This window comes from Saccharothrix sp. CCNWYY140 (assembly GCF_037401995.1).
In the GTDB taxonomy this organism is placed as follows: Bacteria; Actinomycetota; Actinomycetes; order Mycobacteriales; family Pseudonocardiaceae; genus Actinosynnema.
On sequence record NZ_JBBEGC010000021.1, the window covers coordinates 1 to 56,842 of the forward strand.

At 71.4% G+C, this 56,842-nt stretch carries 58 protein-coding genes (1 of these 58 cut by a window edge); 41 read left to right on the plus strand and 17 right to left on the minus strand.

What is annotated here, in order from left to right; translation table 11 throughout:
- The first annotated feature begins 304 nt into the window (after window positions 1-304).
- The 13 genes from WBN91_RS13060 (at window position 305) to WBN91_RS13120 (ending at window position 12,724) form a co-directional block, all read left to right on the plus strand.
- A complete protein-coding gene (locus tag WBN91_RS13060; protein WP_337725707.1) occupies window positions 305-1,603 on the plus strand; it encodes an MATE family efflux transporter in 1,299 nt (432 codons plus the stop codon).
- An 89-nt stretch (window positions 1,604-1,692) separates the two neighbouring features.
- A complete protein-coding gene (locus WBN91_RS13065; RefSeq protein ID WP_337725708.1) occupies window positions 1,693-3,012 on the plus strand; it encodes an MFS transporter in 1,320 nt (439 codons plus the stop codon).
- A gap of 11 nt (window positions 3,013-3,023) precedes the next feature.
- Window positions 3,024-3,920 (plus strand): tRNA pseudouridine(55) synthase TruB, encoded by an 897-nt coding sequence (gene truB, locus WBN91_RS13070; protein ID WP_337725709.1) that lies wholly within the window; start codon window positions 3,024-3,026, stop codon window positions 3,918-3,920.
- 101 nt (window positions 3,921-4,021) lie between these two features.
- Entirely contained in the window at window positions 4,022-4,534 is a 513-nt protein-coding gene (locus WBN91_RS13075) for a hypothetical protein (protein ID WP_337725711.1), read from the plus strand.
- Between the two features lie 42 nt (window positions 4,535-4,576).
- Entirely contained in the window at window positions 4,577-5,503 is a 927-nt protein-coding gene (locus WBN91_RS13080; RefSeq protein WP_337725712.1) for a bifunctional riboflavin kinase/FAD synthetase, read from the plus strand.
- A 94-nt stretch (window positions 5,504-5,597) separates the two neighbouring features.
- Complete coding sequence (locus WBN91_RS13085) at window positions 5,598-6,083, plus strand: helix-turn-helix domain-containing protein (RefSeq protein ID WP_337725713.1); 486 nt, start codon at window positions 5,598-5,600, stop codon at window positions 6,081-6,083.
- Between the two features lies 1 nt (window position 6,084).
- Window positions 6,085-6,561, plus strand: coding sequence for a 2'-5' RNA ligase family protein (locus WBN91_RS13090; protein WP_337725714.1), 477 nt, complete (start codon window positions 6,085-6,087; stop codon window positions 6,559-6,561).
- 117 nt (window positions 6,562-6,678) lie between these two features.
- On the plus strand, window positions 6,679-6,948 hold the full coding sequence (rpsO, locus tag WBN91_RS13095) for a 30S ribosomal protein S15 (RefSeq protein WP_337725715.1): 270 nt from the start codon (window positions 6,679-6,681) through the stop codon (window positions 6,946-6,948).
- 260 nt (window positions 6,949-7,208) lie between these two features.
- The gene (locus WBN91_RS13100) at window positions 7,209-9,479 is read left to right on the plus strand and encodes a polyribonucleotide nucleotidyltransferase (RefSeq protein ID WP_337725716.1); all 2,271 of its coding nucleotides are present in this window, start codon (window positions 7,209-7,211) and stop codon (window positions 9,477-9,479) included.
- A 65-nt stretch (window positions 9,480-9,544) separates the two neighbouring features.
- Window positions 9,545-10,882: a M16 family metallopeptidase gene (locus tag WBN91_RS13105; RefSeq protein WP_337725763.1), complete on the plus strand. Its 1,338-nt coding sequence runs from the start codon at window positions 9,545-9,547 to the stop codon at window positions 10,880-10,882.
- A complete protein-coding gene (gene dapB / locus WBN91_RS13110) occupies window positions 10,879-11,634 on the plus strand; it encodes a 4-hydroxy-tetrahydrodipicolinate reductase (RefSeq protein WP_337725717.1) in 756 nt (251 codons plus the stop codon). Before WBN91_RS13105 ends, dapB begins: the two co-directional genes overlap by 4 nt.
- A complete protein-coding gene (locus WBN91_RS13115) occupies window positions 11,631-12,086 on the plus strand; it encodes a tetratricopeptide repeat protein (protein WP_337725718.1) in 456 nt (151 codons plus the stop codon). Before dapB ends, WBN91_RS13115 begins: the two co-directional genes overlap by 4 nt.
- Before the next feature lie 254 nt (window positions 12,087-12,340).
- Window positions 12,341-12,724, plus strand: a complete 384-nt coding sequence (locus WBN91_RS13120; RefSeq protein WP_337725719.1) for a PRC-barrel domain-containing protein — start codon at window positions 12,341-12,343, stop codon at window positions 12,722-12,724.
- On the opposite strand, the gene WBN91_RS13125 is transcribed toward WBN91_RS13120, so the two are convergent.
- Together WBN91_RS13125 and WBN91_RS13130 are read right to left on the minus strand one after the other, a co-directional pair.
- Window positions 12,672-13,169 carry a hypothetical protein gene (locus WBN91_RS13125; RefSeq protein WP_337725764.1) on the minus strand — a complete coding sequence of 166 codons (498 nt, stop codon included), beginning with the start codon at window positions 13,167-13,169 and terminating at the stop codon, window positions 12,672-12,674. The genes WBN91_RS13120 and WBN91_RS13125 overlap by 53 nt on opposite strands.
- A 30-nt stretch (window positions 13,170-13,199) precedes the next feature.
- Complete coding sequence (locus WBN91_RS13130) at window positions 13,200-13,745, minus strand: GNAT family N-acetyltransferase (protein WP_337725720.1); 546 nt, start codon at window positions 13,743-13,745, stop codon at window positions 13,200-13,202.
- A gap of 63 nt (window positions 13,746-13,808) precedes the next feature.
- Between WBN91_RS13130 and WBN91_RS13135 the strand changes: the two genes are divergently transcribed.
- Both WBN91_RS13135 and WBN91_RS13140 read left to right on the plus strand, forming a co-directional pair.
- Window positions 13,809-14,693, plus strand: a complete 885-nt coding sequence (locus tag WBN91_RS13135; protein WP_337725722.1) for an EamA family transporter — start codon at window positions 13,809-13,811, stop codon at window positions 14,691-14,693.
- Complete coding sequence (locus WBN91_RS13140) at window positions 14,690-15,895, plus strand: winged helix-turn-helix domain-containing protein (protein ID WP_337725765.1); 1,206 nt, start codon at window positions 14,690-14,692, stop codon at window positions 15,893-15,895. The genes WBN91_RS13135 and WBN91_RS13140 overlap by 4 nt, the downstream gene beginning before the upstream one ends.
- 79 nt (window positions 15,896-15,974) lie before the next feature.
- Here WBN91_RS13140 and WBN91_RS13145 read toward each other — a convergent pair whose 3' ends face one another.
- Complete coding sequence (locus tag WBN91_RS13145; RefSeq protein ID WP_337725723.1) at window positions 15,975-16,859, minus strand: DUF4097 family beta strand repeat-containing protein; 885 nt, start codon at window positions 16,857-16,859, stop codon at window positions 15,975-15,977.
- A gap of 10 nt (window positions 16,860-16,869) precedes the next feature.
- Window positions 16,870-17,388: a toxin-antitoxin system HicB family antitoxin gene (locus WBN91_RS13150; protein WP_337725724.1), complete on the minus strand. Its 519-nt coding sequence runs from the start codon at window positions 17,386-17,388 to the stop codon at window positions 16,870-16,872.
- Window positions 17,389-17,551: 163 nt separating this feature from the next.
- Between WBN91_RS13150 and thyX the strand changes: the two genes are divergently transcribed.
- From thyX to WBN91_RS13180, 6 genes are all read left to right on the plus strand, one after another.
- Window positions 17,552-18,304: an FAD-dependent thymidylate synthase gene (thyX, locus tag WBN91_RS13155; protein ID WP_337725725.1), complete on the plus strand. Its 753-nt coding sequence runs from the start codon at window positions 17,552-17,554 to the stop codon at window positions 18,302-18,304.
- A 1-nt stretch (window position 18,305) separates the two neighbouring features.
- Entirely contained in the window at window positions 18,306-18,698 is a 393-nt protein-coding gene (locus WBN91_RS13160; RefSeq protein ID WP_337725727.1) for an ACT domain-containing protein, read from the plus strand.
- 100 nt (window positions 18,699-18,798) lie between these two features.
- The gene (locus tag WBN91_RS13165; RefSeq protein WP_337725728.1) at window positions 18,799-20,244 is read left to right on the plus strand and encodes a serine/threonine-protein kinase; all 1,446 of its coding nucleotides are present in this window, start codon (window positions 18,799-18,801) and stop codon (window positions 20,242-20,244) included.
- A gap of 10 nt (window positions 20,245-20,254) precedes the next feature.
- Entirely contained in the window at window positions 20,255-20,875 is a 621-nt protein-coding gene (locus tag WBN91_RS13170) for a TIGR03085 family metal-binding protein (protein ID WP_337725729.1), read from the plus strand.
- Between the two features lie 49 nt (window positions 20,876-20,924).
- On the plus strand, window positions 20,925-21,830 hold the full coding sequence (gene dapA, locus WBN91_RS13175; RefSeq protein WP_337725730.1) for a 4-hydroxy-tetrahydrodipicolinate synthase: 906 nt from the start codon (window positions 20,925-20,927) through the stop codon (window positions 21,828-21,830).
- Window positions 21,827-23,506, plus strand: a complete 1,680-nt coding sequence (locus tag WBN91_RS13180; protein ID WP_337725731.1) for a ribonuclease J — start codon at window positions 21,827-21,829, stop codon at window positions 23,504-23,506. The genes dapA and WBN91_RS13180 overlap by 4 nt, the downstream gene beginning before the upstream one ends.
- A gap of 54 nt (window positions 23,507-23,560) precedes the next feature.
- On the opposite strand, the gene WBN91_RS13185 is transcribed toward WBN91_RS13180, so the two are convergent.
- Window positions 23,561-24,340, minus strand: a complete 780-nt coding sequence (locus WBN91_RS13185; protein WP_337725732.1) for a lysophospholipid acyltransferase family protein — start codon at window positions 24,338-24,340, stop codon at window positions 23,561-23,563.
- Window positions 24,341-24,473: 133 nt separating this feature from the next.
- Here WBN91_RS13185 and WBN91_RS13190 point away from each other — a divergent pair, with 133 nt between their 5' ends.
- Complete coding sequence (locus WBN91_RS13190) at window positions 24,474-26,900, plus strand: DNA translocase FtsK (RefSeq protein WP_337725733.1); 2,427 nt, start codon at window positions 24,474-24,476, stop codon at window positions 26,898-26,900.
- A 16-nt stretch (window positions 26,901-26,916) separates the two neighbouring features.
- Here the strand turns inward: WBN91_RS13190 and WBN91_RS13195 are convergent, their stop codons facing one another.
- From WBN91_RS13195 to WBN91_RS13205, 3 genes are all read right to left on the minus strand, one after another.
- On the minus strand, window positions 26,917-27,324 hold the full coding sequence (locus WBN91_RS13195) for a phospholipase (RefSeq protein ID WP_337725766.1): 408 nt from the start codon (window positions 27,322-27,324) through the stop codon (window positions 26,917-26,919).
- A gap of 197 nt (window positions 27,325-27,521) precedes the next feature.
- Entirely contained in the window at window positions 27,522-28,352 is an 831-nt protein-coding gene (locus WBN91_RS13200) for a MerR family transcriptional regulator (protein ID WP_337725734.1), read from the minus strand.
- 63 nt (window positions 28,353-28,415) lie between these two features.
- Window positions 28,416-28,916 (minus strand): amino-acid N-acetyltransferase, encoded by a 501-nt coding sequence (locus tag WBN91_RS13205; protein ID WP_337725735.1) that lies wholly within the window; start codon window positions 28,914-28,916, stop codon window positions 28,416-28,418.
- 141 nt (window positions 28,917-29,057) lie between these two features.
- Between WBN91_RS13205 and WBN91_RS13210 the strand changes: the two genes are divergently transcribed.
- From WBN91_RS13210 to pspM, 8 genes are all read left to right on the plus strand, one after another.
- A complete protein-coding gene (locus WBN91_RS13210) occupies window positions 29,058-30,341 on the plus strand; it encodes an AAA family ATPase (RefSeq protein WP_337725736.1) in 1,284 nt (427 codons plus the stop codon).
- On the plus strand, window positions 30,289-30,876 hold the full coding sequence (locus WBN91_RS13215; protein WP_337725737.1) for an RloB family protein: 588 nt from the start codon (window positions 30,289-30,291) through the stop codon (window positions 30,874-30,876). The genes WBN91_RS13210 and WBN91_RS13215 overlap by 53 nt, the downstream gene beginning before the upstream one ends.
- A 72-nt stretch (window positions 30,877-30,948) precedes the next feature.
- A complete protein-coding gene (rimO, locus tag WBN91_RS13220; protein ID WP_337725767.1) occupies window positions 30,949-32,322 on the plus strand; it encodes a 30S ribosomal protein S12 methylthiotransferase RimO in 1,374 nt (457 codons plus the stop codon).
- Complete coding sequence (pgsA, locus tag WBN91_RS13225) at window positions 32,319-32,903, plus strand: CDP-diacylglycerol--glycerol-3-phosphate 3-phosphatidyltransferase (RefSeq protein ID WP_337725738.1); 585 nt, start codon at window positions 32,319-32,321, stop codon at window positions 32,901-32,903. The genes rimO and pgsA overlap by 4 nt, the downstream gene beginning before the upstream one ends.
- Window positions 32,900-33,373: a CinA family protein gene (locus WBN91_RS13230; protein WP_337725739.1), complete on the plus strand. Its 474-nt coding sequence runs from the start codon at window positions 32,900-32,902 to the stop codon at window positions 33,371-33,373. Before pgsA ends, WBN91_RS13230 begins: the two co-directional genes overlap by 4 nt.
- A gap of 156 nt (window positions 33,374-33,529) precedes the next feature.
- Entirely contained in the window at window positions 33,530-33,952 is a 423-nt protein-coding gene (locus WBN91_RS13235; protein ID WP_337725740.1) for a helix-turn-helix domain-containing protein, read from the plus strand.
- Window positions 33,953-34,276: 324 nt separating this feature from the next.
- Window positions 34,277-35,140: a PspA/IM30 family protein gene (locus WBN91_RS13240; protein ID WP_337725741.1), complete on the plus strand. Its 864-nt coding sequence runs from the start codon at window positions 34,277-34,279 to the stop codon at window positions 35,138-35,140.
- Window positions 35,141-35,155: 15 nt separating this feature from the next.
- Window positions 35,156-35,944, plus strand: a complete 789-nt coding sequence (pspM, locus tag WBN91_RS13245; RefSeq protein ID WP_337725742.1) for a phage shock envelope stress response protein PspM — start codon at window positions 35,156-35,158, stop codon at window positions 35,942-35,944.
- 171 nt (window positions 35,945-36,115) lie between these two features.
- On the opposite strand, the gene WBN91_RS13250 is transcribed toward pspM, so the two are convergent.
- Window positions 36,116-36,964 carry a MerR family transcriptional regulator gene (locus tag WBN91_RS13250; protein ID WP_337725743.1) on the minus strand — a complete coding sequence of 283 codons (849 nt, stop codon included), beginning with the start codon at window positions 36,962-36,964 and terminating at the stop codon, window positions 36,116-36,118.
- 248 nt (window positions 36,965-37,212) lie between these two features.
- Here WBN91_RS13250 and WBN91_RS13255 point away from each other — a divergent pair, with 248 nt between their 5' ends.
- Window positions 37,213-38,463 (plus strand): uracil-xanthine permease family protein, encoded by a 1,251-nt coding sequence (locus WBN91_RS13255; RefSeq protein WP_337725744.1) that lies wholly within the window; start codon window positions 37,213-37,215, stop codon window positions 38,461-38,463.
- On the opposite strand, the gene WBN91_RS13260 is transcribed toward WBN91_RS13255, so the two are convergent.
- From WBN91_RS13260 to WBN91_RS13275, 4 genes are read right to left on the minus strand one after another with little or no spacing between them, the layout of a single operon-like run.
- Complete coding sequence (locus WBN91_RS13260) at window positions 38,460-39,479, minus strand: quinone-dependent dihydroorotate dehydrogenase (protein ID WP_337725745.1); 1,020 nt, start codon at window positions 39,477-39,479, stop codon at window positions 38,460-38,462. The genes WBN91_RS13255 and WBN91_RS13260 overlap by 4 nt on opposite strands.
- Window positions 39,480-39,489: 10 nt before the next feature.
- A complete protein-coding gene (locus WBN91_RS13265; RefSeq protein WP_337725746.1) occupies window positions 39,490-40,284 on the minus strand; it encodes an Fpg/Nei family DNA glycosylase in 795 nt (264 codons plus the stop codon).
- Window positions 40,271-40,906 carry a LysE family translocator gene (locus tag WBN91_RS13270; protein WP_337725747.1) on the minus strand — a complete coding sequence of 212 codons (636 nt, stop codon included), beginning with the start codon at window positions 40,904-40,906 and terminating at the stop codon, window positions 40,271-40,273. Before WBN91_RS13270 ends, WBN91_RS13265 begins: the two co-directional genes overlap by 14 nt.
- Window positions 40,903-41,745, minus strand: a complete 843-nt coding sequence (locus tag WBN91_RS13275) for a ParA family protein (protein ID WP_337725748.1) — start codon at window positions 41,743-41,745, stop codon at window positions 40,903-40,905. The genes WBN91_RS13270 and WBN91_RS13275 overlap by 4 nt, the downstream gene beginning before the upstream one ends.
- A 34-nt stretch (window positions 41,746-41,779) precedes the next feature.
- On the opposite strand from WBN91_RS13275, the gene WBN91_RS13280 reads away from it, so the two are divergent.
- Both WBN91_RS13280 and WBN91_RS13285 read left to right on the plus strand, forming a co-directional pair.
- Complete coding sequence (locus WBN91_RS13280) at window positions 41,780-42,502, plus strand: class I SAM-dependent methyltransferase (protein ID WP_337725749.1); 723 nt, start codon at window positions 41,780-41,782, stop codon at window positions 42,500-42,502.
- 109 nt (window positions 42,503-42,611) lie between these two features.
- Window positions 42,612-43,196: a sigma-70 family RNA polymerase sigma factor gene (locus WBN91_RS13285; protein WP_337725750.1), complete on the plus strand. Its 585-nt coding sequence runs from the start codon at window positions 42,612-42,614 to the stop codon at window positions 43,194-43,196.
- On the opposite strand, the gene WBN91_RS13290 is transcribed toward WBN91_RS13285, so the two are convergent.
- On the minus strand, window positions 43,177-44,484 hold the full coding sequence (locus WBN91_RS13290; RefSeq protein ID WP_337725751.1) for a glutamine synthetase family protein: 1,308 nt from the start codon (window positions 44,482-44,484) through the stop codon (window positions 43,177-43,179). The genes WBN91_RS13285 and WBN91_RS13290 overlap by 20 nt on opposite strands.
- Window positions 44,485-44,522: 38 nt before the next feature.
- Here WBN91_RS13290 and WBN91_RS13295 point away from each other — a divergent pair, with 38 nt between their 5' ends.
- The 6 genes from WBN91_RS13295 to WBN91_RS13320 all read left to right on the plus strand — a co-directional run bounded on the left by WBN91_RS13295 (window position 44,523) and on the right by WBN91_RS13320 (window position 49,424).
- Window positions 44,523-45,617: an amidohydrolase family protein gene (locus WBN91_RS13295; protein WP_337725753.1), complete on the plus strand. Its 1,095-nt coding sequence runs from the start codon at window positions 44,523-44,525 to the stop codon at window positions 45,615-45,617.
- 36 nt (window positions 45,618-45,653) lie between these two features.
- Window positions 45,654-46,931 (plus strand): DNA polymerase IV, encoded by a 1,278-nt coding sequence (locus WBN91_RS13300; RefSeq protein ID WP_337725754.1) that lies wholly within the window; start codon window positions 45,654-45,656, stop codon window positions 46,929-46,931.
- Window positions 46,932-46,992: 61 nt separating this feature from the next.
- Complete coding sequence (locus WBN91_RS13305; RefSeq protein WP_337725755.1) at window positions 46,993-47,631, plus strand: Crp/Fnr family transcriptional regulator; 639 nt, start codon at window positions 46,993-46,995, stop codon at window positions 47,629-47,631.
- 81 nt (window positions 47,632-47,712) lie between these two features.
- Entirely contained in the window at window positions 47,713-47,970 is a 258-nt protein-coding gene (locus WBN91_RS13310) for a hypothetical protein (protein WP_337725756.1), read from the plus strand.
- A gap of 184 nt (window positions 47,971-48,154) precedes the next feature.
- Window positions 48,155-48,877, plus strand: coding sequence for a hypothetical protein (locus tag WBN91_RS13315; protein WP_337725757.1), 723 nt, complete (start codon window positions 48,155-48,157; stop codon window positions 48,875-48,877).
- Between the two features lie 163 nt (window positions 48,878-49,040).
- Window positions 49,041-49,424 (plus strand): DUF3040 domain-containing protein, encoded by a 384-nt coding sequence (locus WBN91_RS13320; protein ID WP_121226783.1) that lies wholly within the window; start codon window positions 49,041-49,043, stop codon window positions 49,422-49,424.
- A 1,050-nt stretch (window positions 49,425-50,474) separates the two neighbouring features.
- On the opposite strand, the gene WBN91_RS13325 is transcribed toward WBN91_RS13320, so the two are convergent.
- From WBN91_RS13325 to WBN91_RS13335, 3 genes are all read right to left on the minus strand, one after another.
- On the minus strand, window positions 50,475-52,919 hold the full coding sequence (locus WBN91_RS13325) for a transglutaminase family protein (protein WP_337725758.1): 2,445 nt from the start codon (window positions 52,917-52,919) through the stop codon (window positions 50,475-50,477).
- Window positions 52,920-53,102: 183 nt separating this feature from the next.
- Window positions 53,103-54,368, minus strand: coding sequence for a DUF58 domain-containing protein (locus WBN91_RS13330; RefSeq protein ID WP_337725759.1), 1,266 nt, complete (start codon window positions 54,366-54,368; stop codon window positions 53,103-53,105).
- Between the two features lies 1 nt (window position 54,369).
- Window positions 54,370-55,440 carry an AAA family ATPase gene (locus WBN91_RS13335; protein WP_443217712.1) on the minus strand — a complete coding sequence of 357 codons (1,071 nt, stop codon included), beginning with the start codon at window positions 55,438-55,440 and terminating at the stop codon, window positions 54,370-54,372.
- 510 nt (window positions 55,441-55,950) lie between these two features.
- Here WBN91_RS13335 and mraZ point away from each other — a divergent pair.
- Window positions 55,951-56,382, plus strand: coding sequence for a division/cell wall cluster transcriptional repressor MraZ (gene mraZ, locus WBN91_RS13340; protein ID WP_121226791.1), 432 nt, complete (start codon window positions 55,951-55,953; stop codon window positions 56,380-56,382).
- A 153-nt stretch (window positions 56,383-56,535) separates the two neighbouring features.
- A protein-coding gene (rsmH, locus tag WBN91_RS13345; protein ID WP_337725760.1) for a 16S rRNA (cytosine(1402)-N(4))-methyltransferase RsmH crosses the window boundary here: on the plus strand, window positions 56,536-56,842 show its start. 635 nt of this gene lie beyond the right edge of the window; 307 of the gene's 942 nt are visible here — the first part of the coding sequence; the start codon lies at window positions 56,536-56,538; its stop codon lies beyond the right edge, outside the window.

Below are 56,842 nucleotides of genomic sequence, written 5' to 3' on the forward strand. Positions count from 1 at the left end.
CGTATGGCCTGGCGGAGCCAACCACAGATTTCCCCGGGTGCTGCTAAAACTTTTTGCTCGTTCCTCGCAAAAACTTTTGGCTGCACCCGGGGAAATCTGTGGTAGCCCTTCGGGCAGGCCATACGGGGATGACGGAAGAAGCCCAAGTTGGGTGGTCTGCTGCGCGAGCCCAAAGGAAAAGCGCGCCCTTCGGGCGAAGTGTCTGCCTGTCTGCCTGTTGGTCTGGTGGGTGTGGATGTAGGCGTCCCATTTTGTGGGAGTGGCGTTGGGGCGTGAGAAGGTGGGATGACCGGAGGAGGGTGTTGTGGCTGAGCGGGTGTCTGCCAAGCGGGTTGTGGGGTTGGCGGTGCCTGCGCTGGGGGTGTTGGCTGCTGAGCCGCTCTACGTGCTCGTCGACACCGCTGTGGTGGGGCATCTTGGGGCGTTGCCCTTGGCTGGGTTGGCTCTGGGTGGGGTGTTGTTCACGCAGGTTGCCACTCAGTTGACCTTTCTCTCCTACGGGACCACCGCTCGGGCCGCTCGCCTGTTCGGGGCTGGGCGGCGCGCGGAGGCTGTTCAGGAAGGGGTGCAGGCGACCTGGTTGGCGTTGGCCGTTGGGGTGCTTGCGGTGGTTGTGGGGCAGGCTTTGGCTTGGCCGGCTGCTCGGGTGTTGGGTGGGGACGAAGTGGCTGGGCAGGCGGTGGCCTGGTTGCGGATTGCGCTTTTGGGGGCTCCGTTCGTCCTGGTGACTATGGCGGGCAACGGGTGGATGCGTGGGGTTGAGGACACCGTTCGACCGCTTCGGTACGTGTTGTTGGGCAACGGGTTGTCCGCGATCTTGTGTCCGGTCCTGGTGTACTGGGCAGGGTGGGGGCTGGAAGGGAGCGCGGTTGCCAATGTGGTCGCGCAGGTTGTTTCTGCTGGGTTGTTCTTTCGAGCCTTGAAGGTTGAAGGGGTGCCGCTTCGGCCTCAGGTTCGGGTGATGCGGGCGCAGCTTGGGTTGGGACGGGACCTGGTGTTGCGGGGGCTGGCGTTCCAGGCCTGTTTCATCTCGGCGGCCTCGGTGGCGGCTCGGACGTCGGTGGCGGCGGTGGGGGCGCACCAGATCGTGTTGCAGTTGTGGACGTTCCTGGCGTTGGTGTTGGACTCGCTCGCCATCGCGGCTCAGGCGATCGTGGGGCAGGCGCTGGGGGCGGAGCGGCCGGAGGAGGCCAAGAGGTTCGCCTGGCAGATCACGGGTTATGGGCTGGTGTTCGGGGTGGTGCTGGGGGTTGTGTTCGCGGCGTTGGCTGGGGTGGTTCCGGGGTTGTTCACGTCCGACCCCGGGGTGTTGAGCGAGGTGCCGCATGCGTGGTGGTTCTTCGTGGCGTTGCAGCCGGTTGCCGGGGTGGTGTTCGCGCTCGACGGGGTGCTGCTGGGTGCGGGGGACGCCGGGTTCCTGAGGACGGCCACGTTGTTGTCGGCGGCGTTGGGGTTCCTGCCGCTGATCTGGTTGTCGCTGGCCTTCGGGTGGGGGCTGACCGGCATCTGGGCGGGACTGTCCGCGTTCATGGTGCTGCGGTTGGTGACGATCTTGTTCCGGACGCGTTCGGGCAGGTGGGCGCGGGTGGGGGCGGTGTGGTGAGACCCACGTACCGGAATCGTTAACACTAGGCAAGTGTTTGGGGATGGAAGGGGTGCCGCCGCACGGAACGCGCTGAGGAGCTGAACGTCTTGCCGGTCGATCGTGCCACGAAGCAAGCGTGGCTGATCTGGTCCACCGCCGTCGTCGTCTACGTCGCCGCCCTCTTCCACCGCACCTCGCTCGGCGTCGCCGGGCTGGAGGCCGCCGACCGGTTCCACGTCGGACCGGCCGCCCTCGGCACGTTCACCGTGCTCCAGATCGGGCTCTACGCCCTGATGCAGATTCCCACCGGCCTGCTGGTCGACCGGTTCGGGCCGCGTCGCGTGCTCACCGCCGCCGCGCTGCTCATGGGCACCGGGCAGCTCATGTTCGCGCTCGCCGAGTCCTACCCCCTCGGGCTGGCCGCGCGGGCCGTGCTCGGCGTCGGGGACGCGATGACGTGGGTCAGCGTGTTGCGCCTGGCCGCCGCGCACTTCCCGCCGCGCAAGTTCAGCGTGGTGATGACGTTGTCGGCCGCTTTGGGTGGTGCGGGCAACCTGGTGGCCACCGTCCCGCTGACGTTGTTGCTCAAGGGCACCGGCTGGACCGTCACGTTCCTCGCCGCCGGGCTCGCCACGGCCGCCTACGCGGCCGTGGTGCTGTGGCGGGTGCGTGAGGTGCCCGAAGGGGTGACGCCGCCGGTGGCGGAGGCCGTGCCGCTGCGGACGGTGGCCAAGCGGGTCGCCTCGACGTGGCGGGTGCCGGGCACACGGCTCGGGTTCTGGGTGCACTTCACGTCCATGTCCGCGCCCGCGCTGCTCGGCCTGCTGTGGGGGTTCCCGTACCTGGTCGAGGCGCAGGGGCTGAGCCGGCCGCAGGCCTCCGCCGTGCTGAGCGTGCTGGTGCTGGTGGCGATCGCGTCCGGGCCGATGATGGGCGCGGTCATCGCGCGCAAGCCGGAGTGGCGGATGCCGATCGTGGGTGGCTACCTCGCCGCCGCCCTGGTGTGCTGGGCGGTGCTGTTGGGCTGGCCGGGCGGGGTGTTGCCGACGCCCGTGCTGTACGCGGTGTTCGCGGTGATGGCGTTCGGGAACCCCGCCTCCGGCGTGGCGTTCGCGCTGGTGCGCGACTACAACCCGCTGCACCGGGTGTCCACGGCGACCGGCGTGGCCAACGTCGGCGGGTTCGGCGCGGTCACGTTCTCCGCCCTGGTGGTGGGCGTGGTGCTGGACCTGCTGCCCGCGATGCCCGCCGCGCAGGCCTACCGGATCGCGTTCCTGTCCGTGGTCGCCGTGCTGGTCGTGGGCGTGTGGCGGACGGCTGTGTGGTGGCGTCGGGCGCGTGCCGCGGTGTTCGCCGCCGAGGACCGGGGCGAGCAGGTCCCGGTGCAGATCCGTCGCCGGCGTTGGGACGCGCTCGCGTCGGCCTAAGATGTCCGGTCGTGTCCGCATCAACTTCCGCTGTGCAGCCAGGTCTCGTCGTCGTCGACAAACCCGAGGGCATGACGTCGCACGACGTCGTGGCGAAGGTCCGCCGCATCCTCGGCACCCGCAAGGTCGGGCACGCGGGCACGCTCGACCCGATGGCGACCGGCGTCCTCGTGCTCGGCGTGGAGCGGGCGACGAAGCTGCTGGGCCACCTGGCGCTGGACAGCAAGGCCTACCTGTCCACCATCCGGCTCGGCGCGGCCACCACCACCGACGACGCCGAGGGCGAGGTGCTGTCCACTTCGGACGCTTCGGCGGTGCCGGAGGACGCGATCCGCGCGGGCGTGGCGAAGCTGACCGGTCCCATCCAGCAGGTGCCCAGCGCGGTGTCGGCGGTCAAGATCGACGGCAAGCGCGCCTACGCACGGGTGCGGGCCGGTGAGGCCGTGGAGATCCCGGCGCGGCCGGTGACCGTGCACCGGTTCGACGTGCTGGCGATCCGGCGCGAGGAGTCCGCGACCGAGCTGGACGTGATGGTCGAGTGCTCGTCGGGCACCTACGTCCGGGCGCTGGCCCGCGACCTCGGGGCGGACCTGGGCGTCGGCGGTCACCTGGCCGCCCTGCGCCGCACCCGCGTCGGCCCGTTCGACCTGCGGGTGGCGCGCACCCTGGACCAGCTCGCCGACCAGCCGGGGCTGTCGCTGTCGCTGGACGAGGCCGTGGCCAAGGCGTTCCCGCGCCGGGAGATCGCGCCGCGCGAGGCGGTCGCGCTGTCCCACGGGCAGCGCCTGGCGGCGGGCGGCATGGAGGGCACCTACGGCGTGTTCGGCCCGGACGGCCACGTGGTGGCGCTGGCGAAGGACGAGGGTCCGATCGCCAAGCCGCTCGTGGTGCTCACGCCGGCGAGCTGATGTTCCGCCGTCCGGGTGAGATCGGCGGCGGGCGGGGACGTGTTGCCGCCAAACCGCCGATCGCGGTACTCGGGACACGACCGGCCGACTACCGTGGGTGCATGGCGAGATGGGTGTGGCCCACCGCGGCCGGTGTCGTGACCTCGGCCACCGGGGTGGTCATCAACCTGGCCACCGACCTGGTGGACAACGCGCTGGCCTGGGTGGCCGTGGGTGCGCTGACCGCGCTCGGCGTCGGGATCGGGGTCGCCGCGCAGCGCGCCGACCAGCGCCACCGCGAGATCGCCCACCGGGCCGCCGCGATCGTCCCGCCGCCCGCCGCCGATCCGCCGGCCACCCAGCCGTCCGGGGCTCAGCCGTCCGGGGCTCAGCCGTCCGCCGTTCAGCCGACGCCGCACGCCGAACCCGAGCCGGAGCAAGCGCCGCAGCGGCCGGCGCCGCCGCGCACGGTCTACAACCACAGCAGCGGCAACACCGTCGGCCCGGTCATCCAGGTGGGTTACCTGCACGGCGACTTCAACCAGGGCGACAGCGTCAACCAGAGCGCCACCGCCCACGACGGCGGCACGGTGTACCAGGCGGGTCGTGACGTGCGCCTCGACCGGGACCGCTGAGTCCGCCCCTCGTGGCACGGCGCCCGCGGCTAGGCTTCCCCCGTGCAACGGTGGCGAGGGCTGGAACACCTTCCGGGCGGCTGGGGTCGCTGCGTCGTGACGATCGGCGTGTTCGACGGCGTGCACCGCGGGCACCAGGCGCTCGTCGGCCGGGCGGTGGAGATCGCCCGCGAGAAGCAGGTCCCGTGCGTGCTGATGACCTTCGACCCGCACCCGTCCGAGGTCGTCCGGCCCGGCAGCCACCCCGCCCAGCTGACCTCCCTGCGCCGCCGCAGCGAACTGGTCGAGCAGCTCGGCGTGGACGTGTTCTGCGTCATCCCGTTCACCCTCGAGGTGTCGCGGATGCCGGCCGACGAGTTCGTGCACGAGGTGCTGGTGGAGCAGCTGCACGTGGCGGCCGTCGTGGTGGGGGAGAACTTCACGTTCGGCAGCAAGGCGTTGGGCAACGTGGACCTGCTGCGGCGGCTCGGGCAGCGGTTCGGTTTCGTGACCGAGGGGGCGGACCTGGTGACCGACGACGGCGTGACGTACTCGTCGACCTACATCCGGGCGTGCATCGACGCCGGTGACGTGAAGGCCGCGGCGCACGCGCTGGGCCGGCCGCACCGGCTGGAGGGCATCGTGGTGCGCGGCGACGGGCGCGGCAAGGAACTCGGGTTCCCCACCGCGAACCTGTCCACCACCCGGTTCGCCGCGGTCCCGGCCGACGGCGTCTACGCCTGCTGGTTCATCCACGCCGACGGCCGACGGCTCAAGGCGGCCGTGTCGGTGGGCACCAACCCGACCTTCAGCGGCCGGGAGCGGCGGGTCGAGGCGTTCGTGCTCGACGTGGACGAGGACTTCTACGGCCAGCGGGTCGCGCTGGACTTCGTGGAGCGGCTGCGCGGCATGGAGAGGTTCGACACCGTCGACGAGTTGCTGGTCCAGATGCACAAGGACGTGGAGGAGACCCGCGGGCTGCTGGCGTGAGGGGTTTGGGCCAGCAGGGTGGAACCGCCCGTGCGCGAACCGTCCACCTGGCAAGATGCCTGTCACGTCCAAGCCGGTCAGGGGAGAGGCGAAGGTGGAGGACCACAAGATCGTCCAGCGCAACCTCGCGTTGCAGCGCGAGTGGTACGGGGAGCCTCTGGGGGACCGGGTGCGCCGGTTGGTGGTCGCCTTCAACGTCTCCCAGGCCCAGCTCGCCGACGTGCTGGGGATCAGCGCACCCATGCTCAGCCAGGTCATGAGCGGTCGCCGGGCCAAGATCGGCAACCCGTCCGTGCTGGCGCGGATGATCATGCTCGAGCGCAAGGTGCTCACCCCGGACGTGGCCACCGGCGCCCCGGAGGCCCTCCAGCGCGCCCTGGACGAGGTGCGCGACTCCAAGCCGATGGTCGGCCGCGACTCGCTGCCGGTGAACGGCGCGGACGACGAGGGCGTGGTGTTCCCGTTCCTGCGCCGGGTGGCCGACCGGCGGGAGCTGTCCCAGGCCGCCGACATGCTGCGCGACGACTTCCCGGCGCTGGCCGACCTGCTGCGCCGCGCGGGCAAGGGGCACGACGGCTGACGTGCGGCTGTTCACCGGCGTCTTCCCGCCCGACGAGGTGGTCGAGGAGCTGACCGCGGCGCTGGCCCCGGTCCGCGCCGAACACCCCGGGCTGCGGTGGACCGCGCCGGGTCGCCTGCACGTCACGCTCCGCTTCCACGGCGACGACGCCGAGCCCGGCGACCAGCTGCGCGCCTTCCACGGGCTGGCCGCGCCGACCGTGCGGCTGGCCGGGTCCGGGACGTTCCGCGGCGTGCTGTGGGTGGGGGTCGAGGGACCGCTGGAACCGCTCGCCGAGGCCGCCGGCGCGGACCTCGACGACTGGCGTCCACATCTGACGGTGGCGCGGGCACGTGGCAGGCGGACCCGTTGGCCGCGCGTGGAGTTCACCGGTCGTGAGTGGACCGTGCGCGAGGTGGTGCTGGTCCGCAGCGATCCCGCGACGGGGTACGAGGTGCTCGACCGGGTGCCCTTGAGCACGTCGAACGCCCCGGACTAGCGACTACTGGTAACCTCGACAGTTGGGTCTGGCTGCGGTCCGTGGCGGCCAAGACCGACTACCCCCGGCGACGGGGGCCGCACGGAACATCACCCGGGTACAAGGAGTAGCAGGAACGTGGCACTGACCACCGATCAGAAGAAGACCATCCTCGCCGAGTACGGCGTCCACGACAAGGACACCGGCTCCGCCGAGGCCCAGGTCGCGCTGCTGAGCAAGCGCATCGCCGACCTGACCGAGCACCTCAAGCAGCACAAGCACGACCACCACTCGCGTCGTGGTCTGCTGCTGCTGGTCGGCCGTCGCCGCCGGCTGCTCAACTACCTCCAGAAGGTCGACATCCAGCGCTACCGGTCGCTGATCTCGCGGCTCGGCCTGCGCCGGTGACCACCGCCGAGGGGGAGTGACCGGACCGGTCGCTCCCCCTCGGTGCAGTACGGCACGACCAGCACAACCGAACAACGCGGAACAAAGAGGATAGGGACGCAACGCACGCGCGGCGCACGGGACGACAGTTCGCCGGTCCTCGGTAGTGGCCCCCTGGCACAAGACGAAAACCAGGGGACTTCGATCGAAGACCGGCCTCGTCCGAACCGCGCCCCCGCGCCCGTACGCGCTGCGGCCCGCATGACGAGGAGCATTTGCACATGACGGACACCGAGGTCCACGAGACTTCCGCCGTGATCGACAACGGGAGCTTCGGCACCCGCACCATCCGCTTCGAGACCGGTCGCCTGGCTCGCCAGGCCGCGGGCACGGTCGTCGCCTACCTGGACGACGAGACCATGCTGCTGTCGGCGACGACCGCGTCGAAGCACCCCAAGGAGCACTTCGACTTCTTCCCCCTCACGGTGGACGTCGAGGAGCGCATGTACGCCGCGGGCCGCATCCCCGGCTCGTTCTTCCGCCGCGAGGGTCGCCCGTCGACCGACGCGATCCTGACCTGCCGCCTGATCGACCGGCCGCTGCGCCCGTCCTTCGTGGACGGTCTGCGCAACGAGATCCAGGTCGTCATCACGGTGATGAGCCTGAACCCGGCCGACCTGTACGACGTGGTGGCGATCAACGCCGCGTCCGCGTCCACGCAGCTGGCCGGCCTGCCGTTCTCCGGCCCCATCGGCGGCGTCCGGGTGGCGCTGATCGAGGGCCAGTGGGTGGCGTTCCCCACCCACGAGCAGCTGGAGAAGGCCGTGTTCGACATGGTCGTCGCCGGCCGGGTCGTGGGTGACGACGTCGCGATCATGATGGTCGAGGCCGAGGCCACCGAGAACGTGATCGACCTGATCGGCGAGGGCGCGCAGGCGCCGACCGAGGAGGTCGTCGCGGCGGGCCTGGAGGCGGCCAAGCCGTTCATCAAGGTGCTGTGCGAGGCCCAGGCGCAGCTCGCGCAGGTCGCCGCGAAGGCCACCGGCGAGTTCCCGACCTACCCGGCCTACCAGCCGGACGCGTTCGAGGCCGTCGAGGCGGCGGCGTCGGCCGAGCTGGCCCAGGCGCTGACCATCGGCCCGAAGCAGGAGCGCGAGACCAAGCTCGACGAGATCAAGGCGTCGGTGCTGGACAAGCTCGCCGAGCAGTTCGAGGGCCGCGAGAAGGAGGTCGGCGCCGCGTTCCGCTCGCTGACCAAGAAGCTGGTGCGCCAGCGGATCCTGCGCGACAAGGTCCGCATCGACGGCCGCGGCCTGACCGAGATCCGGTCGCTGTCGGCCGAGGTCGAGATCATCCCGCGGGCGCACGGCTCGGCGCTGTTCGAGCGCGGCGAGACCCAGATCCTGGGTGTCACCACGCTGAACATGCTGCGCATGGAGCAGCAGATCGACTCGCTGTCCCCCGAGACGCACAAGCGCTACCTGCACCACTACAACTTCCCGCCGTTCTCCACCGGTGAGACCGGCCGCGTCGGTTCGCCGAAGCGGCGCGAGATCGGCCACGGCGCGCTGGCCGAGCGGGCGCTGATGCCCGTGCTGCCCAAGCGCGACGAGTTCCCCTACGCGATCCGCCAGGTCTCCGAGGCGCTGGGCTCCAACGGCTCGACGTCGATGGGCTCGGTCTGCGCGTCCACCATGTCGCTGCTCAACGCCGGTGTGCCGCTGAAGGCGCCGGTGTCGGGCATCGCGATGGGCCTGGTGTCCGACGAGGTCGACGGCAAGACCGAGTACGTGGCGTTGACCGACATCCTCGGCGCCGAGGACGCGTTCGGCGACATGGACTTCAAGGTCGCCGGCACCAAGGAGTTCGTCACCGCGCTCCAGCTGGACACCAAGCTCGACGGCATCCCGTCCGAGGTGCTGGGCGCGGCCCTGGGCCAGGCCCGCGACGCGCGCCTGACCATCCTGGAGGTCATGGCCGAGGCCATCGACCGCCCGGACGAGATGAGCCCGTTCGCGCCGCGCGTCACGTCGGTCAAGATCCCGACCGACAAGATCGGCGAGGTCATCGGGCCCAAGGGCAAGATGATCAACTCGATCACCGAGCAGACCGGCGCCGACATCTCCATCGAGGACGACGGCACGATCTACGTCGGCGCGGCGGACGGCCCGTCCGCCGAGGCCGCGATCGGCATGATCAACGCCATCGCGAACCCGCAGCTGCCGAAGGTGGGCGAGCGCTTCCTGGGCACCGTGGTGAAGACCGCGGCGTTCGGCGCGTTCGTCTCGCTGCTGCCGGGCAAGGACGGCCTGATCCACATCTCCAAGCTGGGCAACGGCAAGCGCATCGGCAAGGTCGAGGACGTCGTCAAGGTCGGCGACAAGCTCCGCGTCGAGATCGCGGACATCGACCAGCGCGGCAAGATCAGCCTGGTGCTGGTCAACGAGGACGACGCCGCCGAGAAGCCGGCCGACGCGCCTTCGGGTGACGCCGCCACCGAGGCTCCGGCCGAGGGTGCCGCCACCGAGGCCGCGGAGGCCCCGGCGCAGTGACCGGACGGGTCGACGGGACGGCCGCGGGTGCTTCGAGCACTCGCGGCCGTCCGCTTAGCGGCAAGTTGGGGCACCTCCAGCGACCGGGCAGCACCCGGTTGCTGGAGAGCAGCGACGCCGGCGTGACCGTGCGGCGCAGCGTGCTGCCGTCCGGGCTGCGGGTGATCACCGAGCAGATCCCGGGCGTGCGGTCGGCGTCGGTCGGCCTGTGGGTGCAGGTCGGGTCCCGCGACGAGCGGCCCGAGGTCGCCGGCGCGGCGCACTACCTGGAGCACCTGCTGTTCAAGGGCACCGCGAACCGGACGGCCGCGGCGATCGCGGAGGAGATCGACGCCGTCGGCGGCGAGCTCAACGCGTTCACCGCCAAGGAGCACACCTGCTACTACGCGCACGTGCTGGACGAGGACCTGCCGCTGGCGCTGGACCTCGTGTGCGACGTGGTGTTCGAGGCCCTGTGCGAGCCCAAGGACTTCGAGACCGAGCGCGGTGTGGTGCTCGAAGAGATCGCCATGCGCGACGACGACCCGGAAGACCTGCTGCACGACGCCTTCCTCGACGCGTTGCTCGGCGAGCACGCGCTGGGTCGGTCCGTGCTGGGCACCGAGCGGTCCATCCAGGACATGGACCGGGACGCGCTGTTCGGGTTCTACAAGCGCCGCTACACGCTGCCGCGGATGGTGTTGGCGGTGGCCGGGAACATCGACCACAACCACGTGATGCGGTTGGCGCGCAAGCAGATCGGGTCCCGGTTGGAGCGGACCGGGACGCCCGTCGCGCCCCGGACCGGGCGGGCGCGGATCGCGTCGTCGCGCAAGCTGGTGCTGCACAGCGACGACACCGAGCAGGCGCACCTGATGCTGGGCGTGCGGGCGCTGGACCGGCACGACGAGCGGCGCTTCGCGCTGAACGTGCTGAACGCGGCGCTGGGCGGCGGGATGTCGTCGCGGCTGTTCCAGGAGGTCCGGGAGCGGCGCGGGTTGGCCTACCAGGTGTACTCGTCGGTGGGCCTGTACGCCGACACCGGGACGTGGTCGGTGTACGCGGGCTGCCAGCCGGACCGGCTCGGCGACGTCGCCGGGGTCGTGCGGGACGTGCTGTCCGTCGTGGCGGCCGGTGGGCTGACCGACGCCGAGGTGACGCGCGGCAAGGGCCAGTTGCGCGGTGGGCTGGTGCTGGGGCTGGAGGACACCAGCTCGCGGATGTCGCGGATCGGCAAGGGCGAGCTGAACTACGGCGACTACCTGTCGGTGGAGCAGACGCTGTCCCGGATCGACGAGGTGACCGGTGAGGACGTCGCCGCGCTGGCCCGGGAGTTGTTGCGACGCCCTGTCGCCGCCGCGGTGGTCGGACCTTACGCTCACGCCGACGATTTGCCGTCCCAGGTGCACGAGGTGATCTCTTGAGTCAGCGTTCTGCTATCCGTGTCGGCGTGCTGGGCGCGCAGGGTCGGATGGGGTCGGAGGTGTGCCGTGCGGTGGAGGCGGCTCCCGACGCGGAGGTCGTGGCCACCGTCGACGCGGGCGACTCGTTGCAGGCGTTGGTGGACGCCGGGGTCGAGGTCGTCGTCGACTTCACCAACCCCGACGTGGTGATGGACAACCTGCGGTTCTGCATCGCGAACGGGATCCACGCGGTGGTCGGCACGTCCGGGTTCTCGGAGGAGCGGCTGGCTTCGGTGTCGGAGTGGCTCACCGGGACGTCGGTCGGCGTGCTGATCGCGCCCAACTTCGCCATCGGCGCCGTGCTGTCCATGCGGTTCGCGGAACTGGCCGCCAAGTACTACGACTCCGCCGAGGTCATCGAGCTGCACCACCCGCGCAAGGTGGACGCCCCTTCCGGCACGGCCGCCCACACGGCCCGGCTGATCTCGGAGGCGCGCGCGGCGGCCGGGTTGGGCGACATGCCCGACGCGACCACGTCCGAGGCTGGTGGCGCGCGCGGCACGGTGGTCGGCGGGGTGCGGGTGCACTCGCTGCGGATCGCCGGGATGATCGCCCACCAGGAGGTCGTGTTCGGCACGGAGGGGGAGACGTTGACGCTGCGTCACGACTCCCTGGACCGGACGTCGTTCATGCCCGGTGTGCTGCTGGGCGTGCGTTCGGTGGCCGCCCACCCGGGTCTGTCGGTGGGGCTCGACAAGTACATGGACCTGTGAAGACCCGCACTGTCGCGTTCCTGATCACCGCCGCGCTGGCGGTGTACTTCGTGCTGCTCGGCGGCCGGGCGTTCGTGCTGATCGGCACGGGCGACCCGGTCGGCGTGGGGCTCGGGCTCGGCGTGCTGGTGCTGCCGCTGATCGGGGCGTGGGTGGCGTGGACGAACCTGCGGTTCGGGTTCGTCACCGAGCGCATGGCGCGGGTGCTGGCGGACGAGGGTGGGCTGCTGGACACGTCGTCGTTGCCGCGCCGGCCCTCGGGCCGGGTGGACCGGGACGCCGCCGACGCGTGGTTCGAGGAGCGCCGGGCCGAGGTGGAGGCCTCGCCGGAGGACTGGCGGCGGTGGTTCCTGCTGGCTCAGGCCTACGACCTGGCCGGCGACCGGGGACGGGCGCGGGAGACCATGCGGAAGGCCATCGACCTATTCCAGGTGCCGAAGAATCGGGCGTGAAGCATTCGGGTGAGACAGACTTCATCCGGTGTTTGCGGCCTATCGCCTTGGTTTGTCCGGTGGGTCGTCAGTAGCGTGGTGGCGTGTCGAACGTGTGCCAGAACCTGCGGCTGACCGTCGCTTGCCTGCTGATCGTGGCCGCCCTGGGCGCGGCCGTCGCGCTGACCTGACCGAGCCGGGGCTCGGCATTCGAGGGTCACTCCTCCGGGTGGTTCCGGGTGCGATCAGTGTCGGACACGGGTAGCCGCATGAACATGGACCGAACAGCGGTGGACCGCCTCTACGACTGCGACCTGCTCGACCGCCACGGTGAACGCGTGGGCACCGTGGCGGAGCTCTGGATGGACGGCGGGCGTCCCTTGTGGGCGACCGTGCGTACCGACCACGCCACCAAGCTCGTGCCCATCCGCGGAGCTCAGGTGCGGGACCGGCGGGTCGTGGTGCCGGTCGACAAGCGGGAGATCGAGGACGCCCCTCCGGTGGGACCCGAGGTGTCCGAAGTGGACCACGCCCGCCTGCACGACCACTACGGGTTGAGCGCGCCCCAGCAGCGGCTGGTGCGGCGTGCCCGGCCCGGTGGAGCGCCTAGTGGAGCAGCCAACCCGCCATCAGACCGGGCGACGCGGCGAGCACGCTGAACCTCGCGAACCTGCCCACCATGCCCGTGGTGATGAACAGCCACGAGGACATGCCCGCCAGGCCCGCGAGCACCGTGGTGAACATGAACGGCGGCAAGCCGACCACCGAGCTGACCGCGTGCGTGCCGAACATCCAATGGGGATGGCGGTGGCACCGGTCCCTGATGCTGTCCAGGCGCGCCTTCCACTTCTCGCGGCGCGGGGACGGTTGTTTCGACTTCGGCCTGCGGTGCATGAACGCCGGCAGGTGCAGCGAACCCCTCGCGGCCAGGAAGTAGAACATCTTCCCCAGGACCTGGCCCACGGCGACCGCCAGCCCGATCCACCACCACGAGATGTGGGGCTGCTGCGTGACGAGGCCGATGACGAAGACCTCGATGCTGATGAGGGGGATGATCGCCGACCCGAACGCCACGCCGAACGTCAGGCCGAGCCACCCCAGCAGTGCCCACACCCGTTCGAGGCTAGCAACCCCTCACGACTCCAGCAGTAGGGTCAACCCCCCGGAAACCCTTATTTCGCGCAACGGTCGCCCTCCGGCGTCCAGGGTGCGCACGGTGCCGTCGGCGGGCCAGTCCGCTTTGGCGTAGAAAGCCGTGGAGGCGCGGTCGGCTTCCGGGATCCACGCGATACCGCGCGTGTTCCCCTTGTCACGCAGGGTCTTCGCGGCGGTGGCCAGCAGGCGCCCGCCGTGTCCCCTTCTGCCCCAACGGGGTTCCACGAGGATGCTGACCAGGGCGGTGGTGGCGGCGTCGTCGGGCAGGCTGCCGTCGGCCCGGGCGACCTCCTCCTCCGGCGCGGTGCCGGACACGCAGTAGCCGACCAGCCAGGCGCCCTCGGTGGCGACCAGCACCTGGTTCTCCTCCACCGCTTCGGCCCAGGCCTGGGTGGTGTCGCCCAGGCTGCCCAGGACCTCGTCGGGCAGGAGGCTGCGGTAGGCGGTGCGCCAGGTCTCGCGGTGGATGCGGGCGATCTCTCGGACGTCGTCGGGCGTCGCTGCCCGCACTGCGGCGTCGGCCATGCGAGAACCCTAGTGGCCGAAACCCGCGTGAACCGGACGGGTGTCCCGTGAAAGCGTGCGGACATGCGTTGGGCAGCACTGGGTGTCGTGTACGTCGTGTGGGGGTCTACGTACCTGGCCATCAAGTTCAGCATCGAGACCATGCCGCCGCTGTTGTCGGGAGGGTTGCGGTTCCTGGTGGCGGGGGTGGTGCTGGCGCTGGTGGTGGGGCGTCGGATGCGGATGACGTGGCGGCAGGTCGGCACCGGGGTGTTGTTGGGGCTCTTGCTGCCGGCTTGGGGCAACGGGTTGGTGGTGTTGGCGGAGCAGACCGTGGCCTCGGGGTTGGCGGCGCTGCTGGTGGCGTCGGTGCCGTTGTACGTGGTGCTCATGCGGCGGGTGGGCGGTGAAAGGCCGCCGGCGGTGACGTACGTGGGCGTGGTCGTCGGGCTGGTCGGGCTTGGTGTGCTGCTGCTGCACGACGTGGGCGGGTCGTCGTGGTGGGGGCCTTGGTTGGTGTTGTTGGCCGCGTTCGGGTGGGCGTTGGGGTCCTACTTGAGCGGGCGGTTGCCGGTGCCGTCGAACCCGTTCGCGTTGTCCGCCGTGGAGATGATCGCGGGCGGGGTGGCGTTGACCGTGGTCGGGCTGGTGTCCGGTGAGCGGTTGGACGTGGCCGCGGTGTCGACGACGTCGTGGCTGGGCTGGGGTTACCTGGTGGTGTTCGGGTCGCTGTTGGCGTTCAGCTCGTACGTGTACGTGCTGGGGCAGTTGCCGGTGTCGACGGTGGCCACCTACGCGTACGTGAACCCGGTGATCGCGGTGCTGCTCGGGGTGTGGTTGGCCGACGAGCGGTTCGGGGCGTTCCAGCTGGTGGGCGGTCTGCTGGTGGTGGTCGCCGTGGTGCTTGTCGTGCGGGCCGAGCGGAAGTGTCGTACCCCCGTGGGAACATCCGACCCGTGCAGAAGATGAGTGCGGACGTCGCCCGCCGGATCGCGTTGGGCGCCCAGGGCTTCGCCGACCCGCGGCCGGCGTCGCCGCCCACGCGGCGGCACCTCCAGCGGGTGCTGTCGCGCGTCCAGCTGATCCAGCTCGACTCGGTCAACGTCGCCGTGCGCGCCCACTACATGCCCGTGTTCAGCCGGCTCGGGGCGTACACACCGTCGCTGGTCGACGAGGCGGCCTGGTCCCACAGCACGCGCAAGCCGCGCATGCTCGTGGAGTACTGGGCGCACGAGGCGAGCCTGGTGCCCGTCGAGGACTGGCCGCTGTTCCACTCCGGTGCCAAGCGGCCCGGGTGGTGGCTCAACTACACCTCGGTCGCCGAGCGCGACCCCGGCCTGGTGGAGGACATCCTGGCCGTGGTCAAGGAACTCGGTCCGCTGGGCGCGGGCGCGATCGAGAAGGCCCTGGCGAACGGCGGGCCGCGGCGCAAGGACCACTGGGGGTGGAACTGGTCGGAGGTCAAGAAGATCTGCGAGTACCTGTTCGGGATCGGCCAGCTGACCACCGGGACACGGCGCGGTTTCGAGCGCCTGTACGACCTGACAGAGCGCGTGCTGCCGCCGGAGGTGCTGTCCCGCCGCGTCACCCCGGAGGAGGGCGCACGCGAGCTGGTGGCGCGGGCGGCCACGGCGATGGGCGTCGCCACCGAACCCGACCTGCGCGACTACTACCGCCTGGCCCCGGCACGCAGCCGGCAGGCCGTGCAGGAGCTGGTCGAGGAGGGCGTGCTGGAGCCGGTGCAGGTCCAGGGCTGGACAGCCACGGGCTACCGCCACACATCGGCCCGCGTGCCCCGCACGGTGAGCGGCAGGGCCCTGCTGTGCCCGTTCGACCCGCTGATCTGGGAACGCGACCGGACCGAACGGATCTTCGGCTTCTACTACCGCATCGAGATCTACGTGCCGGCGGCCAAGCGGGTGCACGGGTACTACGTGTTCCCGTTCCTGCTGGACGGCCACTTGGTGGGCCGCGTCGACCTCAAGGCCGATCGACAGGCCGGCGTGCTGCGCGTGCAGGCGGCGTACTCCGAGTCCACCGCGGACATCGGCCGGGTGGCGGTGGAACTGGCCGCCGAACTGCGCCACATGGCCGACTGGCTGGAACTGGACAAGGTGGCGGTGACCCCGCGCGGCGACCTGGCACCCACGCTGAAGGCGGTGGTGCGGTGAGGCATCGGTAGGTCGTTCGAGCGTTTCCCCTCCGAGAACCGCGGCGCGCGCACCGGGGGTACGCACGCCGCGGTCGGCATCAGGTGGTCGCGGTGGTCACCAGGGCGTTGCCGTTGCCCGTTCGGCCGGTGATCACCAGTGGGGCGGTCTCCGCCGGCGGGGTGGTGGAGACCTCCAGTTCGCTGCGGGCGGTGCCGGCGGTGGACAGGAGGTCCACTTCCGCCGTCACGCCCGGGCGGACGCCGACGCGGACGTGGCCCGAGCCCGTGCCCAGTTGGATGCGGCCGGCGGCGGCGTCGGCGATGGTGACGTCGCCGCTGCCGGTGCGCACCTGCACGTCGTTCTCCACCGCGCCCAGCCACACGTGGCCGGTGCCGCTGTAGAGCACGGTGTTGCCGGCGACCGAGGACACCTCGATGTCGCCGCTGCCGGTCTTGGCCCGCAGTCCGGCCGGCATCGGGCCTAGGCGCAGCTTGCCCGACCCCGAGTCGACCTGGGACGACCCGTCCGCCCGGTCCGCGGTGACGTCACCGGTGCCGGTCCGGATCTCCAGGCGGCCGGCCGCGCCCGTGACGGTCACGTCCGCCGCGCCGGACTTGGCGATCACGTGCGACCCGACCGGCGCCCGCACGGTCACGCCCAGCGGCACCGCGCGCAGCGGCAGCGCCTTGGACGACTGCACCTTCAGCCGCTGCCCGGTCAGCTCGATCCGGGCGTCCCGCACGGCGTCGGTGGGCACCGCGGCCCCCGCCCCGCTCGCGCCGAACTGGTCGTTGACCCAGCTCAGCAGGCCGGTCAGGCCCGCGGTCCACGAGTCGCCCGGCGTGCTCTCGTGCCGGACCTCGACGTGCACCCCCGGTTCGTCCACCAGGTGCACCCGCACGCGACCGGCGATGAGGGCGATGTCGATCTCCACCACGCCCTCGACGTCGAAGCTCTGCTGTCGCACGACTTCCGACTCCACGACGTCCCCCTCAGCCCTGCACCCAGCCACGCACCCGGGACCCCTTGGTGTCGTCCTTGGGCGGCTGGTGCTTGTCGTGCCAGTTCTTGTGGTGCCCGCGCCGCCCGCCGACCGCGCCCTGCACGGCCTGCGCGACGAACGTGTTCAACGACATCCCCTGAGCCGCCGCGGCCTGCTCGGCCTTGGACTTCAGCTCGTCCAGCAGCCGGAGGGTGATGCGCGTGGCGTCACCGGCGGTCGGACGGGGAACTTCCTGCGGCTCCGGTTCGTGGTCTTCCCGGGCGGAAGACGCGCCGGTGACGACCACCTGGACGTCCCGGCCGTCCAACCGGACCTGCACGACGGGACCGTCCAGCGCGACGGTCACCTCCGCGGCCAGGTCGGACAGGGCGTTCATGAGGGCCAGCCGAGCGGCCGGCTCCAGCGCGGCGGACAACACGGCCGCGGTGCGCCGGGTGTCGTCGTCCCCGGCGGAGGCGGCCGTCGCGAGGTCCTCACGCAGTTGCGCGATGTACGGCGACAGATCCATGACACCACTGTGCCGCCGCATGTGACACCAGTCAAGGAAGACCTGACATCACGACGACACCACAACGGTGTCCGTGACACTCGGTAGTCGTCCGAAACCCGCACGGCCTGCTCCATCCGGCATAGTTCGGAGCCAAGAGCGACCCTGGGTTAGGGTTCCCGGCATGGCTGAGACGGTGTCGCCGAAGGTGCAGTTGATCGCGAAGACGGAGTTCTTCCCCCCGGCGGACGTCCCGTGGTCCACCGACGCCGACGGCGGTGAGGCGCTGGCCGAGTTCGCCGGGCGCGCGTGCTACCAGTCGTGGACCAAGCCGAACCCCGCGACGGCCACCAACGCCGGCTACATCAAGCACATCATCGAGGTCGGCCACCTGTCCGTGCTGGAGCACGGCAGCGTCAGCTTCTACTTCACCGGCCTGTCCCGGTCGCTCACCCACGAGCTGATCCGGCACCGCCACTTCAGCTACTCGCAGCTGTCCCAGCGGTACGTGCCCGAGCGCAACGCCGCGATGGTCGAGCCGGACGTCATCGCCGCCGACCCCGAGCTGCACGAGCTGTTCCTCAAGGCCACCCAGGCCAGCGTGGACGCCTACACCGAGCTGCTCAAGGGCCTGGAGAAGAAGTTCTCCGACGTCCCCAGCGCCACCCTGCGCCGCAAGCAGGCCCGCCAGGCCGCCCGCGCGGTGCTGCCCAACGCCACCGAGACGCGCATCGTCGTGACCGGCAACTACCGGGCGTGGCGGCACTTCATCGCCATGCGGGCCACCGAGCACGCCGACGTGGAGATCCGCGCCCTGGCCGTGGAGTGCCTGCGGCAGTTGCAGAAGGCGGCGGCCAACGTGTTCGCCGACTTCACCATCTCGACGCTGTCCGACGGCACCGAGGTCGCCTCCAGCCCGCTGGTCACCGAGGGCTGACGTGAAGCGGCTGATCGTCGACGTCCAGCCGGGGGAGTACACGGTCGCGCGGCTGCCCGCCGACGCGGCCGTCCCGCCCGGCCTGCTCGACCACGCCGGCCTGGTGTCGGTGACCCGCACGCCGGACGAGCTGTCCATCGTGTGCCCGAGCGAGCACGCGCCCGACAGCGGCGACGTGCAGGCCCAGTGGCGGCTGCTGACCGTGCGCGGGCCGCTGGAGTTCACGCTGACCGGCATCATGGCGGCGCTGTCGGGCGAGCTGGCGGCGGCGGGCGTGAGCCTGTTCGCGCTGTCCACCTACGACACCGACCACCTGCTGGTGAAGTCCGCCGACCTGGGCCGCGCCACCCAGGCCCTGCGCAACTCCGGCCACGAGGTCCACCTGCCGACCTGAGCACCGCGGCAGGAAGTCACGAATCCGTGAAACCGGGCGGGCCGAACGGCGGTCTGAAGTAGCGTTCGGCCGTTCCAGGCTTCGAGGAGTTGGCGCAACGGTGACAGGTCCCCAGGGTGTGAGCGCCCAACCACGCGTGATCGCGGGCAGGTACACCCTGCTCGGCGAGCTGGGCCGCGGCGGCATGGGCGTGGTGTGGCGCGCGCAGGACAACGTGATCGGCCGCCAGGTCGCGATCAAGGAGCTGCACCTGCCCGACGGCATCGCGGCCGAGGAGCGGCGGGTGCTGGAGGAGCGGGTGCTGCGCGAGGCGCGCACCGCGGGCCGGCTCAACGACCCCGCCGTGGTCACCGTGTTCGACGTGGTCGCCGAGAACGGCATGACCTACATCGTCATGGAGCTGGTCGAGGCGGCCACGCTGTCCACGATCATCGCCCAGTCCGGCCCGATGCCGCAGGACCGGGTGATCTCCATCGCCCTCCAGGCCCTGTCCGCCCTGGAGACCGCGCACAAGGCCGGGATCGTGCACCGGGACGTCAAGCCCGGCAACCTCATGGTCGGGCCCAACGGCCGGGTCAAGCTCACCGACTTCGGCATCGCCCAGGCGATGGACGACCCGCGCCTGACCACCAGCGGCAGCCTCATCGGCTCGCCCGCCTACATGTCGCCCGAGCGCATCCACGGCCACGAGGCCTCGCCCGCCTCCGACCTGTGGGCGCTGGGCGCGACGCTCTGCTACGCCGTCGAGGGACTCAACCCCTACGAGCGCTCGTCCACCGCGTCCACGCTGCACGCGATCATGAACGAGATGCCCCGCCTGACCAGGGCGCACGGCGCCCTCGGCGCGGTGATCACGGGCCTGCTCATGCCCGACCCGAACGCCCGCCTCACCGGCCCGCAGGCCCGCGCCATGCTCGACCGCGCGGTCGCCCAGCCGACGCCGCCGACCGGGTTCGCCGGCCCCGGCGGCCCCACCATGCAGTACCAGCCGCCGACCATCCCGCCGCAGCGCAAGCCGTGGGTGAAGCCGCTGCTCACCGCCGTCGCGGCGGTCGGCGCGGTGGCGTTCCTGGTCCTCGGCGTCATGGTGGACCGCTGGTTGTTCACCGACAAGCCGCCCGCCGCGATGGCCGAGACGATCACCTTCGGCAACGGCGGCACGCTGCCCGAGTTCAAGCTCAACGCGGGCTACTGCGGTGACAACTTCCTCGCCCCCTCGGTGCGGGTGAACAGCGCCGAGTGCGACGACGCGCACAGCATCGAGGTGTACTGGGAGGGCGGACCGTTCGGCAGCACCGACAAGACCGCCTACCCGGGCGACGAGTGGCTGCGCAAGTACGCCGAGAACTTCTGCACGCTGGTCTTCAAGTCCGACCGCGTCCCGCTGGACGGCAAGGACACCAAGCTGCGCTACGCCGCGATCGTGCCGACCCAGGCGGAGTGGAAGGAGAGCTACTCCTCCTCCAAGGGGTCGCGCGAGGTGTTCTGCGTGCTGTGGGACAAGGACCGGACCGAGCTGAGCGAGCAGGTGCACGCCAAGAAGTAGGGTGGAGCGCATGGGCGTCGCACAGGACGAACGCAAGCTGCTCTGCGACCTGTTCCTCGAAGTCGGACCGGACGCACCCACCCTGTGCGACCCGTGGCGCTCCCGCGACCTGGCCGCCCACCTCGTGCTGCGCGAACGCCGGCCCGACGCGGCCCTGGGCATCCTGGCCAAACCCCTGGCCACGCACACCCAGAAGGTCCAGGACGCCTACGCCGCCAAGCCGTGGGACGAGCTGGTGGACCTGGTGCGCAACGGGCCGCCCGTCTGGTCCCCGTACGTCCTGCTCGACGAGCCCCTCAACTCGATCGAGTACTTCGTGCACCACGAGGACGTGCGGCGCGCGGCCGACGACTGGACGCCCCGCTCGCCCGATCCGCGTCGGGACGCCGCCCTGTGGAAGGGGCTGCGCCGGGCCGCGAAGCTGACCTACCGCAACAGCCCGGTCGGCGTCGTCCTGCGCCGCCCCGACGGCGAGGCGGTGACCGCGAAAGCCGGCCCCAACCCCGTGATCCTGACCGGTCAGGTCTCGGAACTGCTGGTGCACGCCTTCGGGCGCAGCCGCGCGGAGGTCTCCTACGACGGCGACCGGGACGCCGTCACGGCCGTGAAGAGCCTCGACCGGGGCCTGTAAGCCCAGCCCAAAGGGGGTTGCGGGCACCGCAGGCGGTAGCGTTTGGGCCATGACCGGATGTCCGACCGCCTCACCCGGCCGACCTTTCGGCCGCGTGCTCACCGCTATGGTCACGCCGTTCGACGCCTCGGGGGCGCTCGACCTGGACAAGGCGCAGGAGCTGGCGAAACACCTGGTCGACCTGGGCAACGACGGTCTGGTCGTCAACGGCACCACGGGCGAGAGCCCCACCACCACCGACGCCGAGAAGGCGGACCTCATCCGGGCCGTGGTCCAGGCCGTGGGCGACCGCGCCACCGTGGTCAGCGGCGCCGGCACCTACGACACCGCGCACAGCGTCCACCTCGCGCGGAACGCGTGCGACGCCGGCGCGCACGGCCTGCTGGTGGTCACCCCGTACTACTCGCGTCCCCCGCAGGCGGGCGTGGAAGCGCACTTCAAGGCGGTCGCGGACGCCACCGACCTGCCGGTGATGCTCTACGACATCCCGCCGCGCGCGGTCACGCCGATCGAGGTGGACACGCTCCTGCGGCTGGCCGAGCACCCGCGGATCCTGGCCGTCAAGGACGCCAAGGGCGACCTCCTGGCGGGCAGCAAGGTCATCGCGGCCACCGACCTGGCCTACTACTCCGGCGACGACCCGCTGAACCTGCCGTGGCTGTCCGTGGGCGCGGTCGGGTTCGTCAGCGTCGTCTCGCACATCGCGGCCGACCGCCTGCGCGCCATGCTCGACGCGTTCGAGTCCGGCGACGTGGTCGGGGCCCGGACGATCCACCAGGAACTGCTGCCGCTGCTGCGGCCGTTCACCCGCATGCCCGGCGTCACCTACGCCAAGACCGCTCTGCGTCTGAAGGGCCTGGACGTGGGTAACCCACGTCTGCCCCTGGTACCCGCATCCACCGAGGACATCGAGGCCGTCTCCGCTGTCACGGCCGAACTGGGAGTCAACGCGTGATCAACCCGACGTCACCCCCGCCCGCCCTGCCCGACGGAGGTCTGCGCGTCGTCGCCCTGGGCGGCATCGGCGAGGTCGGCCGCAACATGACCGTGTTCGAGCACGCCGGCCGGCTGCTCGTCGTGGACTGCGGCGTGCTGTTCCCGGAGGACGACCAGCCCGGCGTGGACCTGATCCTGCCGGACTTCCGCGCCATCGAGGACCGCCTGGAGGACATCGACGCCCTGGTCCTGACCCACGGTCACGAGGACCACATCGGCGCGGTGCCGTTCCTGCTCAAGCTGCGCCCGGACCTGCCGGTCGTGGGTTCGCGGTTCACCCTGGCCCTGCTGGCGGCGAAGTGCCGCGAGCACCGGCAGACGCCGCAGTTGGTGGAGATCACCGACGGCGAGCGCCGCACGTTCGGGCCGTTCGAGCTGGAGTTCTTCGCGGTCAACCACTCCATCCCGGACGCGGTCGCGGTCGCCATCCGCACCTCGGCGGGCCTGGTCCTGCACACCGGCGACATCAAGCTGGACCAGCTGCCGCTGGACGGCCGCCTGACCGACCTGGCCGGTTTCTCGCGGCTGGGCGACGAGGGCGTGGACCTGTTCCTGGTCGACTCCACCAACGCCGAGGTGCCCGGGTTCGTGGCGCCGGAGCGGGAGATCGGGCCGGTGCTGGAGAACGTCATCCGCAAGGCCAAGCAACGCGTGATCGTGGCCTGCTTCGCCTCCCACGTGCACCGGGTGCAGCAGGTCCTGGACGTGGCCGTGCAGTACGGCCGCCGGGTCGCCTTCGTGGGGCGGTCGATGGTCCGCAACATGGGCATCGCGTCCGAGCTGGGCTACCTGAACGTGCCGGACGGGCTGTTCGTGGACCTCCACGAGGCGATGGACATGCCCGAGGACCAGGTCCTGTTCGTGTCCACGGGCTCCCAGGGCGAACCGCTCTCGGCCCTGTCCCGCATGGCGCGCGGCGAGCACCGCCAGATCTCGATCAAGGCGGGCGACACCATCGTGCTGGCGTCGTCGCTGATCCCCGGCAACGAGAACGCCGTGTTCAACGTGGTCAACGGCCTGTCCAGGCTTGGTGCGACGGTCGTCCACCAGGGCAACGCGAAGGTGCACGTGTCCGGCCACTCGCCCGCGGGCGAACTGCTGTTCCTGTACAACGCGGTCCGGCCGTCCAACGTCATGCCGGTGCACGGCGAATGGCGCCACTTGCGCGCCAACGCGGCCCTGGCCGTGGCGACGGGCGTGTCCCCGGACCACGTGGTCATCGCGGAGGACGGCGTGGTCGTGGACATGGTCGACGGCAGCGCGTCGATCACCGGCCGCGTGGAGGTCGGACACGTCTACGTGGACGGCCTGTCCGTGGGCGACGTCGGCGAGTCCACCCTGTCGGACCGCTTGGTGCTGGGCGAGGGCGGCTTCATCGCGATCACCGTGGCGGTGGACTCCAACACCGGCCGCGCGGTGGCCCCACCGACCGTGTCCGGGCGCGGTTTCTCCGACGACCCGAAGGCACTGGACCAGGCGATCTCGTTGGTGGAGATGGAACTCTCGCGCACGGAGGCGGAGGGCATCACCGACTCCCACCGCATCGCCCAGGCCGTGCGCCGAGTGGTGGGCCGCTGGGTCGCCGAAACCTACCGCCGCCGCCCGATGATCGTGCCGACGATCATCCCGGTGTGACCAACCACGTGCCGCGCGGCGAAAACTGGCCGCGCGGCACGTGGTTCTACCGGCTCAAGCCGCCTCGGGCCGCCAAGGGCTGCTACCCGTGGTGGGCCGGGTCGGGTCGTGGAACTTCGGCAAGTCGAGTTCGTCGGCGCGCAACGGCACCAATCCGGCCGTGATCGACCGCATGATCCGCTCGTGCGCCCGCCGCGCGTCGCCGGGACGGCCGTCGCGCAGGTCCGACAGGTCGACGGGCGCGCCGAAGTGCACCTTGAACGTCGGACGCCGCCGCAGCCCGCGCACGTACGAAGTCAGGTACGGCTTGAAGTCGTCCCAGCCGGAAACCTTTGTGTTGCCCCAATAAACGGCCTCGTGCGCGCCCCACTGGCTGACCGGGACCACGGGCACCCCGCCGCTCAACGCCAGCCGCGCCGCGCCGGTCTTCCCGCGCTCGGGCCACAGGCCGGGGTCCAAGCTGATCTTGCCCTCCGGGTACACCGCGATCGGATCACCCCCGCGCCGCAACACTTCCACCGTCCGGTGGTAGGCCTCGCCGACGGTGGCGGACGCCCGGTCCACCCGCAGGTGGCCGGAAGCCTTCAGGGCCGGCCCCATGATCGGGGCGTCGAGCAACCCTCCCGCCAGCAGGAACCGCGGGTGCACGCCGAGTTGGTGGCACGCGGCGATGAGCACGAACGGGTCGAGGTTGCCGATGTGGTTGGACGCGAGCAGCAGGGGACGGCCCTTGAGGTCCGCCGGGATGTCGCCGGTGACTTGCAGCCGTCCGCTGAGACCTACGAACCCTCGGTCGATGGTCGTCAACACGCGCCACAGCAGTGGTGTGGACACAGCGGGGAAGGCTACGGCGTGTCGAGGTGTGGCCGTAACCGATTCCGGGCAACTATGGACGACGAGCAGCGCATGTCACGTCTTGGCGTGACCGTTGGGGCACGTGGGACCAAAGCGACTAACGTGAGAAATTATGGCTGGCCGAACCGGAACGTCTCGTGGCAAGGGCACGCCCCGAAGAGGCGGGGCCAAGCCTCGGTCGAGCACGTCCAAAGCCCGTCCGGCCGCACGCAAACCCGCCCGCAGGTCGGGTTCCCCCGGATCGGTCGGCAAGGCCTGGGGCCTGCTGGGACGCGGTGTCGGCAGCGTGGTCCGCGCGGTCGGTCGCGGCAAGGACCTGGACCCGGAGCACCGCCGTGACGGCCTCGGCCTGCTCTTGATCGCGCTGGCCGTGATCACCGGCGCCGGCGTGTGGTGGCAGGCCGGTGGTCCGGTCGGGCAGTGGGTGGACGTCGCCGTGCGCAGCTCGGTCGGCGCGCCCGCGATGATCGTGCCCCTGGTGCTGCTCGCGGTCGGCGTGACGCTCATGCGCACCGACCCCAAGCCCGAGGCCCGGCCCCGCCTGGTGATCGGCGGCATCCTGGTCGCGGTCGGCTTCCTCGGCATGTTCCACCTCGTCGGCGGACTGCCCACCGACCCGATCGAGCGGCGCGGCGCCGGCGGAGCCCTCGGCTACCTCGCAGGCGGGTTCCTCGCGCAGGGGCTCACCCCGTGGGTCGCGGGTCCGCTGCTCGTCCTGATCTTCGTCTACGGCGTGCTGGTCGTGGCGCACCTGCCGATCCGCGAGGTGCCCGCCAAGCTCGGCTCCCTGCTCGGTGGCCGCAAGACCGACGACCAGCTGGAGGGGTTCGGCCGCGAGGAGGAGCAGCCGGCGGAGGAGGAGCCCAAGCCGGCCCGGCTGCGCCGCCCGTCCCGCCGCCGCCAGGCCGCCGTCCCCGACGAGCAGCCCGAGCTGCCCCTGGACGCGGAGGCCGAGGAGGAGCCGCCCCCGCCACCGCCGCGCCCGGCCCCCAAGCCCAAGCCCAAGGCCGAGCCGGAGAAGCCGCAGCCGACGATGGCCGTGCGAGCGGTCGAGGGCGACTACAAGCTGCCGCCGCCCACCATCCTCAAGGACGGCGACGCCCCCAAGGCCCGCAGCAAGGCCAACGACCAGATGATCGAGGCGATCACCGGCGTCCTCGACCAGTTCTCCATCGACGCCCAGGTCACCGGCTTCACCCGCGGCCCGACGGTGACCCGCTACGAGGTCGAGCTGGGTCCCGGCGTGAAGGTCGAGAAGATCACCGCGCTGACCAAGAACATCGCCTACGCCGTCGCCACCGACAACGTCCGCCTGCTCGCGCCCATCCCGGGCAAGTCCGCGGTGGGCATCGAGGTGCCCAACAGCGACCGCGAGATGGTGCGCCTGGGCGACGTCCTGCGCTCGCCGAGCACGGTCAAGGACAACCACCCGATGGTGATCGGGCTGGGCAAGGACATCGAGGGCCACTTCGTCACCGCGAACCTGACCAAGATGCCGCACCTGCTGGTCGCCGGCTCCACCGGTTCGGGCAAGTCGAGCTTCGTGAACTCGATGCTGGTGTCCCTGCTCGCGCGCGCCACGCCGGACGAGGTCCGGATGATCCTGATCGACCCGAAGATGGTCGAGCTGACGCCGTACGAGGGCATCCCGCACCTGATCACGCCCATCATCACCCAGCCGAAGAAGGCCGCCGCGGCGCTGGCCTGGCTGGTGGAGGAGATGGAGCAGCGCTACCAGGACATGCAGGTCAACCGGGTGCGCCACATCGACGACTTCAACCGCAAGGTGCGCTCCGGCGAGATCGCCGCGCCGCCGGGCAGCGAGCGCGTGTACCGGCCGTACCCGTACATCATGGCGATCGTCGACGAGCTGGCCGACCTGATGATGACCGCGCCGCGCGACGTCGAGGACGCGATCGTCCGGATCACGCAGAAGGCGCGCGCGGCGGGCATCCACCTGGTGCTGGCGACGCAGCGGCCGTCGGTGGACGTCGTCACCGGCCTGATCAAGACCAACGTGCCGTCGCGGCTGGCGTTCGCCACGTCGTCGCTGACCGACTCGCGGGTCATCCTCGACCAGCCGGGCGCGGAGAAGCTGATCGGCATGGGCGACGGGCTCTACCTGCCGATGGGCGCGTCGAAGCCGGTGCGCGTCCAGGGCGCGTTCGTCGGCGACGAGGAGATCGCCGAGATCGTCAACTTCACCAAGCTCCAGGCGCAGCCCGAGTACACCGACGGGGTGACCGCGGCCAAGGCGGGCGAGAAGAAGGAGATCGACGCCGACATCGGCGACGACCTCGAACTGCTGTTGCAGGCGGCGGAGCTGATCGTCACCTCGCAGTTCGGCTCGACGTCGATGCTCCAGCGCAAGCTGCGGGTCGGGTTCGCGAAGGCGGGCCGGTTGATGGACCTGCTGGAGACGCGCGGCGTGGTCGGTCCCTCCGAGGGCTCCAAGGCCCGGGAGGTGCTGATCAAGCCGGACGAGCTGGACTCGGTGGTGTACCTGATCAAGGGCGGGCCGGCCCCCGACGAGGACTGACCCGCCCCTGCCGCGGTCAGCTCGCGCCGAACTCGCGAACCGCCTTGTAGTACAGGTCGGCGGTCCGGTTGCAGGTCCAGTTCCCGGCGCACTGGTGGTACAGGTCGGCCTTGAACTTGTCGTCGATGCGCAGCCGGGTGGTCTCGTCGAACCGGGACTGCCGCTTGTAGTTGCGGTACCCGAAGTCGTGCCGGTGGCAGGCGGGCAGGAACTTGAAGCCGAACGGGTTGTCCGGGGACCAGGAGCAGCCGTCGGAGGACCAGTCGAGCTGGTCGGCGTACGGGGTCTGCGAGCGGATCGAGCTGAACTGGGACAGCGTCCGGTTGAACAGGTAGTCGTCGGTGACCGCGGGCGCGTTGATGGCGGCTTGGGCGGTGCTCGTCCCCAGCAGCAGGGCGGCGACGGCGACCAAGGTGGAGAGCAGGGTTTTCACAGGTGTTCCCCCTCGTGAGGAAAGGCCGTGAAAACGTTCCTACTGGGCGCCGATCGACGTGCGACAGCCCCGATGGGCTCACGCTCCCGCAACACCGGGTGAACGTTCGCCCACCGGGCACCGCCGCGCCCCGCCGGACGTGCGAGCCGAACCCCTCCGAACCGGCTCGTGCGTCCCCGCGGGGTGCGTCAGGGCTCGTCGCCCTGGTCCAGGAACCGGCGGATCGTGGTCTCGTCCGGTATCTCGGTCTCGGTGTCGATGAGACGTTCGGCGATGGGCACGGGTTCCTCCGCCCACGCGGGCTGGAAGTCGCCGCCGGGCAGCAGGCCGTGCCGCCGCGCGAACTCCTCGGCGGCCTCGCGGATCGACTCGCGCAGCGTCCCGACCACGACCGTCTCGGCGGTGTAGGTCAGCTCCACGAGCAGCGCCCGGACCCGGTCCAGCTGGTCCTCCTCGGCGGACCGCTCGTCCAGCTGCGGCCACAGCCGCCGCTCGAAGACCTCCACGAAGTCCGCGGCGATGCCGTCGGTGGCCCGGCGCAGCCCCGCGAACTGGTCCAGCACGTCCTCGGCGGGCACGGAGAGCCCGGCGAGCCGGTTCCCGGCCTCCAACGCCCACCGACGGGTGTGCGGCCATCCCCGCCGCCACCGCACCAATCCGAGCTGGATCGCCCGCTTCAGCACGGCGGGCCGCATGTCCCCGGTCGGCACCAGCCGGCGCAGGTCGCGCACCCGCACGCGCACCCAGTCGTCCGGCCCCTCGGCGTCCCCGACCCCGAGCACCGCGGCGACGCTCGCACCTTCTTCGCGGGCCTTCACGAGCTCGGCGATGGCGGGCAGCGAGAACCCTCGCGACTGGAGCCGCTGCACCAGCGTCAACCGCTCGATGTGGGAGTCGTCGTAGTACGCCACCCGCCCCTGGCGACGCGGCGGGTGGAGCACGCCCTTGGTCTGGTACATGCGGATGGTGCTGCCCGGCAGCCCGACCCGGACTGCCAGCTCGTCCACGGTGAGCTGCACACCGCTAATCCTGGTCCTGTGCGGCTCTACGAGTCAACACTGTTCGAGTGAACACTAGAACAATCAGAGGTGCAGCAGCATCCGCGAGTTGCCCAGGGTGTTCGGCTTGACGTACGAGAGGTCGAGGAACTCCGCGACACCTTCGTCGGCCGACCGCATGATCTCCTCGTAGACCTCGGGCGAGACCGGCGTGCCGTCGATCTCGACGAACCCGTGTCTGCTGAAGAACTCGGTCTCGAAGGTCAACACGAACACCCGCGCCAACTGGAGCTCCCGAGCGGTCTCGATGAGCCGCGCGACCAACCGATGCCCGATCCCGCGCCCCAGGGCCTCCGGCGCCACGGCGACGGTGCGGATCTCCGCAAGGTCCTCCCAGAGCACGTGCAACGCACCACAGCCCAGCAACTGCCCGTCCTCCTCGGCCACCCAGAACTCCTGGATGTCCTCGAACAGCGTGACCAGCGGTTTGCTCAACAACACCTTGCCCGCGTACAGGTCGATGAGCGCCTTCATGGCCCGCACGTCACCGGTGCGCGCCCGGCGCACGTTGATCGGGTCGTTCACGCTGCCAAGGTAACTCGCGCACGCCCGATCGTGCTGTCCGGCGCACAACTTGGTGAAGCTTGCCGGTGGAGGAACTTTCGGGCCGGATTCTGCGGTTTACTGTCACTGAACGGCCTCTAGGTCCGCAGTTGGGGGTGTCACATGCTTCGCAGCTTCCGGGTGGGCAACCATCGGTCCCTCCGCGACGAGCAGGAGTTGCTGTTGGTGCCCGCGTATGCGAAGGACCGGCAGGCCGTGCCGGTGGCAGCCGTCTACGGAGCCAACGCGTCCGGCAAGTCGAACTTGCTCGACGGGTTGAAGTTCCTGACCGACGCGGTCCGTGACTCGTTCGCCAAGTGGCCTGCGGAGGGTGGCGTGCCTCGCCGACCTTTCCGGCTGGACTCGGCGGCGCAGAAGCGGCCTTCGACCTTCGTCGTCGAACTGGTCGACGACGACGTGCGGTACGTGTACGGCTTCGAGGTCGATGACGAGCGCGTGCTGTCCGAATGGCTCTACAGCTATCCGGAAAAGCGCAAGCGCGTCATCTTCGATCGCGATAGGGACGAAGTGAAGTTCGGGTCGACGGTCGCCGACCTCCGCATCACCCTCGATGTGCTCGAAGGCCTGTTGCGCCCGAACGCCTTGTTCCTGAGCCTCGCCGCCCGGACCAAACTCGGCCCATTGCTGCCGGTATACCGCTGGCTCACGTCGAAGCTGGCATTCCGGCTGTCATTGCCGGCGGTCGATGAGACGGAGATCGTCACCCTCATCCTCGGCGACCATCGGGTGTCCCGCCGCTTCGTCGAGCTGGTGAAGGTCGCCGATTTCGGTGTGTCGGCCGTCGGCCTGTCCATCGAAATGACCCCGGAGAAGCTCGCCGAGATGATCGGTGACTTGTCGCGGGAGTCGCCGGGGGTCTCGTTCCCGGACTCGGCGCTGCGGTTCAACGTGTCGGACTTGCGCCTCAAGCTCTCGCACGGCGACGGCGAGCAGCCCTTCGACCTCGGCGACGAGTCGGCGGGCACGAGGTCGTGGCTCGCCCTGCTGCCGTCCGTGCTGAGGCTGCTCGACGACGGTGGGGTGCTGGTGGTCGACGAGATCGACGCGAGCCTGCACCCGAGACTGACCGCGCAGCTCGTGGCACTGTTCCGGGATGCGCAGGTCAACACGGGGGGTGCCCAGTTGGTGTTCACGACCCACGATCCGAGCCTGCTCAGTCCCGCCCTGGGTGACGACGTCCTGCGCCGCGACGAGGTCTGGTTCGTGGAGAAGCGGGACGATGGTGCGACCGAGCTCTACCCGCTGTCCGACTTCCACCCGCGAAAGGACGGCGAGAACCTCGCTCGGCGCTACCTCGGCGGTAGCTACGGCGCGGTGCCCAACCTGCTGGAGGGTGACTTCGTCGCGGCTTTCGTCGGTCCCGGCGGTGCTGATGGCGCGGCGTGAACCGAGCAGGCGGCGGCGTCCACCACATCGCCAACCCGCGAACCGGATCCTCGTGGTGTGTTGCGGCAATACGGAGAAACTGTACTTCGAAGGGCTCAAGCGTTCATCGCACTTGACGGCTCTCAAGGTGGTGACGGAGACAGGTTCTCCCGAACAATTGGTGGACTACGCGGTCACGATTCGCCGGAGAGCCGAGGACGGTTTCGACCAGGTCTGGTGTGTCGTGGACGTCGACGAGTTCGACGTGCCGAAGGCCATCGCCGCCGCCGAGCAGACTGCGGTGGCCCTGGCCATCTCCGATCCGTGTTTCGAACTGTGGCTCCTTCTGCACTTCCGCGGCCACAACGCGTACATCGACGGCGCGAGGGCGGCGAAGACCCTGCTGACCGGTCATATCGCCGCCTACGACAAGAAGATCGACTTCAAGGTGTTCGCTCCGAACATCGACGACGCCATCGCGCGGGCAAAGCTCCTCGGGCCCGACAACCCGACCACCGGGGTGTGGCGGCTGGTCGAAGCCGCACTTGGGCGCTGACGTCCGGCGTTCCCACCCGGGGCGGCTACCCTGAGCACCGTGTCTTCCCCCACCACGGCCAAGCGCGTCGCCATGCTGACCCTCGGGTGCGCCCGCAACGAAGTCGACTCCGAGGAGCTCGCCGGCCGGCTCACCGCCGGCGGCTGGGAGCTGACCGATGGTGACGACGCCGACGTGGTCGTGGTCAACACGTGCGGCTTCGTGGAGTCGGCCAAGAAGGACTCCGTCGACACGCTCCTCGCCGCCGCCGACAGCGGGGCCAAGGTGGTCGCGGTCGGGTGCATGGCCGAGCGGTACGGGGCGGAGTTGGCCGAGAGCCTCCCCGAGGCGCAGGCCGTGCTCGGTTTCGACCAGTACGACAAGCTCGCCGAGCGGCTGGACGACGTGCTCGAAGGCAAGACCGTCGAGTCCCACAAGCCCGTCGACCGGCGCACGCTCCTCCCGCTCACGCCCGTCCAGCGCCCGAAGGCCGCCGAGGACGTGCAGGTCCCCGGGCACGGTTGGGGGCCGCGCGTCCTGCGCACCCGCCTGGAGGACACCCCGGTCGCCCCGCTGAAGATCGCCTCCGGCTGCGACCGCCGCTGCTCGTTCTGCGCCATCCCCAGCTTCCGGGGCGCGTTCGTGTCCCGGCACCCCGACGAGGTCGTGGCCGAGGCGCAGTGGCTGGCCGAGCAGGGCGTGCGCGAGGTGTTCCTGGTCAGCGAGAACTCCACCTCCTACGCCAAGGACCTGCCGCGCGAGCTGGGCGGCCTGGAGAACCTGCTGGAGCGCCTGGCGAAGGTCGTCGACCGGGTCCGCGTCTCCTACCTCCAGCCCGCGGAGACCAAGCCGAGCCTGGTCAAGGCCATCGCGACCACCCCGAACGTCGCCCAGTACTTCGACATGTCCTTCCAGCACTCCAGCGAGGCCGTGCTGCGCCGGATGCGCCGGTTCGGGTCCACCGAGTCCTTCCTGGGCCTCGTCGAGCAGATCCGCGCCCTGGCGCCGCAGGCGGGCATCCGGTCCAACGTCATCGTCGGCTTCCCCGGCGAGACCGAGGAGGACGTGGCCGAGCTGGAGCGGTTCCTCACCGAGGCGCGCCTGGACGCCGTGGGCGTGTTCGGCTACTCCGACGAGGACGGCACCGAGGCCGAGACCCTGGACGGCAAGCTCGACGCCGACACGATCGCCGAGCGGGTCGCCCGGATCTCGAACCTGGTCGAGGAGCTGACCGCCCAGCGCGCCGAGGACCGCGTCGGCGAGGAGGTCGTCGTCCTGGTCGAGACCGAGGAGGACGACGAGAACGACTGCGTCGGCCGGGCCGCCCACCAGGCGCCCGAGGTCGACGGCGAGTGCGTGATCACCAACGCCGACGACCTGAAGGTCGGTGACCTGGTGCGCTGCCGCGTCGACGCCGCCGAGGGCGTGGACCTGGTGGTCACCGCGATCGAGGTGCTGCAAAGGTGACAGAACCCGCGCGCGTGCCGGTGCTGAACATCGCCAACGTGCTGACGATGTCCCGGCTGGTGCTCGTGCCGGTGTTCCTCTACCTGCTGTTCGCCGAGGACGGCCGCTCCTACTGGTGGCGGCTGGCGGCCTTCGGCGTCTTCGCCGTCGCGTCGGTCACCGACCACGTGGACGGCAACCTGGCCCGCAAGCACGGCCTGATCACCGATTTCGGCAAGATCGCCGACCCGATCGCGGACAAGGCCCTCACCGGCGCCGCCCTGGTCGGCCTGAGCCTGCTGGGCGAGCTGCCCTGGTGGATCACCGTCGTGATCGCCGTGCGCGAGCTGGGCGTGACGCTGCTGCGGTTCTGGGTGATCCGCCACGGCGTGATCCCGGCCAGCCGGGGCGGCAAGGCCAAGACGCTGGTCCAGATCGTCGCCATCGGCCTGTACCTGCTGCCGCTGCCCGCCAACCTGGAGCCGATCGCGGTCGTGACGATGTACGCGGCGGTCGTGCTGACCGTCGTCACCGGCGTGGACTACGTGGTGCGCGCGGTCCGGCTGCGCGCCCGCGGGAAGAGGGCGGTGGCGGGGGCGTGAGCGCCGTCGACGTCGTCAACGCGCTCAAGGCCCGCGGGGAGACGGTGGCCACCGCCGAGTCGCTGACCGGCGGGCTCGTCACCGCCGAGATCACCACCGTGCCGGGTGCCAGCGCCGTGCTGCGCGGCGGGCTGGTGGTCTACGCGACCGACCTGAAGGCCGCGCTCGCGGGCGTGGACGCCGCCCTGCTGGCCGCGCACGGCGCCGTGCACCCCGAGGTGGCCCGGCAGCTCGCCGAGGGCGCCCGGACGCGGTGCGGCTCGACGTGGGGCCTGGGCCTGACCGGGGTCGCCGGACCCGACCCCCAGGACGGGGTTGAGGCGGGCACGGTCCACATCGGTTTGTCCGGTCCGTCCGGTTCGTCCGTCGAAACCATCACTGTCGGTGGTGATCGTCACGAAGTCCGGTCCGCGTCCGTGATCGCGGCCCTGGACCTCCTCCTGGACCACCTGAAGATCACCGACGGGTGACTTGAGCAGGGCAATCCGCGTCACACCGCGACCGCCACGCGGGAACAAGGCACCCGGTTCGATCGTTCGCTTGTGGCGGACGTGCATCGAAGTCACTGCCCGTCGACGGGACGGGTCGGTAACGTGGTGGCACGGCCGGCCGGAAGGAGGCGCGCGATGACCGTGCTGCTACGCGAGGCGATCGGTGATCGGCTCCGCCATGCCCGCACCACCCAACGCCGCACGCTGCGCGAGGTCTCCAGGACCGCCCGCGTGAGCCTGGGGTACCTGTCCGAGGTGGAGCGTGGCCGCAAGGAGGCGTCCAGTGAGCTGCTGGCCGCCATCTGCGAGGCGTTGGACCTGCCCCTGTCGGAGTTGCTGCACCTCGTCGCGTCGGACATCGGCGCGGTGACGCAGCCGGTGCCCACGCCCGCGGAGCTGGCCGAGCGGACCGAGCGTCCGACCGCGCCGAGCCTCGAGGGCGGCACGCTGGTGCCCACCGTCGTCGGGAACGACCTGTCCGATCTGCGCATCCAGCCGATGCTCACGCACCGGCTGGCCACGTCGATCGAGCCGCGCGGCGCCGTGGTGGCCGCGTAGGTCGAGCAATCCTCGCCGAAGCCGAGTCGGGCACACCGACTCGGCTTCGTCGCATGCGCGCCGGCGTCGCGCTGGAGGATGGGTTTCGTCACACTGCAACGAGTTGGCAACCCCGCGCGGGGTCAGCGCGTCCACCCGGGCACCGGAACGGCAGGATGACCACGTCGACCGAAGTTTCAGGGGTGACTCAGGGTGAACCCGGATATCTCCCCAGGTCGGTGGAAGCGGCACAGCACAACTGACACGATGGAACCAACACCGGCACCGGGTCGTTGCCAGTCACGAGCGCGAGCCAGGGAAGTGCGGAGAAGGCAGGCGTAGGAGATGGCCAACCCTTTCGTGAAGGCGTGGAAGTACTTCATGGCGGCGTTCTCGTCCAAGATCGACGAGCACGCCGACCCGAAGGTGCAGATCCAGCAGGCCATCGAGGAGGCGCAGCGGCAGCACCAGGCCCTGTCGCAGCAGGCTGCCGCCGTGATCGGCAACCAGCGCCAGCTGGAGATGAAGCTCAACCGCCAGCTCGGTGAGGTGGAGAAGCTCCAGGCGTCCGCGCGCCAGGCGCTGGTCCTCGCCGACGAGGCGCGGGCCAAGGGCGACGAGCAGCGGGCCACGGAGTTCGAGAACGCGGCCCAGTCGTTCGCGACCCAGCTGGTGACGGCCGAGCAGAGCATCGAGGACCTCAAGACGCTGCACGACCAGTCCCTCCAGGCCGCCCAGCAGGCCAAGAGCGCGGTCGAGCGCAACGCGATGATGCTCCAGCAGAAGCTCGCCGAGCGCACCAAGCTGCTCTCGCAGCTGGAGCAGGCGAAGATGCAGGAGCAGGTCTCGCACTCGCTGCGCCAGATGACCGAGCTGGCCGCGCCGAGCAACACGCCGTCGCTGGACGAGATCCGCGACAAGATCGAGAAGCGCTACACCACGGCCCTCGGGTCGGCGGAGCTGGCGCAGAACTCCGTGCAGGGCCGGATGCTGGAGGTCCAGCAGTCGACCACGCAGATGGCGGGCTCGTCCCGGCTGGAGCAGATCCGGGCGTCGATGCGCGGCGGGCAGGTCGCCGGCGAGGTGACCGGCGGCCAGTCGCAGGGCGCGGCGGCGAGCATCCAGCAGGAGATCGCGCAGCGCGTCCAGCAGGCCCAGAACACGCCGCAGGGCACTCCGCAGCAGAACCCGCCCGCGAGCCAGGGCTGAGTGGTGGGGTCCGCGATGGAGCACCCCGCACGGAAAGCGGCCGGCGAGCTCGCCCAGTTCGTCGGCGCCCAGCTGCAAGGTCAAGTCGCGGACCAGGTGAAGCGGCGGCTCGCGGCGTGGAACGACCCCCGCGCGAAGCTCGACCGGCGCTACCGCCGGTCGAGCCGCGCGCTGACGTTCTGGCTGATCGTGCTGTCGATCCTGACCGTCGTCGGCGGTCTGGCGCTGGTGGTCGGGATACACCCGGCTTTCGCCGTGGTGGCGTTCGGCGGCGCGGCGGCGACGGGCGTGCTGGCGCTGCGCACGCGGAGCAAGATGCGCGCGATCGACGCGGCCCGGCAGCAGCTGGCGATCGCCCCGGTGCACTCGCCGTTGCCGGCCCGGTCGTCGGCGGCCCGTGCGCCGATGGAGCGGCTGGAGGAAGCCGAGGACACCCTGCGCGAGCTGCTGTTCCAGCTGGACTCGGCGGCGCTGACGTCCGTGCCGACCGAGTCGGTGGTGCAGGCGCGCGCGACCGGCGTCGAGGCGGCGTCGGCCCTGCGCGCGGTGTCGCAGCAGTTGCAGGCGGTCGAACGGGCGCGGGACACCGCCCCGCCGCTGGACCGCGCTCCGCTGGTGGAGGGCGTGCGGCGGCTGCGGGTGCAGCTGGACGAGGGTGTGGACGGGTACTGCGGGCTGGTGGCCGCGGCCGGCCGGGCGCTGGCGGAGAGCACGGCGTCCAACCCGCGGCAGGTGCTGGGCGAGGCGACCGACCACCTGGCCGGCCTGGCTTCGGCGCTGCGCGACCTGTCCCGCTGGGCCTGACCTCGGGCGGGCGAGCCTGCCCGAGTGGGCTTTGAGCCGGGCGGGTGTGAGCTGGGCGGGCTTGCCCGGTGAGTGGGTTGAGCCGCGTGGGTTTGCGCTGGGCGTGGCCTCCGGCCCCCGTCTCGATCGTCGCACGCGGCACCGACAGAGCGGTGCGTGTGGCGGCGGGAGTCATCGTGCGTGGTGGCGGTGGGCCTCCAGGAACCAGGCGAGTTCGGCCGCCGCGCTCTCGGGTGCGTCCCAGCCGTTGATCAGCGCCAACAGCGTCATGTACCGCTCGCGGCGCGGGTCGTTGGCGGCCTCCACGTAGTCGATCTCCACCTCGCCGATCTCCGCGACCACCGCGCCCGCCTCGGCTGACTCCGGGTCCAGGTCGAGCCGCGCCCGGTCGCGCACCAGCGCCACCGCGTCGGGTCGGACCGGGCCGTCGGGGCGCAGGTGGCCCTGGCGGGCCACCAGACGGGCCAGGAGGGCGCGGAAGTCCGGGTCGCGGGTCAGCTCCGCCAACTCCACCCACGCGGCCACCTGGGCCGGCTGCGGGTCGTCGGGGAGCTCGGGGGTCAGCGTTCGCGCGGGGCCCTCCGTGCCGGGCCGGCCGGCGAACACGGCCGTCAGGAAGTCCTCCACCAGCAGGCGGCGCGCGTCGGCGGACAGCAGGGCCAGGTCGTGCACCACGTCGGTCTCCTCGGGGTTCGAGCACAGCCAACCGAGCACCGCCCGCCTCAGCGCCAGCACCCGCAGGTGGGCGTCGAGCGCGTCGGCGTGCGCGGCGGCGACCTCGGCGACGGTCGTCTCGCGGTCCAGGACGCGGCGGACGGTCGCCAGGTCGACGTCCAGCGCGCGCAACGTCCGGACCAGCGCCAGACGGGACGCGGCGGTGGGGTCGAAGCGGCGTTGGCCGGTCGGTGTGCGGTGGGTCGGCGGCACGATCCCCCGATCGGCGTAGAAGCGGACGGCCTTGACCGTCAGGCCGGTCCGTCGCGCCAGCTCACCGATGGTGAGGGAGGTGTCGCCGTTCATGCCGTCCACCCTGGGACCTCCCCCCGGTGGAGGGTCAAGATCCCGCTCGACGAGGATGGGGCCATCCGCACGAACCGACGTTGGGTCACGTTGCGTAGTCGAGCTGGGCTGAAGTCGCACCGGGCCTGGTATCTCTTGCTGCAATCGTGTGATTATCAGACCGTTATCTGGCCCCGCCCACTACATGGCGTGGCAGGATTCGTCGGTCGGACAACGGCGTCCGGCCTGGTCGCCGGGGAGGGCATTGAGTGGCGTTGTGGACCGTGCACGGCGATGGGCGCACCACCGACGGTGACGCCATCGCGCCCGAGGAGCGGCTGAGCTGGCCGCTCACCATCGGCTTCGGTGCCCAGCACCTGACCGCGATGGCCGGTGCCACGATCCTCGTCCCCTCCCTCACCGGTCTCCCCGTCAGCACCACCCTGCTCTTCTCCGGCGTCGGCACGCTGCTGTTCCTGCTCATCACCCGCAACCGGGTCCCCAGCTACCTCGGCGCGTCCTTCGCCTTCATCGCGCCGCTGGAGGCGGCCCGCAGCGAGGGCGTCGCCGCGCAGCTCGGCGGGGTCGTCGCGGCCGGTCTGCTGGTGATCATCCTGGGTGTGGCGGTCAAGGCGCTGGGCGTCCGGCTGCTGGAGTCGGTGATGCCGCCGGTCGTGACCGGGGCCGTGGTCCTGCTCATCGGGCTGAACCTCTCGCACCGCGCCACCGACTCGTTCTCCGAGCAGCCGCTGCCCGCCGTGGTGACGCTGGGCATCATCCTGCTGTGCGGGGTGCTGGGCCGGCGGCTGTTCTTCCGGTTCTCCGTGCTGCTCGGCGTCGTCGTCGGGTGGGCCTTGGGCTTCGCGCTGGGTGTCGTGAACACCGACGCCGTGGCGCGGGCCGCGTGGGTCGGGCTGCCGGACTTCCACGCGCCCGAACTGCGCCCGTCCGTGACCCTGCTGGTGCTGCCGGTGGTGATCGTGCTGGTCGCGGAGAGCGTCGGGCACGTCAAGGCGATCGGCGGCCTGACCGGGCGCAACCTCGACGGCAGCGTCGGCGACTCGATCATCGCCAACGGCCTGTCCACGACCCTGGCGGGCTTCGGCGGCGGCACGGGCACCACCACGTACTCGGAGAACATCGGCGTCATGGGCGTGACGAAGGTGTACTCCACCGCCGCCTACGCCGTGACCGGCGTGATCGCGATGGCGCTGGCGTTCTCCCCGAAGGCGACGGCGGCGCTGGCCACCATCCCGGTCGGCGTGGTCGGCGGGGCCACCCTGGTGCTGCTGGGCCTGATCAGCCTGGTCGGCGTGCGGATCTGGATGGACAACCGGGTCGACCTGACCAACCCCGGCAACGCCCTGGTCGGCGGCGCGGCCCTGGTCGCGGGCGTCGGCGACCTCACCCTCAGGCTCGGCGACCTGGAACTGGGCGGCCTGGTGTGGGGCTCGCTGCTCGTGGTGATCCTGCACCCGATCATGCGCTGGCTGCGCGCCGCCCGCCCGGCGCAGCCCTAGAGCGCCTTGACGATCCTGCGCACCATGCCCGGACCCTCGTAGATGAACCCGGTGTAGACCTGCACCAGGCTCGCGCCCGCGTCGAACATGGCCTTGGCGTCGTCCGGGCCGAAGATCCCGCCCACGCCGATGACCGGCAACTTCCCGTCGGTTTCCCGGCTCACGAACCGCACCACCTCGCGCGCCCGCACGGCCAGCGGTCGGCCGCTCAGCCCGCCCGCCTCGCCAGCCTTGGCCTGGTCACCCGGCGCGAGGCCGTCCCGGGACAGGGTGGTGTTGGTCGCGATCAGCCCGGCCACGCCGTGCGCCGCGCACACCTCCAGCACCTCGGCGATCGCCTGGTCGGTCAGGTCCGGCGCGATCTTGACCAGCAGCGGCTTGCGCCGGCCCGACCCGGCCAGGTCGCCGGACGTCTCGTCCAGCGCCGACAGCAGCTCGGTGAGCGCGCCCCGGTCCTGGAGGCTGCGCAGGCCCGGGGTGTTGGGGGAGCTGATGTTGACCGCGAAGTAGTCGCCGTGCCGGTACAGGGCGCGCAGCGACGCCCGGTAGTCCTCGACGGCCTCCTCGACCGGCGTCACCTTCGACTTGCCCAGGCTGATCCCCAGCGGCACCGACAGCGGGCCGAGGCGGTCCAGGCGGTTGGCCAGCTCCAGCGCGCCGTCGTTGTTGAAGCCCATCCGGTTGATGATCGCCTCGCTGTCGCGCAGGCGGAACAGGCGCGGCTTGGGGTTGCCCGGCTGCGGGTGGCGGGTCACCGTGCCGACCTCGACGAACCCGAAGCCCAGCGCGCCCCACGCGGGCAGCGCGCGGCCGTTCTTGTCCAGGCCGGCGGCCAGGCCGACCGGGTTGGGGAACCGCACGCCGAACACCGTGCGCTCGGCGGCGGGCTTGCGCCGGACCGCGCCGGCCAGCGGGCTGACGAGGCTCAACGCCCGCAGGGTGGTCTCGTGGATGCGTTCCGCGTCCCCGCCGTGCATCCGGAACAGGACGTTGCGCACCACGCTCTTGTAGACCACGGCCGTAACTCTAAGCGATCGGCCCCGGTTGGCAGCTCGGGCACCAGTACGTCGGCCGCTCCTGCACGCCGTCGCCCTGGTCGGCCAGCCGGACCTTCGTGCCGCACCGGAAGCACGGCCGGCCCGCCCGTCCGTACACCCAAGACTCCTTGCCACGACCCATGAACCCGGTGGTGTTGCGGAACGGCGTCTTCGCGTTGGCCAGCAACAACTTCCGGCTCAACCGCACGGCCTGCACCGTGTCCACTCCGGACACCTTCGCCCACGGCGAGGCCCCGATCAGGAAGCACACCTCGCACTTGTAGACGTTGCCGACACCGGCCATGATCCGCTGGTCCAGCAGTGCCTGGCCGATCTCCTGGTCCGGCTGCGCCGTGAGGCGTCTCACGGCCTCCGCCTCGGCCTCCGGGGTCCACTCGCCCAGCAGGTCCGGCCCGAGGTGGCCGACGAGGGTGTCCTCCTGGTCGGTGGGCACCAGGTCCAGGTCGTGCAGGTTGAACCCGACCGCGACCCGGTCCGGGACCTCCAGCAGCACGCGCGCCTGGAAACCGGGCCGCTTCCACTTCTCGCCGGGCCGGTAGAGGTGCCAGGAGCCGTCCATGCGCAGGTGGCTGCGGAGCGTGAGGTCGCCGGAGAACCGGGTCAGGATGTGCTTGCCGACCGTCGCGACCTCGCGGACCTCCCGCCCCGACAGGTCCACAGTGGACAGTCGCGGGTGGCGGAGGTCCGCGCGCAGCACCGTCTTCCCGGCCAGCGCCTCGTGCAGCCGCCGGCCGGTCAGGAAGACCGTGTCACCCTCGGGCACCGGAGTCGAGCGCCACCTTCAGGCCGAAGCCGACCAGCACGGACGCCGTCAGCCGCTCGGTCCACCGCCGGACGCGGGGCCGGGTCAGCACGACGGCGGCCCGTCCCGCGAGCCACACGACCCCCAGTTGCCACACCTGCCCGATCCCGACGTGCACGCCCACCAGCAGCGCCGCCCACCCCGTGGTGTCACCGGTCGTCGGCAGGAACTGCGGCAGCAGGGACAGGTAGAACACGCCGATCTTCGGGTTGAGCAGGTTCGTGGTGAACCCGACGCGCAACGCCTGCGCCGGCGTGGTCCCCGGGGCGTCCACGGGCTCCTCCGCCCGACGCCCGCGCCACGACCGCCACAGCGCCGACCCGCCCAACCACAGCAGGTAGGCCGCGCCCGCGTAGCGCACCACGTCGTAGGCCAGCCGGGACGCCACCAGCAGCGCGGTCAGGCCCGCGACGCTCGCCGCACCCCACACCAGGCAGCCGAGGGTGGTGCCGAACCCGCCGAAGATCCCGGCCTTGCGCCCACCGCCGAGCACCATGCGCAGCAGCATCATGGTGTCCAGGCCCGGCGTGATGGTCAGCAGCAGCGCGGCGACCGTGAACGCCAGCAGCGCGGTGGTGCTCACGCCTCGACCGCCTCCTGGATCTCCTCGTCGTCGAAGTCCGCGTGCACCGGACGACGGCGGCTGCGGCTGATCCGCAGTATCCGCGCGAGCAGCAGGTTGAACGCCAGCGCCACCTCACGCGCGCCGGGCGTGCCCCACTCGTGGATCGGCATGCACGCGCCCTGCGCCTGCTGCACCGCCAGCCGGTCCGGCAGCGCCACCGGCATCACCAGGGGACCGAAGATGTCCCGCAGCTCGTCGATGCGGAACTGGTGCTCGTGCGAGCGCGGCCGGACCCGGTTCACCACGACACCCAGCGGCTGGAGGCCCGGGTTGTGCGCGCGCTCGGCCTGCACGGCCTCGAACGCCCGCTGCACGCCCGCCACGGCGAACATCGTGGGCTCGGTCACCAGCAGCGCCCGGTCCGCCGCCACCAGCGCCGACCGGGTCAGCTGACCCAGCGACGGCGGGCAGTCCAGCAGGATGAGCTGGTAGGGCTCGTCCGCGTCCTCCTCGGCCAGCACCCGCAGCGCCTGGCGCAGCCGGCCCAGGCGCGACTCGCCCGGGTCGGGGTGGTTGAGCAGCTCGGCGTCCTCGGACCCCGAGAGCACGTCCACGCCGTCACCCCAGGCGCTGGGTGAGATCGCCGCGCGCAGCTTGTCCGCCGTGGGTTCCTGGAGGACGTCGTAGATGCTGGCGTCGGTGTCTTCGGGCTCCAGCGTCGAGGTGGCGTTGCACTGCGGGTCCAGGTCGATGACCAGCGTCCGGACACCGCGCCGCAGCGCGGCCGACGCGAGACCCAAAGCGACCGTCGTCTTGCCCACGCCACCCTTGAGGCTGAGCACCGCCACCGTATGCACGAGGTGCAGCCTACGGTCTCTACGCTCTACGTCCATGCGACCGGACGCCGTACACAGGGTGCTCGACACCGAGCTGGCCGCCGCACGGGACCGCCGCGGCGGCGAACCGCCCAGGGTGCTCGACGTGGGCGGCGGCAGCGGCGTGTGGGCCGTGCCACTGGCCGTGGCGGGCTGCCTGGTGACGGTCGTCGAGCCGAGCCCCAACGCCCTGGCGACCCTGGACCGCCGCGCGTCCGAGGCGGGCGTCCGCGACCGCATCACCGCTGTTCAGGGCGACACCGACGCCCTCGACGCGGACGCCTCGGCCGACCTGGTCCTGGGCCACGGCCTGCTGGAGGTCGTCGACGACGCCCCCGCGGCCCTGACCGCCCTGGCCGCCGCCGCCGCGCCCGGCGCCGCCGTGTCGATCCTGGCCGCCAACCGCTACGCCGCCGTCCTGCACCGGGCCATCGCGGGCCGGCTCGTGGACGCGCGCAGGCTGCTCGACGACGAGGCCGGCCAGCTCGCGGGGTCCCGCGAACCGGTCCAGCGCCGCTTCGACGTGGCGTCCCTGGAGGCCCTGGTCCTCGACGCGGGCCTGAAGGTCGAGCTGATCCAGGGCCACGGCGTGGTGTCCGACCTGGTCCCGGGCGCGGTCCTGGAGGCCAACCCGGGCGCGGCGGACGCCCTGGCCGAGCTGGAACTGGCCGCCGCGACCCGTCCGCCCCTGCGCGACGTCGCCGCCCGCCTGCACGTGCTGGCGCGCAAGCCGGCCTGACCATCCACCCTCCCGGGACGCCGGGTTTGCGGTAGAAACGCGGGAGGCAACCGCCGCCTACCCGCGAGGAGCCCGCAGTGGGAGACCCGCACTTAGCCGAGGCCGTCTGATGGCCGACACCGCTCCGGACCTCGACGACGCGGTCCGCAAGGCCGTCGTGGGCGACCGCATGGCCACTGCCTGGCTCCTCGGCGCCATCCGTCCGTTGGTCGTGCGCTACTGCCGTGCGCGCGTGGGCCGTCACGAACGCACTTACGCCTCCGCCGACGACGTGGCACAAGAGGTGTGCGTGGCTGTCCTAACGGCGCTTCCGACGTACAAGGACCACGGACGCCCCTTCTTGGCGTTCGTCTACGGCATCGCCGCGCACAAGGTCGCCGACGCCCACCGCGCGTCCCTGCGCAACCGCTCCGACCCCGTCCCCGAGCTGCCCGACGCCCCCACCGAGGAGGACGGCCCGGAGCAGTCCGCCCTGCGCCGGGAACTCGCCCGCCACGTCGCCGAGCTGCTGAAAGTCCTCCCCGAGAAGCAGCAGGAGATCCTCATGCTGCGGGTCGTCGTCGGCCTGTCCGCCGAGCAGACGGCGGCGGTCGTCGACTCGTCGCCCGGCGCGGTCCGGGTCGCCCAGCACCGGGCGCTGTCCCGGCTGCGCAAGGAGGTCGAGTCCCTCCGCTTCAGTGCCGCCACCGGGTGACGCGGGCGACCTCCTCGGCCGACGCGCCGGCGAACCGGGCGACCTCGCCGCGCCGCACGTCCGCGATCGTCGCGGCGAACTCCGCCCCGAACGCCTCCACCAGCACCTCGTCCGCCTCGAACGCCCGCACCGCCTCCTCCAGCGACGTCGGCAGCCGCGGCACGCCGGGCACGTGCACCGGGTCCACGTCGACCGGGGCCGGCAGCCGCAACCGGTCCACGATGCCGGCCAGCCCCGCCGCCAGCGTCGCCCCGACCGCCAGGTACGGGTTGGCCGCCAGGTCGTAGGACTTGACCTCCAGGTCCCGCCCCTCGACCACGCGCAGCGCCGCCTCCCGGTTCTCCACGCCCCACGCGGCGAACGCGCCCGCCCAGTGCGACGGCACCAGCCGCAGGTAGCTGGCCACCGACGGGCTGCCCACCGCGCACAGCCCCGGCAGGTGCCGCAGCACGCCGGCGGCGAACGAGTCCGCGTCCTCCGAACCGGCCAGGTTCCGCCCGTCCCGCCACAGGCTGACGTGCAGGTGACCGCCGTTGCCGACCCCGTCGGCCACGACCTTCGGCGAGAACGACGCCCGCAACCCGTGCCGCACGCTGATCGCCCGGACGGTCTCCTTGACCAGCACCGCCGTGTCCGCCGCGTGCACCGGGTCCTCGGGCGCGGTGGAGACCTCGAACTGCCCCGGCGCGTACTCGGGGTGGAACTGGAGCACGTCCACGTCCTGCTCGACCAGCGCCGCGACCAGGTCCGCGCAGTAGTCCGACAGCTCGACCTGCCGGGCGTGGCCGTAGGCGGGGGCGGTCGTGGCGGGCACGAAGTCGTCCGAACCGGGTTGGCCGACGACCCACTCCACCTCGAACCCGGCCCGCACGTCGTAGCCGTGCACGGCCAGCCGGTCGGCCATCGCCCGTGCGAACCCCCGCTCGTCCCGCGGGTGGGGGACGCCGTGCTGGTCGTAGCGGTCGGCGGGCGCCCACGCCCAGCCGGGCTGGCCCGCCAGCACCGCGATCCGGTCCAGGTCCGGGAACAACCGCAGGTCGCCGACGGGTCCGCCCGCGTGCCGACCGGCGATGATCGAGTCGTCCAGCAGGAACGCGTCGAACACGGGGGAGGCGCCCACGCCGTGCGCGGCGGCGTCGGGGAGCTTGCGCAGGGGCACGGACTTCACGCGGGTGATGCCGCTGTGGTCGACCCAGGTGATCGCGACCAGGATGACGTCCCGGTCGGCGAGGTCGTCCAGCAGGGCGGTGGCCCGGTCGTACCGGCGTTGCCGTTCCGCGGTGTCCATGAGGTGCGTGGTTACACCAGGTCACTACTCTTCAACAAGTGGAGCTGCTGCTGCCTTACGTGGCCGAGCAGAACCTCGTGGACCACCACTGCCACGGGGTGCTGCGGGACGACTTGGACCGCACGGGGTTCGAGGAACTGCTGACGGAGGCGGACCAGGTGAGCCCGTGGGGCACATCGTTGTTCGACTCCGCCGTGGGGCTCGCGGTGCGCCGCTGGTGCGCCCCGTTGCTTGACTTGCCGCCTAACGCGCCTGCGGACGAGTACATGGCACGGCGGCTGTCCTTGGGTGCGGCGGAGGTGAACCGGGCGTTCCTGGTCGCGGCCGGGATCTCGGTGTTCCTGGTGGACGGCGGGTTGTGGCCGGAACGGTTGTCCGGGCCTTCGATCTTCACCGGATCGCGTGAATTCTCGGTGCTGCGGCTGGAGCGGTTGGCCGAGGAGGTCATCGGTGGCGGCCCTTCGGCGTTCCCGGACGCGGTCCGCTCGGCGTTGGAACGCACTCCGGCCGTCGCCGCGAAGTCGATCGCCGCTTACCGCGTCGGGCTGGACCTCGCGCCCGAACGGCCGTCCGACGCCGAGGTCGTGGCCGCATGCGAGCGGTGGGGCGGGGAGGGTCGGTGCGCGGACGAGGTGCTGTCGCGGTTCCTGGTGTGGGAGGCGCTGGAACGCGGCTTGCCGGTGCAGTTCCACGTCGGTTACGGCGACAGCGACGTCACTCTGCACCGCGCCGATCCGTCGCTGCTCACGCCGCTCTTGCGGGCTACCGAACCGCTTGGCGTGCCGATCATGCTGCTGCACAACTACCCGTTCCACCGCACTGCGGGGTACTTGGCGCAGGTGTTTCCGCATGTCTTCGTGGACGTCGGGCTGGCAACGCACAACGTCGGCCACCAGGCCTCGCGGGTGCTCGGTGAGGCGCTGGAGATCGTGCCTTACGGCAAGTTCCTGTTCTCGACGGACGCGTTCGCGCTGCCGGAGCTGTACCACCTGGGGGCGTTGTTCTTCCGGCGCGCGTTGTCGGACTTCCTGTTGTCGGCGTTGCGGAGGCATGCTTTCGCCGAGGCCGACGCCGTGCGGATCTCTCACCTGATCGGGTGGGAGAACGCGCATCGAGCGTACCGGTTGGACTAGACTGTCGAACAAGCGTTCGGACCGGGGGGAGGGTTCATGGGCCGGAGCGCGAACCTGCCTCGCGGCCTGGTGGACCGGTTCCGCGCGCGAGGCGACGTCTGGCCGGACGACACCGGCTGCTCGATGCTGCACGTCGACATGGACGCCTTCTACGCGTCCGTGGAGATCCGCGACAACCCCGAGCTGGCGGGCAAGCCGGTGATCGTCGGGGGCACGGCCAACCGCGGTGTCGTGTCGTCGGCCAACTACCTGGCGCGCGAGTACGGCGTGAGGTCCGCCATGCCGACCTCCCACGCCCGCAGGCTCGCGCCGCACGCGGTGTTCGTGATGCCGAACTTCGCGCGCTACCAGGAGGTGTCGCGCGGGGTCATGGCGATCTTCCGCGACATCACACCGCTGGTCGAGCCGCTCTCGCTGGACGAGGCGTTCCTCGACGTCAGCGGTGCCCTGCGGCGCATGAAGGCCACACCGGCCGAGATCGGGGCGTTGATCCGGCGGCAGGTCGAAGAGGCGCAGGGGGTCACCTGCTCGGTCGGGGTGGCGCCGACGAAGTTCCTGGCCAAGCTGGCGTCCGGGATGTGCAAGCCCGACGGGATGATGGTCGTGCCGCGCACGGACGTGCTGGAGTTCCTGCACCCGCTGCCCGTGTCGGCGTTGTGGGGCGTCGGCAAGCGGACCGCCGAGCAGCTGGAACGGGTCGGGCTGGAGACGGTCGCCGACGTGGCGGCCACACCGCTGCCCCGGCTGCGGCGGGTGCTGGGCGTGGCGCTGGCCGAGCACCTCCACGCGCTCGCGCAGGGGCTGGACGACCGGCCGGTGGTGCCGTCCACCAGGGAGAAGTCGATCGGGGCCGAGGAGACGTTCGAGGTCGACCACTACGACCGGGAGCTGCTGCGGCGGGAGCTGCTGCGGCTGTCCGAGCGGTCGGCGGCCACGTTGCGGCAGCGGGGGCTGCGCGGGCGGACGGTGTCGATCAAGGTGCGGTTCGCCGACTTCACCACCATCACGCGGTCCAAGACGCTGCGGGTGGCCACCGACGTGACCCGCGAGGTCTACCAGACGGCGTCGGCCCTGCTCGACGAGCAGGTGCCGCCGGGCGCGGTGCGGCTCATCGGCGTGCGCATCGAGCAGTTGGTCGAGGGCGACGGCGGCGAACAGCTGATGTTCGACGCCCCGGAACGCGGCTGGCGGGACGCCGAACAGGCCGCCGACCAGGCCCGAACACGGTTCGGCAAGGCCGCGGTCAGACCCGCGACCCTGCTGTCCTCGGCGCCGGCCCAACCGAACCAGCCCGAACCCAAACCCGACCGCTGAGCACGACCGTTCGGGTGGTCGTGCCGGACAGCGGGGTCGATCATGGGCCACCCTGTCGGACGTGGACCGTTTCTGGGCCCTGCTCACGCCCGCCGAGCACGCGCTGCTGAGCGCGTCCGGGACCGAGCGCGACTACGCGACCGGGGCTGTCGTCTGCCACGAGGGCGAGGTCACCCGGCACGTGCTGGTCGTGCTGCGCGGCCTGCTCCGGGTCACCGCCGCCACCGCCAACGGCGAGCGGCTGCTGGCCGTGCGGGGCGCCGGGGACCTGGTGGGGGAGCGGGCCGCGATCGACGGGCGGCCCCGGTCCGCGACCGTGCGCGCGCTGGTGGACGTGCGGGCGCTGGTGCTGTCCGACACCGCCTTCGCCGACCTGTGCCAACGGCACCCGCGCATCGCGTGGGTCGTGCTGACCGTCGTCGTGGCCCGGCAGCGCGACACCGACCGGCAGCGCGTCCAGTTCAGCGGCACCGCCACCCAGCGCGTCGCCGCCGTGCTCATCGACGTGGCGCTGCGCCGGGGGATCGCCGACCAGGGGGCCGTGTCGCTCAGCCAGGAGGAATTGGCAGGTTTCGCGGGCACCTCGCGGGAATCGCTGGTCCGGGTGCTGCGATCGCTGCGCGAACAGGGCATCATCAGGACGGGCCGGCGGAAGATCGACATTCTCCAGGTAGGCCGTCTCTACGACTTGACCACCTGATTTCGTCTTGTGCGTCATCTGACGCAGAACCGGTCCGCCATTCCCCCTACAAATGAGCCATGACGAGCTGAAGGGGGAGAGATGAACCGAAACGAGGAACCCGCCCGGTCGCGCCGCCGCTTCACCGAACGCCTCGCGTGCACCCTGGTCTTCACCGCCGTGCAGCTGTGGGGCGCCGCCGTGATCCTCACCCAGCTGGACACGAACGGCCTGGTCGCGCTGGCCGTGGCGTTCGTGCTGTCGGGTGCGCTGGTCGCCGTCCACGACGCCTGGCAGTCCGTGCGGGCCGGTCGGAAGACGCTGGACGAGGAGATCCGCGAGGACCTGGTCCGGCTCTGAGGAAAACCACACGGCGACCGGCGAGGGGCGGTCGCCGTGTTCCAGAGGCCTTCTGCGGGCGGTCGGGTCCGCAGAAGGCCTCTCCGCATTCCTGCGGGCGCACGAGTTGTCCACAGCCCCGAAGTTGTCCACAATCCGCAACTTCGTCCTGGCCCATTCCCCACTCCGGCCCGATCGTGGACCCATGCACACCAAAACCCGAACCACGATCACCGTCGACGCGCTGGCCACGCTGTTCCCCCACCAGGTCACCACGGCGGCCGACCTCATCTGCCTGGGCCTGGACCACGAGGAGCTGGCCGGCCGCTGCGACTCGGCCGAGTGGCAACGCGTGCTCCCCGGAGTCCTGCTCCTGAGCCGAAAACCCCCGACCCGACTACAGCGGGTGCAGGCGGCCCTCCGCTACGCCGGCCCCGGCGCCCTGCTGACCGGCCTGGACGCCCTGCACCTGCACGGCCTGCGCACAGTGCCTGCAACGGGTCCGATCTTCATCCTCGCCAACCGTCCCGTAGAGCCCGTCGACGGCATCAAGGCCCTACGCCCCCGCAGGCACATCGAGCCGGTCCTCCGCCGAGGCTTCCCCACGGCTCCGCTGATCAGAGCAGTCTCCGACACGACCCGCTTCCACACGGCACCACACGTGCTCCGAGCGATCCTCACTGACGCCGTCCGCCGAGGCGGCATCCCCGCAGCCGACCTCATGCGCGCCCTGTCGAAACGAGGAGACCAAACCAAACAAATCCTGACCGACCTGGCCACCCCACCCCCGCCCCACCCTCGCCGCCCCACCCCCACCCTCCGACACTTCGGGGTTCCGAATGGCGAGAACGGCGCACAACGGCTAAGGACGCGGAGGTCAGGGCAGGTCTCCCCGGGACCTCACGAAGGTCTGACCGTTGACCCGTGAGGATGATGGTGACCGAACGAACCGCTTAGGGGCACGGACTGGGTAGTCGCCGGGCCTCGCGAATCGTATCCTGGTTGTGACGCCCCCAGGGCGGGGCGTCCGCCGGGACCGGCGGCAACCGTGAACACCCGGCGCCCGCGACCGCTGTGCCGGAGGAGGAGCCATGCCACTCTCCGAGCACGAGCAGCGACTGCTCGACCAGATCGAGCGCGCGCTCTACGCCGAGGACCCGAAGTTCGCATCCACCGTGCGCGGCGCCAAGCTGCGCAAGCCGTCCCGACGGCGTCGCATCCAGGGCATCGCGCTGTTCGCCGTGGGTGTGGCCCTGCTCGTGACGGGTGTGATGTTGCCGAAGCTCGCTGGTATCCCGGTGGTGAGCGTGGTCGGCTTCTTGTTGATGTTCTTCGGCGTGCTGCTCACCGTGACGACACTGCGTCGTGGTGACCAGGGTGCCGACGAACCCAACGAAGAGGGAAGCCGCCCCAGCCGCAGCTCGTTCTCCCAAAAGATGGAAGAACGCTTCCGTCGCCGTCTGGAGGACGAGTAGCCAGACACACCCCAACAACCTCACGGCCCGCCCTCCCCAGAGGGCGGGCCGTGCAGCATGCCCACCCCCAGCCACCCCTACCCACCCCCTACCCCCACATCACCCAATCGAGCGACATACAGAATCCGCGACCAAACCCCATCTCACGCGTCCCGTAAACAAGGAGCGCGGCACAACGGCAGACACCAGCCCAAGGCCGGCCCACCCCCACCCCTCCGCCACCGCACCACCGATACCGACCAACTCACCCCCGCGCCCCCCGCCAGCCCTCTGATCCCACGCCGCCCGAACCCACTGGCCCCACGCCGCCGCTATCGCCTCACTCGCCCGCACCACCGCCGCCGGCCCCTCGGCCCCAGGACTGCTGCCGGTGGACTCGCCCACATCGTCGCCGCCAACGGCCCAATCGCCGTCATCCGCCGACACGAGCCCGCTCGCAGTCCACCGCCGCTGCTGCCCGCCAGTTCATCGCCACAGATGCGGCCCACGCCGACCGCTCACCGCTGATGCCCCGCGCCAGGCCGCCGCTGACCCGCGCTGCCACGCACGCCCCGGTTGCGCCACGCGTCCACCGACCGCCTGAACCCGCGCCCACCACTCGCACCGCGCCGCCGCACGCCCACCGCGCCGCCGCACGCCCACCGCGCCGCTTCCGGCCGTCCCCAGCCGCCGCGCCGCCCCTCGTGCCGCCGAGCGCCCCTCGTCCCCGCGCTGCCAAGTCCGCACCGCTGGCATCGCCGGCACCGCTGGCATCGGCGGGCACGGCTCCCACCGCGCTGCCGAGTCCGCACCGCCGGCACCATCGGCATCGCCGGGCACGGCTCCCACCGCGCTGCCAAGTCCGCACCGCCCGCACCGCCGGGCACGGCTCCCACCGCGCCCACCGCCGGGCATGGCGGGCACCGCTCCCACCGCCCGCACCCCACACCGCCCCGGCCGCCCGAGCTGCCGCGTCGCGAGGCCGCTGCGCGGCCGACCGGGGCGACGCTGTTCGACCGGCGGGTGCCCAGTGCGCGGTGCGGGGCGGGGTGCGGGGTGCGGAGGGGGTGGTTAGTCGTCGGGGTCGGTGGGGGTGGTGGGGTTGAGGACTGAGCGGGGGAGGACTTTGGCTTTGAGGGCCAAGGGGGCGTTTCTGGTGAGGCTTCGGCGGACCTCGTCTACCGCGCCCGGCAGGGTCGGGTCGGCTGCGGCGTTGGTGCTGTACCACGAGCGTTCCACCGCCCCGACCACCGCGCGCAGCCCGTCCCGGCCCTGTTCGTCCAGGTTGTGGGCGCGGGCCATGCGGCGGGCGGCCACTCGGACGGTTTCCGTGGGTGGCACCCTGGTGCCTCGGTCCACCGACTCCGCGATCAGTTCCTGCCACGCCGCACCAGCCGCGTCCGGACCCAGGCCGGCCACGGTGCGCAAGCGGTTGCGGCGGCGCCATTCTCGGACGGCGGCTGGGGTGGCGACTACCAACGCCAACAGCAGCGGCACGGCGATCCACCATGACACCAAAGCGACCAAAAGTGTGATCAACACGACCCATGCGGCGACCGCGACGCTGGCCAGGAGGGGCTTCAGCCACGCGACCCCGGCTGCCCACGGGACAGCCTCGGCAACACGAGGAGGTCGCCTGGCCAACAACAGCAAGAACAGGGTCAAGAGGACGCCCAGAACGGCTGCCGTCACGAGGGTGGCCGTGTGCCACGTCGGGATGGGGGTCGCCTGGGTGCCGTCGGCGTTGTCGGCCTGGTCACCAGGGGTGGCGGACGTCGTGGACGAGGACGCCGACGTTGTGGGGGCCGTGGTGGTCGTGGGGGCGGTTGTGGTGTTGTCTTCCTCGTCGTCTGCCTCGCGGCCGGCGATGTACGGCGGGACCACGCCTCGGCCGTCCGACAGGGGCGTCGGGTCGAAGACCGTCCAGCCGTAGCCGGGGAAGTAGATCTCCACCCACGCGTGCGCGTCCTGGGTGGTGATGGTCTGGGCGTCGCCGACCGGGAAGCCCGCGGTGAAACCCAGGGCCACTCGGGACGGCAGGCCGACCGACCTCGCCATGATCGCCATCGCCGACGCGTACTGCTCGCAGAACCCACGCTTGCCGGTCAGGACGAAGTCGCGCAGCGCGTCCGTCGTCTGCGCACCGCCGGTGTCCGTCGTGTAGGTGAAGCCCTGCGTGCCGTCGGTGAAGTAGCTGTACAGCGCGCTGGCCTTGTCGAACGCGTTGTTCTGGCTGCTGGTGATCTGGCGCGCCAGGTTCGCCACCTCCGGGCTGACGCCGCGCGCGTCCAGGTACACGTCCTCGATGTCGGCTGCACCGTTCGCGCGGCGCAGGGCATCGCTCGACGGCGTCTTGAGCACCGTCTGCAACCTGTACGGCCCGGCCTTCCGCTGCCGGACGCTGTAGACCATCCCGCGCACGGGGTCGTACCGCCAGTTGTCCTCGACGTCCTGGATGCGCCGGGGCCGCCCGTACACCGGCAGCCAGTTGTCCAGCCAGTTCACCGGCTCGACGGTCACCGTGGTGACCTCGCCGTCGCCCGGGTCGCCCGGCTGTTGCGGCAGGTTGCCGTTCGCGGGCACGCCGGTGGACAGGTCGCCGCCCAGTCGCCAGCCCTGGTCGGGGATGTACTCGCGCAACGTCATCGCCCGCAGGTACGCCGCCTCGGGCAGCCCGCGCACCCGGAACATCTCCCGCGTCGCGCCCTGGTTGAGCATGCCGCGCAGTTCGGTCATCGGGTCGATGCCCAGGCCGTTCGCGCCGCCGCCCACCTCGTCGCCGCCGGGCAGCCGCCCGACCGTCCCGACCAGAGTGAAGCTCGCGCCGGCCAGCATCGCGACCACCACGGCCGCACCCGCGACCGCAGTCGCCGCCGGACCCGTGGTCGCACCGCCCACGCCCGGCCGCCGACCGCGCCACGCGTCGTGCCGGTGCTGCCCGTCCACCGCCAGCAGCAGCGCGAACGCCCCGGCGCCGAACACGAACGTCCACAGCGGCAGCATCTCGTCGGCCAGCGAGGCCGGCACCGCGAACACGCACAGCAGCACCAGGCCGGACGCGGCGGGCGCCGCCGCGCCGACGGCCAGCAGGTCCACCAGCACCGCGACCAGGCCGATGGCCAGCATCACCAGGCACCGGATCGACTCGCTGTCGGGCACCGGCGGCACACCGGTCTGCACCTCGGCGAACGCGTCGCCGAGCACGGTCATCAGGTCGCCCAGCGACTCCGGACCGGGCAGCACCACCAGCACGCCGGTGCGGGTGAAGATCGTCACCAGCAGCGACAGCAGCGCCAGCACCTGCACCAGCGCGATCAGCGGGTTGGGCAGCCGGGTCTGCCGCAGCAGCACCCCGACCCCGACCACGACGGTGATCGCCACGGCCAGGTTCACCAGCCACAACACACCCGCCACCACGCTGGACAGCGCGGTCGCGGCGCACAGCGTGGCCAGGCCGGCGACGACCGGCGTCGCGCTCACCACCCAGCCACCGCGCGGCGCGGTCCCGGAGCTCACGTGCCCACCACCCAGCCGCCGCGGGGCGCGGTCCTGGCGCCCGCGTGCTCACCCCAGCTGCCGCGGGACACGGCCTCGGCGCTCACGTGCCCACCACCAAGCCGGCGCTCACGTGCCCACCCCAGTCGCCGAGTGCGGCGGTACCGCTGGTCACCTGCTCATCCCCCAGTCGCCGCGGGTCACTCAACCCACCTCCGTGCGCACCACCGGGCCGCGGTTGCCCGCGCTGTGGCACAGCTCCTGCCAGACCTGGCCCATCGGCGTCGACGGCCGGGCGACGACCGCGCCCCAGCCGGCCGCCGTGAGCAGGCCACGCGCTTCCTCCGGGTCGGGCGCGCCGTCCTCGCCGGCCGTCGCCCACGCCCGCACGTCCATCACCACGGCCAGGCTGCGCATGCCGCGCGGCCGGTTGCGCACCAGCGCGTCGACCACCGCGGGCGTGCCCGCGCCGAGGATCGCGATGACCTCCTGACCCGCGCCCGGGTCCAGGCCCGCCGCGAGTTCCCGCCGGTGCGAGGGCTGCAACGCCGCCAGCGCGTCCAGCACCACAGCGTCGCTGTGCCCGCCGTCGCCCGACCCGCCCGCCAGCACCCGGCCGTCGTCGCCGACCAGCCGCACCTGGTGCCCGAACCGGTGCAGGTGCAGGCACACCGACGCCGCGAACGACACCGCCCACTCCAGCGACGAGTTCGGCCCGGTGCCGCGGTGGGCGGTCAGCCGGTGGTCCAGCAGCACCGTCGTGCCGCCGCGCCACGGCCGTTCCTCCACGCGCACCATCAGCTCGTCGCGCCGCGCGGTGGACCGCCAGTGGACTTTGCGCAGGTCGTCGCCGTGCCGGTACTGCCGCACCACGGCGTCGTCCTCGCCCTGCCCGGCGCGCAGCCGGATCGAGCCGTCGTCGCCCGCGCCCATGCCGGACCCGCTGGGCAGCCCGGTCAGGCCGACCACGCGCGGCACCACGACCAGCCTGGACCGGCCCGCCAGCTCGCGGTCGAACTCGGCCAGCCCGAACGGGTCGGTGATCCGCGCCATCAGCGGGCCGACCTGCTGGATGCCGCGCATCACCGGCTTGAGCGGGTAGCGCAGCGAGGTCACCGTGTTGCGGGGCAGCCGCTCGACGACGAACCGGGGCCGCGCGCCCAGCGCGTACGGCACGGCGTCCTCCAGCAGCAGGCCGCCGGTGGGCAGCCGCCCGGCCGAGCGCAGCTCGACCTTCACCTCGGTCGCCGCGCCCACCTGCACCCGGCTGGGGAACAGGAACCGGGACGCGTGCAGGCCGACCCTGGCCCGTTGCGCCAGCCACGCGGCCAGCACCGGCAGGGCCACCACGAACGCGGCGACCCGCAGCAGGTCCCGCTCGTTGAGCACGACCGCGCACAGGCCCGCCGCGAACCCGGCGGCGAGGAGGCAGCGGCCCCGGGTGGTCAGCCCGGACAGGGCTCCGCGCATGTCAGCGGTGGTGGCCGTCGCCGTGGCCCGGGGCCGGGTGGCCGCCGGGGTGGCGCTGGACGTTGTGGAGGAACTGGCCGGACGGGTCCAGCGCCGCCTGCGGCACCGGCACCCGCTGGAGCAGGTTGCGCACCAGGTCCGCCGCCGACCTGCGCGCCGCCTGCGCCTCGGCCGTGAGCACCAGGCGGTGCGCCAGGACGGGCACGGCCACCGCGTGGATGTCGTCGGGCACCACGAAGTCGCGCCCGGCCAGCGCCGCCTGCGCCCGCGCCGCCCGCACCAGCTGCAACGTCGAGCGCGGGGACGCGCCCAGCCTCAGCTCCGGCAGCCGCCGGGTGGCCGACACCAGCTCCACCGCGTACCGCCGCACCTCCTGCGACAGGTGCACCCGGCGCACGGCGTGCACGAGCTTGAGCACGGTGTCCGCGTCCGAGACCGGCCGCAGGTCGGCCAGCGGGTCGTTGCCCGCGTGCTCGTCCACCATCGCCAGCTCGGCCTGCGGGTCGGGGTAGCCGATCGACACGCGCGCGGTGAACCGGTCGCGCTGCGCCTCGGGCAGGGCGTAGGTGCCCTCCATCTCGATCGGGTTCTGCGTGGCGATCACCATGAACGGCGCGCTGAGCGGGTAGGTGTTCCCGTCCACCGTCACCTGGTGCTCTTCCATGCACTCCAGCAGCGCCGACTGGGTCTTCGGCGAGGCCCGGTTGATCTCGTCGCCGACCACGATGTTGGCGAACACCGGGCCGGGCCGGAACTCGAAGTCGTTGTCCTGCCGGTTGTAGATCGACACACCGGTGATGTCGCTGGGCAGCAGGTCCGGGGTGAACTGGATCCGGCTCACCGAACAGTCGATGGACCGCGCCAGGGCCTTGGCCAGCGACGTCTTGCCGACGCCGGGCACGTCCTCCACCAGCAGGTGGCCCTCGGCGAGCAGCGTCACGATGGCGATCCGGACCACGTCCGGCTTGCCCACGATGACCTTCTCGACGTTCGCCGCGATGCGCCCCACCACGGCGTGCAGTTCGGCGAGCACCTCGTCGGGCCGGCTGTGCACGGGGGCCGTGTTGTTCACGTGATTGAGCCCACCGCCCCCGAAAGAGTGTTCGGGCAGCGCGGCTGGCTGGGTACTCGGAGTCACTCGACCTCCCGAAGACCACCGCGACCGGTTCGCGGAGGCGGTGAGCGTTTCACGCAGTGTGTCAAACCGGGGCGAAGCGCCCCACACCGATTGAACATTCTCGCGGCGCTGGTTTCCACGGCCGTCGCCGGCACCCGGTTCACCCGCTCCCACCACGATTCCCCACCACCCGTCGGGCTGAACCCGTTTTGTCCGATTTCACTGGGCCGTTCGGGTGGGATTTGAAGTCGATCACGGCCCGTCCGGCCGTGGGGCCGCCGCGCTTCCCCCACCGCCCCCCACGCTCGTCATCTCCGCTCTACCTGCGTAAACGTTCCCCATCCGGGTGGCTGACCACCCGTTTCAGCGTTGACTGTGGTGAAAAGTGGGGTACTGTGGCGGCCGGTGGGGCAGACGGGGTGCTCCACTGCCGGTCCGCAGTCCGGCGGCGGGAGGTGGGTTGCCGTGTTCCTGGGCACGCACCACCCGAGGCTGGACGACAAGGGTCGGCTGACGCTGCCTGCGAAGTTCCGGGACGCGCTAGCGGGGGGTCTCATGGTCACCAAGGGCCAGGACCACTGCCTCTACGTGTTCCCTCGGGCCGAGTTCGAGCAGATGGCGCGCAAGGTCGCGGAAGCGCCGTTCACGAACGAGGCGGTCCGCGCCTACCAGCGCTACCTGTTCGCGGGGACCGACGAGCAGCGGCCGGACGGCCAGGGCCGGGTGTCGATCGCACCGGAACTGCGCCGGTACGCGGGGTTGACCAAGGAGTGCGTGGTCATCGGCGCGGTCAACCGGCTGGAGATCTGGGACGCGCAGGCGTGGCAGCGCTACATGGACGAGCACGAGGACAGCTACGCCGAGGCTCGCGAGGAGGTGCTGCCGGGCGTCTTCTGATGGGCGTGAACGCTTGAGGTTTCGGGTGCCGTGAGGCCTCGGTCCGCTCGGCTTTCGGCCCTGGCGCACCTTCCCCGGCGCCAGGTCCGACGGGCGGGCGGGGACCTGACGACACCCGAATTTCTTTGTCAGAGGGGGGACGTGGGAGGGGACATGAGCGAGCGGCGGCACGTGCCGGTGCTGCTCGACCGCGTCCTCGCTCTGCTGGCCCCCGCGCTGGCCGACCGGGACGCGGTGTTCGTGGACTGCACGCTCGGCCTGGGCGGCCACTCCGAGGCCGTGCTGCGGGCGCACCCGCGGGTGCACCTGATCGGCCTGGACCGCGACCCGCAGGCGATCGAGCTGGCGCGCAAGCGCCTGGAGCCCTTCGCCGACCGGACGACGTTCGTGCAGACCACCTACGACCACATCGCCGAGGCGGTGGACGGTCCGGTGGACGGCATCCTCATGGACCTGGGCG

Bases quoted from the DNA above. Each gene is read 5' to 3' on its own strand.
- WBN91_RS13150 (WP_337725724.1), bottom strand. From the start codon at position 17,388: ATGGATCTGTCGCCGTACATCGCGCAACTGCGTGAGGACCTCGCGACG.
- WBN91_RS13100 (WP_337725716.1), top strand. From the start codon at position 7,209: ATGACGGACACCGAGGTCCACGAGACTTCCGCCGTGATCGACAACGGG.
- WBN91_RS13190 (WP_337725733.1), top strand. From the start codon at position 24,474: ATGGCTGGCCGAACCGGAACGTCTCGTGGCAAGGGCACGCCCCGAAGA.
- WBN91_RS13320 (WP_121226783.1), top strand. From the start codon at position 49,041: ATGCCACTCTCCGAGCACGAGCAGCGACTGCTCGACCAGATCGAGCGC.
- pspM (WP_337725742.1), top strand. From the start codon at position 35,156: ATGGAGCACCCCGCACGGAAAGCGGCCGGCGAGCTCGCCCAGTTCGTC.
- WBN91_RS13235 (WP_337725740.1), top strand. From the start codon at position 33,530: ATGACCGTGCTGCTACGCGAGGCGATCGGTGATCGGCTCCGCCATGCC.
- WBN91_RS13240 (WP_337725741.1), top strand. From the start codon at position 34,277: ATGGCCAACCCTTTCGTGAAGGCGTGGAAGTACTTCATGGCGGCGTTC.
- WBN91_RS13210 (WP_337725736.1), top strand. From the start codon at position 29,058: ATGCTTCGCAGCTTCCGGGTGGGCAACCATCGGTCCCTCCGCGACGAG.
- thyX (WP_337725725.1), top strand. From the start codon at position 17,552: ATGGCTGAGACGGTGTCGCCGAAGGTGCAGTTGATCGCGAAGACGGAG.
- WBN91_RS13315 (WP_337725757.1), top strand. From the start codon at position 48,155: ATGCACACCAAAACCCGAACCACGATCACCGTCGACGCGCTGGCCACG.
- WBN91_RS13140 (WP_337725765.1), top strand. From the start codon at position 14,690: ATGAGTGCGGACGTCGCCCGCCGGATCGCGTTGGGCGCCCAGGGCTTC.
- dapA (WP_337725730.1), top strand. From the start codon at position 20,925: ATGACCGGATGTCCGACCGCCTCACCCGGCCGACCTTTCGGCCGCGTG.
- WBN91_RS13250 (WP_337725743.1), bottom strand. From the start codon at position 36,964: ATGAACGGCGACACCTCCCTCACCATCGGTGAGCTGGCGCGACGGACC.
- WBN91_RS13280 (WP_337725749.1), top strand. From the start codon at position 41,780: ATGCGACCGGACGCCGTACACAGGGTGCTCGACACCGAGCTGGCCGCC.
- WBN91_RS13120 (WP_337725719.1), top strand. From the start codon at position 12,341: ATGGACCGAACAGCGGTGGACCGCCTCTACGACTGCGACCTGCTCGAC.
- WBN91_RS13330 (WP_337725759.1), bottom strand. From the start codon at position 54,368: ATGCGCGGAGCCCTGTCCGGGCTGACCACCCGGGGCCGCTGCCTCCTC.
- WBN91_RS13285 (WP_337725750.1), top strand. From the start codon at position 42,612: ATGGCCGACACCGCTCCGGACCTCGACGACGCGGTCCGCAAGGCCGTC.
- WBN91_RS13310 (WP_337725756.1), top strand. From the start codon at position 47,713: ATGAACCGAAACGAGGAACCCGCCCGGTCGCGCCGCCGCTTCACCGAA.
- WBN91_RS13075 (WP_337725711.1), top strand. From the start codon at position 4,022: ATGGCGAGATGGGTGTGGCCCACCGCGGCCGGTGTCGTGACCTCGGCC.
- WBN91_RS13290 (WP_337725751.1), bottom strand. From the start codon at position 44,484: ATGGACACCGCGGAACGGCAACGCCGGTACGACCGGGCCACCGCCCTG.
- WBN91_RS13130 (WP_337725720.1), bottom strand. From the start codon at position 13,745: ATGGCCGACGCCGCAGTGCGGGCAGCGACGCCCGACGACGTCCGAGAG.
- WBN91_RS13135 (WP_337725722.1), top strand. From the start codon at position 13,809: ATGCGTTGGGCAGCACTGGGTGTCGTGTACGTCGTGTGGGGGTCTACG.
- WBN91_RS13300 (WP_337725754.1), top strand. From the start codon at position 45,654: ATGGGCCGGAGCGCGAACCTGCCTCGCGGCCTGGTGGACCGGTTCCGC.
- WBN91_RS13170 (WP_337725729.1), top strand. From the start codon at position 20,255: ATGGGCGTCGCACAGGACGAACGCAAGCTGCTCTGCGACCTGTTCCTC.
- rimO (WP_337725767.1), top strand. From the start codon at position 30,949: ATGCTGACCCTCGGGTGCGCCCGCAACGAAGTCGACTCCGAGGAGCTC.